A 44,759-nucleotide genomic window follows, 5' to 3' on the forward strand; every position below is an offset into this window, starting at 1 on the left:
CGTCTCCTGGGGCCCCCTGGCGGGAGGTCTGCTGGCCGGCCGGTACCGGGTGGATGCGCGCAGACGCACCCTCGAAGGGGCCGGGCGGCTGACCGAAGGCGCCCTGGGGGCCACCCGCAGCCCCTTCGAGGACATCGTCGAACGCACCCTCCTCCGCCTCGACCGGCTCGCGGAGCAGACCGGTGAGAGTCCGGCGCGGATGGCTCTGGCGTGGCTGCTGCGCAACCCCCGGCTCACCAGCGTCACCCTCGGCGTCTCCGGGCGGTCGCAGTTGCTGGACAACCTGGAAGCGGCGAACGCCGAGTTCCCCGACGAGGTGATGGCCTCGCTCGACGAGGTGTCAGCCCCGTCCACCCCCCACCCGTACGAATTCCTGGCCCAGGAATTCCAGGATCTGGTCCACGGCACCCCCACGAGCAGTGCGAGAGAAGACGGGCAGTCGCCGATGCACCAGCAGAGAACCAACTGACACCGCGGGAGCGCGGACGCCGTGCCGCCGGAGGCGGTCGGTGGGCCGGCTCTCCGTGCAGCCATCGCATCCGGCCTGTGGGTACGCCGACGTCGTCGTCCCGCCCTGTCCGGTCTTCGTCATGTCGGGGCGACCGGCCAAGCCGGGCACGACGCCGATCGACCACCACCTCGCGCGACGACACGGCGTCTCGCCAGTTCCGACCAGCCCGTGGGAGCAGACATGCGTTTCGGCCTACTCGGCATGCTAGAGGTCTTCGATGGGGAACGAAGGGTGACGCTCTCCGCACCCAAAGTGCGCAGTGTGCTGGCTCTGCTGCTGCTTCACAGTGGCCGCGTCGTACACACTGCTTCGCTCATCGACGAACTGTGGGGAGAGAAACCCCCGCTGACCGCTCTGACCACCCTGCACACCTACATCTACCAACTGCGCAAGGCGATTCCGGCCCGCCGCACGACGGACCCCGGTGCGGGGCCGGGGGAGCCGGCGCCGACCGGGACGCAACAACCCCAGTGGCTGCGCACCGCGTACGCCGGTTACGTCGCCGACATCCCGCCCGAGTCGATCGACCTCCGCCAGTTCGAGAGCCTTGCCGTCCAGGGGAAACGGGCCCTGGACCGCGGGGTGATGGCGGAGGCGGCCGGCCTGCTGCGGGCCGCGCAGTCCTGCTGGCGCGGTCCGTTCGCCGCCGACGTCCGGCACGGCAGGGCACTCAGTGCCTACGCCACCAAGCTGGACGAGGAGCGACTGCGCGTGGTGGAGCAGGCCATCGACGCCGAGATGGCGCTCGGCCTGCACCGTGAAGTGCTGGGCGAACTAAGGCAGTTGGTCATGGAGCACCCCTTCTCCGAGGGGTTGTACCAGCAGCTGATGATCGCCCTGTACCGGTCCGACCGGCGCTTCGACGCGATACAGGAGTACCAGTGCCTGCGCCGGAACATGGTCGATGAGCTCGGCCTCGAACCCTCGCGCGCGCTCCGGCAGTTGCACGAGGCCATTCTCAACTCCGACCCCTCGCTCGACTTCCGGTACGCCGATCGGCCGCGGCCCCGGCAGCACAGCGACTGGTCGGCACATTGACGCTTCGCCCCGCTCGACGAGGGCTCTTTCGAGGAGGATCGCCGTGGCAACCGACGCCACACCGCCTGTCAGCAGCGACACCGCCGAGGACGAGGCACGCAGACAACTGCCCGCCGAGACGTTCGAGTACATGAGCGGTGGCGCCGGGGACGGGTCCACCGTACGACGCAACATCGCCCGCCTGGACTCGTTGTCACTGCTTCCCCGCATGCTGCGCGACGTCTCCCGGATCGACCTGGGGACCGACGTCGTCGGCGGCCGGCTGGCCGCTCCGTTTCTCGTCGCGCCCATGGGCATGCAGAGCATCTACCACGCGGGAGCCGAGAGCGCGGCGGCGGCGGCCGCCGCGCAACTGGGTCTCGGCTTCTGTCTGTCGACGTTCGCCAGCCACTCGCCGAAGGAGGTCGCGGGTGCGGCGGGCCGGCAGGTGCGCTGGCGGCAGGTGTATCTCATGAGCGACAGCGGGCTCACCGACGCGCTGGTCGAAGGAGCAGAGGACGCGGGCTTCGACGCGGTCGTCTGCACGGTGGACGTTCCGGTCATGGGGGCGAGCCGGCGCGACGCGGGCAATGTCTTCGACCACTCCAGCCAGGAGCTGCGGGAGGCCGCCTCGCAGCCGGCGGTGGCCGACGAGCCCTGCTTCACCCGGTTGCTGGCCGAACGGCGGCGTGAGACGCCGGGGGCGAGTGCCCAGGAGGTGATCGACACGCTGTTCCCCAACCCCGCCGCCACCTGGACGGAGCTGGAGCGGCTCATCGCCCGGTGCCGGCTGCCCGTGATCGTCAAGGGCGTGCTCCACCCCGAGGACGCGACCCGCGCCATCGAGGCCGGTGCGGCCGCGGTCGTGGTGTCGAACCACGGCGGCTATCAGCACGACCGGTCCGTGACCAGCATCGACGCTCTCCCCGGTGTCGCGGCGGCGGTGGGCGGCAGGGTGCCGGTCTACTTCGACTCCGGGATACGTCGCGGCAGTCACGCGGCGGTCGCGCTGGCCCGGGGAGCGTCGGCCGTGCTGGTGGGCCGGCCGGTCCTGTGGGGCCTCGCGGTGGGCGGCCGGGACGGTGTCGCCGCCGTGCTGCGGGATCTGGTCGAGGACCTGCACAACACCATGGCGATCGTCGGCGCCCCGACCGTGGCCGGTCTTGCCGGGGTCACCATCGTCCCGGACTGACCGTGCCCCGACCGTGGCCGGTCTTGCCGGGGTCACGACCGTCCCGGACCGACCGTGCCCCGACCGTGGCCGGTCTCGCCGCGGCCACCACCCTCTCGGACTGACCGGCAGCCGTCCGGCCCGGCAACCCCGCGGGGCTACCGGGCCGGGTGCACCTGGGGTGTGACACCGTTCCAGAACGGCCTGCGGGAAACCCACTGCGGCAGGGCGCCGACGACACCGGCGCCCTTCTCCAGGAACGCGATGTTGTGATGCAGATTCAGGCCGGCCAGTGACCCGGCGAGATCCGGGCTCCCGCCGTCGGCGCGGACCCCGTGGCCCGTCCGCTCCCGCAGCGCGCTCACCAGAGCCAGGGCGGCCGCGATGGAATCGCCCGGCACCGCGTCGCCGTCGTGGCGGGCCCAGGACGAGGCCGACAGGTCCTCGACGACGTACCAGCCGCCCGGACGCAGTCGCGGGTACAGGTGCTCGAACGCGGTCAGGACGTCGCCCGCGGCATGGCTGCCGTCGTCGATGACCACGTCGAAGGGGCCGTGCTCACGGCAGAGCCGGTCGAGGAACTCCCGGTCGTCCTGGCGCCCGCGGAGCGTGGTGATGCGGTCCTCGTCCAGGGGCGACTTGTCGAACACATCCACCCCGTAGATCTGCCCGCGCGGGAAGAAGCGCTTCCACATCCGCAACGACCCGCCGCCCTGGTCGGGGCGCTCGTAGCCTCCAATGCCGAGTTCGAGCAGCCGGACCTCCTGGCCGCGCAGCGCCCGGAAGTGGCGTTCGAAGTGCGGTGCGGACAGCTGGAGGCTGCTGCACCGGTCCGAGTCGTGCCGAAGGGCCAGGGTGGCGAGCCCGGGACTGTGCGAGGTGCAGCCCGAGACCACCGCGTCCGCGGCCCGGGCGATCCTGTGCAGCCGCTCGGTGTCGGACGACAGATGGCCCTCGCCGGGCAGGAACCGGGTGACGCGCAGGTCCGGGCCGCGGTCGGTGTCGGACCGGTACAGCTCCAGCACCAGATCGGCGATCGAGCATTCGAGCCGCACATCGGCATCGGCGGTGGCCGCCCCGGAACGGGCCGGCCGTGCCCCCTCGGCGACGTCGAGGGTGGTGGTGTGCCGTGCGGACCCGTGGGTCAGCTCCAGGCCGACCGTGGCCGTCGCGCAGTCCGCCGCCGGCTCCGAGCGGAAGAGGATCTCGTCCACCAGTACCGCCGCGACCGCGTCCGTCCCCCAGCGCTCCACCACTTCGGTGACGCGCCGCCAGCCTCCCGAGGCGCTGCGCAGGACTGATTCGACGAGCTCGGTTCTGGTGGTCGTCACGCGGTCTCCCTCGCGGTCGTCGAAACGGTGCGGGTCAGCCGCGCTGCCAGAACATCGCCACACCGTCGATGGGCTGGAGCGGTTCGGTGATGCCGTGCTCCCTGCGGTACGTCTCGACGGCCTCGCTGCACGGGGGGAGCACATAGTCGTCCACGATGACGAAGCCCCCGGGCGAGAGGCGGGGATAGAGGTTCACCAGGGCGTCCATCGTCGAGTCGTAATGGTCGCCGTCCAGCCGGATCACCGCCAGCTTGTCGACCTCGACGGTCGGCAGGGTGTCGGCGAACCAGCCGGCCACGAAGCGGACCTGCCGGTCGAGCAGGCCGTAGCGGGAGAAGTTCTCCCGCACCTGCTCCAGCGGCACGGCGAGGAAGTCGTTGTGCAGGTGCCACTGCAACTGCCGGTCGGCGGGGTGCGCCCGCTCGTCCGCCACCGGCATCCCCTGGAAGGAGTCGGCCAGCCAGACACTCCGGTCCAGCACTCCGTGCGCCTTGAGGACCGCACGCATCAGGATCGACGAGCCCCCGCGCCACACACCGGTCTCGATCAGGTCGCCGGGTGTGTTGTCCCGGAGAACGGACTCGACACAGTGCTGGAGGTTGTCCAGCCGCTTCATGCCCACCATGGTGTGGGCCACGCTGGGCCAGTCACGCCCCTCCTGCCGTGCCTCGTCGTTGTCCTCGCCCCACACCCGGATCGCCGGGTCGGCGTAGATGGTGTTCGTCAGCACCTTCTTCATCAGGTCCAGATACAGGTCCGCACCATGGTTCGACATCTGAGGTCCGCCTTTCGCCGTGGGCCGGGCATCTGACCGGGTGGCCGGGGCCACGGTGCGGCGGTGGCCTCCAGCCAGGATCCAGCGGTGCTGGAGGTGGCCGGAGGCGGCCGTTGGACCAGGAGTCCGCCGGAGCGTGAGTGGATCTGCCGGACGCCGCGGGCGGCGCGGCGCGGCGCACCGGGACGTGCGGGAGCCGCCCGCCCGGGACACGAAACGCGAAGGAGAGAGAGCTGTGACACGGCGACGAGTCGTCCTGCTGCTGCCGGGACAGGGGGCGCAGCGCGTCCGGATGGCGGCGGGACTCCATGGCGTGCAACCGGAGTTCACCCGCTGGATGGACGAGATGTTCACGGTGTTCGGCGCCGACGGGGACAAGCTGCGGGACATCTGGCTGAATCCCGGCTCCGCCGGTGCGGTGGACGAGGCCGTCGTCGCCCAGCCGCTGCTGTTCGCCGTCGGCCACGCGCTCGGACGCGCGGTGCGGTCGGCCGCCGGGGCGCCGGACGTGCTGCTGGGGCACAGTGTGGGCGAACTCGTCGCGGCCTGCCTGGCCGGCGTCTTCGCCCCGGCGGAACTCGCGACCGCCATGGCCGGCCACGTCCGGCGTCTGGGCGACACCGGACGCGGCGGCATGCTGGCTGTCGCGGCCACCGCCGAGGAGCTGTCCGCGGAGCTGCGTACGGGCGCCGTCGTCGCGGCCGAGAACGGGCCCCGGCAGACCGTGCTCGCCGGTTCCGGCAGCGTCCTCGCGGCGGTGCGCGGACAACTGGAGCGCCGGAACATCACGCTGCGCACACTGGGGTCGGGGCACGCCTTCCACAGCCCGGTGATGGTTCCGGCCGCCCGGCGGTTCGGGCAGGACCTGGGCCGGCTCCGGCCCGAACCGCCGGGGGCGACCATCATGTCCACGAGGACCGCACGCCCGGTGAGTGCCGAACAGGCCGTCGACCCCGCCTTCTGGGCCGACCAGATGTCGCTCCCCGTACGGTACTGGCCCGCACTGCGCACACTGCTCGACTCCGAGGGCCTCGACCCCGGACTCGTACTGCTCGACGCGAGCCCGGACCGCAGCCTCGCGGTCGCCGCACGCGGACACCGGGCCGTCCTGCGCGGCCCGAGCAGTGTCCACCCGCTGCTGGCCCGGAGCGATCGGGCGGGCACCGCCGCGGACGCCGAAGCCTTCGCGGCAGCCGTCTCGGTGCTCCGCCCCGGGGGCTCCGGGACGTGACGCACACCAGCACATGACGCACCAACACGCGACGCACCAACGCATGACGCGTCGGCACATGTCGTGCCGGCGCAGGACGCACCGGCACATGGCGCATCGGCACATGGCGCATCGGCACAGGACGCACCGGGACGTGACGGACCCGCGTCAGCGGGGCACGATGATCAGCTTGCCGCGTACGTGGCCGCCCGCGCTCTCCCGGTGGGCGTCGGCCGCCTCGGACAGGGAGTACGTCCGGGCCACGGACAGGCCGAGTTCGCCGCTCCCGACCAGCGCGGCCGCCTGCTCCAGGCGCTCACGGATCGCGTCGGGGCCGGCGAACGCGAAGCGCACACCGTGCTCCGCCGCCCGGTGATCGGCGATGGTGACCACGCGGTCCGGGCCACCGGTCAATTCGACCAGGGCCGGCAGCGAGCCCTTCCCGGCTGCGTCGAACGCCGCGTCCACACCCTTCTCGGCGACGGCGCGGGCCCGCTCGGCGAGCCCCTCCCCGTACGTCACGGGTTCGGCACCGAGCGAGCGCAGGTACGCGTGGTTGCGCTCGCTCGCCGTACCGATCACCGTCGCACCGAGATGCCTGGCGATCTGCACGGCCACGGACCCGACGCCACCGGCGGCGCCGTCCACGACCAGGGTCTCCCCGGACTTCACCCCGAGGTCCGCCAGCACCTGGTACGCCGTGTTGACGGCCACCGGCAGCCCGGCCGCGACCTCCCAGGACACACCTTCGGGCTTCCGCGCGAGCTGCGCCGCGGGCGCGAGCGCGAACTCGGCGTAGCTGCCGGAGCCGATCGAACCGAAGACCTCGTCGCCCACGGCGAAGTCGGTCACGTCCTCGCCGACGTCCGCGACGACACCGGCGACATCACCACCGGGCACCGAAGGGAACTCCACCGGCATCATCGCCGCGACGGCCCCGCTGCGCAGCTGCCAGTCCAGCGGATTCACCCCGGCGGCGCGGACCTCCACCAGCACCTGCCCGGGACCGGGCCGGGGCACCTCGCGCTCCACCACACGTAAGACCTCGGGCTCCCCGTACTCGGCGAACTCCACAGCGCGATACTTCTTTACCATTTTTGCCCTTTATCTATGTAGGTTTTACCGGGCCGAAAGGGACCACTGACGTTCTGTCAAGTCCCCTGCGCAAACTATCGAACTACAGCTCAGCAGGCCATCGGGGTTCGGCCAACTACCGTTTGTATGAGCGGTCCTTGAGCGAGTCGGGGTGTGGCCCCCCGTAGCTTCGAGGCGATGGAACATGCCTGGAACCGCAAAGGGAGTACGTCATGACCACACATGCCCCGCGGCTTCCGTTCGCGCGGACCACCGAGCTCGGTCCGCCACCGGAGTTCGCCGCACTGCGCTCGGAGCAACCGCTGCGGCGGGTCGGGTGTCCCTTCGGTGGCGACGCGTGGCTGGCCACCCGGTACGCCGACGTGCGGAAGGTCTACGCGGATCCGAGGTTCTCCCGGGCCGCGACGGTCGACGCGGACGTGCCGCGGGTGAGCCCGGCGCAGACCCCGCCCGGCGGACTGTTCGCCATGGACCCGCCGGAGCACAGCAGGCTGCGCAAGCTCGTGGCGGGCACGTTCACCATGAAGAACGTGCAGCGCTGGCGGCCCCGGACGGAACAGATCGTCGACGGACTCGTGGCCGGAATGCGGGAGCACGGATCCCCCGTCGACCTGGTGCACCACTTCTCGGTACCGCTGCCGGTGACGGTGATCTGCGAACTGCTGGGCGTGCCGGCGACCGACCGCGGCTACTTCGAGCGGCTGTCCCGGCTCATGCTGAGCACCACGGCGGCGACCGGCGAGGAGATCGACGAGGCGATCGGCACCCTGCTGGACTATCTCGGCCGGCATGTGGCGGAACGCCGCGCACGGCCCTCGGCCCGACGCTCCCGCGACCTGCTGACCGACCTGGTGGAGGCGCGGGACGAGTCGGACCGGCTCAGCGAGCAGGAGCTGGTGCAGATGGGCGTCGACCTGCTCGTCGCCGGGCACGAGACCACGGCCAACCAGCTCTCCAACTTCACCTTCACCCTGCTGGACACCGGCCTGTGGTCCCGGCTCCTCGAAGAGCCCGGACTGCTCGACACCGCGGTCGAGGAACTGCTGCGGTACGTCCATCTCGTCAACGGGGGGACCACGCGCATCGCCCTGGAGGACGTGGAGTTCGACGGCACGGTGGTGCGCGCGGGCGAGGCGGTGATCGCGGCCATCGGAGCGGCCAACCACGACGAGACGGTCTTCGAGGAACCCGGCCGCATCAAGCTGGACCGGTCCCCGAACCCGCACGTCGGATTCGGCCACGGCGTGCACCACTGTCTCGGTGCGCAGCTGGCCCGACTGGAACTGCGGGCCGGACTCGGGGCGCTGCTGCGCGAGTTCCCCACACTCCGGCTGGCCGGGGAGAAGCGGGACGTTCCCTGGCGGGAGGGGCAGTTCGTGCACGGCCCCACGGAGCTGACGGTCGCCTGGTGACCTGCCGGTGAGCCGTACGCGGCAGTGCGGGAGCCGGACCACCGGTGGTGCGGGTGGTCCGGCTCCCGTGTCGCGGCCCCTCAGGGCAGCAGGACCGTCTGAGCGGCGAAGTTCAGACCGGCCCCGAAACCGGCCAACAGGGCCGTACTGCCCGTGGCCACCCGTCCCTCGGCCAGCAGGGCGTCCAGGGCGAGCGGTATCGAGGCGGCCGAGGTGTTGCCTGACCTGACCACATCGGTGGCCAGCACGGTGTCCTCGCCCAGACCGAGCCGCTCGGCCATCAGCTCGGTCATCCGCAGGTTGGCCTGGTGCGGCACGAACGCGGCCAGGTCGGCCGGTGCCAGGCCCGCCGCCGTCAGGGCCCGGCCCGCGGCCGGGGCCACCTCCTCCATGGCCCAGCGGAAGACCCTCCGGCCGTCCATGCGCATCCAGGGGCGCGGACCCTGCCCGGCCCAGGGCCCGGTCATCCGAAGGGCGTTGCCGTACGCGCCGTACGCCCGGCGCACCACGGGGCCGATGCCCGGTTCCCGCGCCGGTCCGACCACCACGGCGCCCGCCCCGTCCGCGAACAGGAACGCGATCGTGCGGTCGGTGGGTTCCACGATGTCGGTCATCCGCTCGGCACCGATCACCAGGACCCGGTCGGCATCGCGGACCCGTACGGTGTCGGAGGCGAGCGCGAGGGCGTGGCAGAAGCCCGCGCAGGCGCCCGACAGATCGAGGCCCGCGGCCCGGTCGGCCCCGAGTTCGTGGGCCACGCGGACCGCGAGCGGCGGTGTCTGGACCAGGTCGGACATGCTGGCGACCAGCACCAGGTCGATATCGGCCGCAGCGGTGCCGGCCCGCGCCATGGCAGCCTCCGCGGCCGCCGCGGCCATCATCGTCAGCGTCTCGTCCTCGCCGGCGAAATGCCGCCGGACGATGCCGCTGCGGGTTTCGATCCACTCCTCCGTGGAGTCGATCGACCGGCACATCTCGGCATTGGTCACCACTCGCCGCGGGCGGTAGCCCCCGACGCCGAGCAGGGCGCTGTGCCGGGGGGCGGACGCAAGGATCGTGGGTGCGGACGCCATCGTGCTCCTTCTCTCGGTACGCGGCGACGGGGGAGTGCTACGGGACGCCCCGGGGCGGCCCGGCGGGGCCGCCCCGGGAACATCCGACCGGTCCGGTCAGCGGAAGTCATCGGCGTGGTCGACGGCCCATTGCGCGTAGGGGCGGCCCGGCCTGCCGGTGAGCTGCTGGAGCGCGTCCACCACGGGCACCGGACGCTCGTTCCAGGTCACCAGGTAGGTGAGGAGCTGGTTGATGACCTCTTCGCGCCCGCCGCCCCAGCGGCTGAGCGTCTGCCGGTACGTCTCCGGCCCGATCTCCTCGAACTCGATCTCACGGCCGATGGCCTTCCCGATCAACGACACCTGCTCGCGCTGGGTGTTGGACTCGGGGCCGCTCATCACATAGGCGGCGCCGGCATGCCCCTGCTGGGTCAGGGTCAGCGTGGCCACATCGGCGATGTCGTCCTCGTGCACCGCGGCGGCGTGCGACTGCGGGTAGGGCGCCCGCACGGTGTTGTCCGATCGGATGAGGCGGGCCCACTGCAGTGTGTTCGTGGCGAACGTCCCGGCGCGCAGGAAGGACCACGGCAGCCGGGACTGGCCCAGTGCGCGTTCCACCGCGACGTGCAGCCGGGCGATGGGGTTGCTGTCCGCGTCCCGGAAGGTCAGCGACCTGGTGGAGAGCAGGGTCACATGGTCCACCCCGGCCAGCTCCAGGGCCTCGATCTGCTGGTCCACCGTCGAGGGGTCGGCGTACAGGAACACCCGCCGTACGCCGCGCAGTGCCGCGCTCAGCGTCTGCGGCCTGGACAGATCCAGCTCCACGACCTCCGCGTCGCGGGACAGCGAGGTGTCCGTGGGGTCGCTGGTGCCCACCCGCACGGTCTCTCCCGCCGCGAGCAGCTTTCGCGTGACGCTGCGGCCGACATGTCCGCGGCCCCCGGTTACCAGAATGGTCACAGTGTCTCCTCAGTAGTGCGGATCGGTAATGCGAATCGGTGGTACGGGTCAGTAGTGCGGTCGGTGGCGCGGATCAGTCGTGTGGATCGGTGGTGCGGATCGGTGGCACGGGCCAGTCGTGTGGATCGGTGGTGCGGATCGGTCGTGCGGATCGCCTCGGGCCGGCGTCGGAACGTCCGGACGGGCACGGTGCCGCGTTCGGTCAGTGCCTCGGCGTGCCGTGGGCGGGAGCGCGCCGCCACTCCAACACCCGCCGCTGTTCACGGCCGTTCACCGGGACCGAGCCGTCCAGTGTCAGGAGGTCGCCTTCGAGACGCGCCCCGCGGGTCTGCTCGGTGCCGACCCACGGGCGACGTGGCGTGATCTCGATGGCGTGCGTTACCCGGGACCCCGTCACCCGCCAGGTGCCCGTGTACCCCATGTAGTCGTTGCTCCCGGGGACCGGGCCGGCGTCCGGCGCGCGCATCATGTGCACCGACACCCGCCCGTCCGCGGTGTAGATGAGGATGCCGCGAGGGGCGGCGCCCAGCGGCCCTTCGGTACGGATGCCCGTGGCGTCGATGTCGTGGAAGGAATCGAGCGTCCACACACCGATGAGATCGGCGGGGTTCACCGTCGCCCTCCGGACGCGGGCGTACCGGCGGGGGAGCGGCCGGTACCGAACCAGGTGCGCAGGGCCCGCACCAGCGGCCGGGCCCTCGGGGTGTCCCCGGTCGTCAGGGCCCAGGCGACATAGCCGTCGGGCCGGAGCAGGACCGCGGCCAGATCGTCGCGCCCGGTCTTCGCGGACACGACGTCGACCCGGTCCGCCCACCTCGCCCCGATGGCGCGCAGCGCGGCGCAGTCGGTGAAGTCGAGCAGCAGGCCCCGTCCCGAGACGGGCTCCTGGCGGTCCGTCACCTCGTAGTCCGGCAGGAAGGTGCCGACCTCCGGGTGCCCGTCCGTGCCGTACCTCTCGTCGGTTCCGCTGAGCAGGGCACCGACGAAGCGGCGCACGTCCGGCACGTCCATCATCCGGCCGACGAGGTCGCGCAGGGCGCTGCTGTGCGGATCGGGCCGCATCAGAGCCGTCTGGGCCCGGACGTTGGCCAGCAGCCGGGCACCCACCGGATGCCGTTCCGCGTGGTACGTGTCGAGCAGCCGGGGCGGTGCCCAGCCGTCGAGGGCGGCCGCCAGCTTCCAGCCGAGGTTGGCGGCGTCGGTGATGCCGGTGTTGAGGCCCTGACCGCCGAACGGGGCGTGCACATGGGCCGCGTCACCGGCCAGGAAGACCCGGCCCCTGCGGTACTCCGCCGCCTGGTACGCCATGTCGGTGAACCGGCCGCCGGCGGCCATCCGCGCGATCGGCACGTCAATCCCCATCACACGCCGGAGACTGTCCTGGAGTTCCCCGGACGTCAGTGGCCCGGCGTCCGGGGCCGGCGGCCCGTCGAACTCCAGGGTGGCGACCCGGTTGACGCCGAGCCCCCACGCGACGAGCCCGCCGGAGGTGTGCCGGAAGCCGTGTTCGAGCGGTGGTTCGCCCTCGAACCCGACGACCGACTGCCGTCCGGTCAGGGTCGCTTCGGTGCCGGTCAGCGGGATGCCGGCGAGCCTGCGCACCGTGCTGTCGCCGCCGTCGCAGCCGACCGCGTAGGCCGCGCGGAGGCGTCGCTCGCCACCGGGTGCGGCCACCGTGACCCACACCCCCCGGTCGTCCTGCCCGATCGCGGTCACCTCGTGCTCCCACGCCACATCGACGCCGAGTGCGGCGACGTGCCGCAGCAGGATGTCGACGAGGACCGGCTGCTCCACCCGCATCCGGCGCATCGAGGGGTCGGCGTGCTCGACCTTCTCGATGCCGGCGAGATGCTCCTTCGGCAGGGCGTGCCCGACCGCGCCCGTGGCGCTGTCGGCCATCGCGCGGTAGCGCTCGACGGTCTCCCGCTCGGCCCGGTCCAGCTCGTCGGCCAGCCCGCGCCTGCGCAGCAGCGCCACCGCGAGCGGTCCGACCGAACCGGCCCTGACCATCGTCTCGGGGGTGGCCCGCCGTTCGAGCACGGTCACCCCGATGCCGTGAGCGGCCAGTTCGCCCGCCAGCGCGAGACCGACCGGGCCGGCTCCGACCACCACCACGGGAAGCCGCTCCCCGGCGCCGGAGCCCTCGTCGCCGCCGCTCTGCGCCCGGTTGAGCCGGTTCAGCAGCGCCAGCGGGGTGCCCAGGTCGTGAACCTCCTCGTCGGATATGTGGATTCCGTGTTCCCGCCCGATCCGGGCCACCGATTCCAGTACCGCCAGAGAATCGAGACCCAGGGCGTCGAAGTCCGTGTCGAGTGCGTCGTTCCCGATGCCGGCGAGTTCCTGGTTGCCGGAGCAGTCGGCGAGAACGGTCAGCAGCTGATTCGGTCGGATGCTCATCTCTTCTCCCTTCATGAGGCTGTGGTGCGGTGACGGCGCGGGGGCGTCACACGCTGCGGACGACTTCCCGGTAGCCCAGGCGGGGCAGCCGGGCGGAGAAGGCGTCCGGGCCGGGGTGGCCGATGTTGACGATGCTGGTGACGAGAACCGGTTCGCCCGGGAAGAACTCCTTGTGGACACCCTCGGGGTCGAAGCCGGCGATCGGCCCCGCCGCCAGTCCGCCCGCCCGGATCCCGATGATGAGATAGCCCAGTTGCAGGGCCGTGTTGAACACCGCGGACTCGCGGCGGGCGTCCTCGTCGGCGTAGGCGTGGCGGGCGTTCGGGGCGTGCGGGAAGAGGCGGGGCAGCGTCTCGGGGAAGCTCAGGTCAGCCGCCAGTAACGCGACCAGGGGGGCCGAGGCGACCTTGTCCCGGTTCCCCTCCAGGACGTGCTGCAGCAGCGCTCGTCTCGACTCGTCGGAGCGCACCAGCACGACCCGCATGGGCTGCTGGTTCATCGAGGTCGGGCCCCACTTGACCAGGTCGTAGATCGCTTCGATGTGCTCGTCGCCGATGTGGGTCGGGGCGAACGTGTTCGCGGTTCTCGCCTCCCGGAAGAGCAGATCCTGTGCCGCTTCGTCCAGGGCCAACGGATGACCGGCCATGCCGTCCCTCCCGATCACGCGTCGCAGATGGCCACGACACGGGTCCAGCCCGCGCCCGCGCCGGTGACCGGGACCGGGAAGCACGCCACCGTGTAGCCCGTGGGGCCCGGCAGATCGCCCAGATGGGCCAGTTTCTCCAGCTGGAGGTAGGGGTGGGTGCGTCCGGCGACGTGCGCGGGCCACAGCACCGAGCGGTCGCCGGTGCGCCGGTAGTCCTCGATCATGTGCGGAATCGGCCGGTCCAGGCCCCAGGCGTCGATCCCGATCACCTTCACACCGTGCTCGGCCAGGAAGACGGTGCCCTCGCCGGTCAGCCCCGCGAACGTGGTCAGGTAGTCGCTGCTTCCCCACAGGGCGTCCGCGCCGGTCCACAGCAGCACGATGTCGCCGGCGACCGGTACGTGCCCGATGCGGAGGAACTCCTCCTCCAGCATCGGTACGGTGATGCCCCGCCCGGGCGGGACGTCGCGGAAGTCGAGCCGTACGCCGGGGCCGTAGCACCACTCCAGCGGGACCTGGTCGATGCTCCTGGCCGGGGCGTCCCCGGTGAGCGGGCCGTAGTGCAGCGGCGCGTCCATGTGCGTGCCGGTGTGTGTGGTCAGGGTGACGGTCTCGTTGGAGATGGCCATCCCGCCGGGGAAGTCCTCCGGAGAGAGCCCCAGCACGGTGGCGCCCGCCACGTGGTCGAGCAGGTCGATCTTCACCGGCGTCGCTTCGCTGTCGGTCTGCTCGGTGGGCACGCTGAGGTCCACCAGCCGGGTCATCGGGTGCCTCCGGCGCCCGGCGCGGTGGCCTCCGCCGTCGTCTTGACCGCACCGAGATCGGCGACGCTGTTGCGCTCCACCACGGCCCGCAGCGCGGCGTCGGCCTCCTGCGGGGTGAACCTGCCCGCGACCTTTCCGTCGATCGCCTCCCGGGCCCTGAACTCATGGGTCAGCACCAGTTGTGTGGTGTCGTCGCCCAGGGGCAGGGCCCGCCACTGGCCGCCCATGTGGCCGACGATCGGCGCGTGCTCCAGCTGCCGGTAGGTGATGACCCGGTTGCCGGCGTCGATGTCGCGCCGGGAGATCCAGGAGCTGGTCTCGCCGTTGACGTCGACCACGAGCCTGGCGATCTGGTGCGTCGGCGACTCCTCCAGGAGCTTCACGTCCTGGGTGGGCGGGAAGATCCTCGCGTAGCCCTCGACATCGAGCAGGATGTCCCAGACGACGGCCACGGGGGCGTGCACGGTGACGGTGTGCTCCGCGTGGTGCAGGGGGTTGTCCGCGGGGACGCCGGTCAGCGGCGGGTGGTTGGCGTAGGCGGCCTCGTAGCTGATCCTGGAGCGCCAGGAGGCGATGAACTCGTGCGTGGAGGCCAGCTCCGAGAACTTCCGCATCGTCTCGCCGTCCTCGCACACGATCTGGGCGATCGCGGAGCCGGTCATGCCGATCGCCTTCTCGTCCACGGGCAGCCACTCGTGGATGCGGTAGTCGAAGCCGACGGAGAGCCCGGTGTTCCGGACCGTCTCACTGAGCTCCTTCAGGAACTGATCACGGTCCTCGGCCGAGACGGATTCCGCGAACTTGTAGATCAGGGTGTGGCAGATCATCAGCTCTCCTCGTGGTCGGGCAGGGATGCCCGGAAGGTGGTTGCGAACAGCGAGTTGCTCCGCGCGGCATCGACGGCCGCGTGCGAGGACGCCGTCTGTACGTCGCGCCAGAGCCGCTGTACGGAGTCCTGAGCGGCGTGGGCGCGGCTTCCTCGGGCGCGGAAGAGACGGTCGGTGGCGGTGCGGGCCAGGTCCGCGGCGAGTGCGGCGTCCCGGCCGTTGCGCGCGGCGTCGATGCCGCCGAGCGGGCCCGGGGCGTCGAGGCGCAGACACGCCTGCTCGACGAGCAGCGCCGCGGTGTCGATCTCGGCCGCCGAACGGGTCAGTACGGCGTCGTGATCGGGGCCGGTGCGGGACTCGGCCCGTGCCCACAGGTCGAGGGCCGCCCGGGCGGCGCCCACGGCGGGGGCGGCGAACAGCGGTGGATGCGCGGCCGGCAGGGGAGCGGCGAGGGCGTCGTCGGGGCCGTCGGCGCGTCCCTGCCACACCAGGTCCCGGGGGGCCGAGAGATGGTCGGGGACGAACACCTCGTCGAGCACCGCGCTGCGGCTACCCGTACCCCGCATGCCGAGGGTGAACCAGGTGTCCTCGATACGGAACCGGCTCGCCGGAACGGCGCAGTAGTGCTGCCGTCCGTCCTCGGGCGCGGTCACACACAGCAGCGCCCAGGCCGCGTGGTCGATGCCGGACAGCGAGAACCACCGCCCCGACAGGACCCATCCGTCCGCGACCCGCCGGGCCGAACCCCCCGGGTTCAGCGCGGCGGCGATCGGCACGTCGGCCGACTGCCCCCAGATGTCCTTCCGGCCGGCCTGCGGCAGCCGGCCGGCCAGCCGGGCGGACGTGGCCATGATCATGGCGGACCAGCCGGCCGAGGGGCAGCCCCGAGCGATGGTGCACACCGCCTCGGCCAGCGCGGTGAAGGTGCCCGCCTTGCCGCCGTGGTCGGCCGGGACGAAGTGGCGGGCGAATCCGCCGTCCACCAGCGCGGCGGCGACGTCGGGGGCGAGGCGGCGCTCGTTGTCGGCGGTGGCGGCGTGTTGTGCCGCGAGTGCCGCCAGGTGCTCTGCGGTCGTGTCCGGGCCGGGTGCCGGGTGTGCGTGCGGGGCCACTTCGGGAATCCTCCAGAACCGGGTGCGGTGTCAGAGGCTGGAGGGTGGCCTTCGATCGGAAAGCGGACGCGGTCTGGTGCGTGCGATTCCAAGGCGCCGGGATGTCCTCGGGTGGCGCCTCCCCTGCTCGAACGGAGTTGAGAGCTTGGGGAAGGAGCTACTAGGGCATCCGGGCAACGCCGGAAGCGTGCGTGCCAGGGCGTGGCCGCCCGATCAGAGGTCACCCGACAGCCTCTCAGGACGGGTCGGGTGTGCCGCGGGGTCTCCCGGACGGCTCAGCCCACGAGGTCCGGCAGTGCGGAGGCCACACCGGAGGGCGACGGCAGGCGGGCGATCTCCTCCCGGACCTGTGCGGCGGCGGTGCCGATCTCCGGCGCCTCCAGCACGGTGGTGATGGTCTTCGCGGTCAGCTCGGCCGCCGCGCAGGTGACCCCCAGCCCGCGTCGGGCGACGAGGCGCGCGTTGAAGGGCTGGTCGGAACCGTGCGGAAGCACGATCTGCCGGATACCGGCGGACATGGCGGCCAGCGAGGTGCTGGTGCCGCCGTGATGGATGATCGCGTCGCACGAGTCGAGCAGTGTGTTCAGCGGGATCCACCCGTGCGAGCGGACGTTGTCCGGCAGAGTGCCCAGTTCCGTACGGTCGGCGTCGCCGAGCACGAACACGAAGTCGGCGTCGACCGTGTCGAGTTCGGCGACGAAGTCGCGGATCAGGCTGAGCCCGATGTACTGGGGGATGAAGGTGCCCAGGGTGACGCAGACCCGGGGCCGGTCCGGGGAGCGCAGCAGCCAGTCGGGAATCGTGCCGAGCTCCAGGTAGGAGCCGTTGTAGGGCACGGGACGCATGGCCAGGTGGTCGCCGGGCGCCCGGAACAGGCTGGGCGGTGTCGTACGGATCAGCCGGGTGCGGGAGGAGCCGGAGTCGATGCCGTAACGGTCGTAGGTGCCGGCCATCTCCCCGCGTATCCGGTCGACCATGTCGGGGACCAGCGCGAAGAGGTTGGACATGGCGATCAGCGGTACGGACAGCAGCCCGGCCACGACGGCGCCGGAGCCCTGGTGGTCCGGGCTCACCACCAGGTCGGGGCGCCACTGCCGGGCGAGCCGCACCGCACCGGGCACGACCAGCTCGGAGAGCTCGGCGAACAGCGCGGACGTCGCCCGTACCTCCTCCTCCCGGAGCTCGCCGCCGCGGTACCAGACGAGTTGTCCCTTCTCCCGGGACTGCGCGGCCCGGCGGGCGAACGGTGCCGCGAGATCGACGCCCGGCGTGGCGATGTCCACGTAGGGCAGACCGGCCTTGGCGACTTCCCGCATGCCCTCGCCGCCGCCGGCGTAGAGGATTTCGTGACCGGCCGCGCGCAGTGCCCAGGCGAAGGGAATGGTGGCGAACAGGTCACTTGCCGTCGAGTAGGTGCAGAAGAGAATTCTCATACCTCAGAACACGCCTTTTCCGTCTATGGGTTCCGGCCTTCTCGGGGACTTTTGTCGCGGGTCGCGGCGGTCACGGGATCGATTCGTAGGCGGTCGCGCGCAGAATTCTTCGCTGGAGGTCCTGGATCACCCGGGACGGCTCCAGGCCCATCTCCTGAGCCATCTTCGTGCGCAGTCGCTGGAACACCTGGAGCGCCTGGATGGTGCGGCCCGACCGGTACAGCGCGGTCATCAGGTACTCGTGAACCCGTTCGTCGAAAGGGCGGGCGACGGTGAGCGCGGTCAGTTCGCCGAGCAGCTCCCGGTGCCGGCCCAGTGCCAGATCGCTCTCGATCCGCAGCTCCTGGACCATGTCCCGCTGCAGTTCGAGCCGGGTTATCTCGCATTGGAGCGGAAGGCCGTGTTTCGTGTCCGGGAGTATCGGCCCCGTCCACAGCGATTCCGCCGTACGGAGCGATTCGGCCGCCCCGAGATGGTGACCCGCCCGGAGTTCTGATTCCCCGAGTTCTGCGAGCCGGTGGTATTCGTGCAGGTCGAAGTCGGCATCACCGACCCGGAATTGGTACCCCTCGTTCCCGGTGACGACCAGTTCCCTGCGGACCCGGTCCCCGGGGATGTGCAGCTGACGGGCGAGCAGGCCGCGCAGGTTGAGCACATGGGTCTGCAACGCCGTCCGTACGGTGCGCGGCGGGCTGCTGCCCCACAGCTCGTCCACCAACTGCCGCACCGGGACCGGGTTGCCGTGCCCGAGCAGGAGCATGGCCAGCAGCTTGCGTTCCTTCGGCGCGCTGGGCGCCGCCGTCAGCACGCCGCGGGACACCGCCAGCCTGCCGAGCACGGTGATCCTCAGTCGTGTCCCCACCGCTCCTCCTTCCCTTGCCGGTCGCTGTGTGGAGGTCAGGTGCGGTGGCGTACGGCGGCCGGCACCCCGGCCGGACCCGCTGCCGTCCGGTCCGGGGCGAGCACCACCAGCGCCGAGTTGAAGCCGTGGTGGCCGCGCGCCAGGATCAGCGCCACCTCGACCCGGGCCTCGCGCGGCTCGCCGCGCACCAGGTCGATCCGCCGGCCCGGCACCGGCCGTTCGACGTTGACCGTCGGTGGCAGGACCGAGTCGCGCACGGAGAGCAGGGCGGCCGCGGTGTCCAGGGCGGGTCCGCCGCCGGCCAGCCGTCCCGTCATCGTCTTCGGCGCGGTGACCGGTACGCCGTACGGGCCGAAGATCTCCTCGACGGCGGCGGCCTCCGCGGCGTCGAGCGCGGGGAGGGCCGCCGCGTCGGCGAACACCACGTCCACGTCCTCGGGGGTCACCCCGGCGTCCGCCATCGCCAGCCGTGCCGTCCGGGCCAGCCCCGGCGGAGCCGACGACCCGGGAGGGGGGTCGAACGTGGCGGCGTAGCCGGCGATCTCGCCGTAGACCCGACCGGCGCCCCGTTCGGCCGCGGCGCCGGCCGTCTCCACGACCAGGATCGCGCCGCCCTCGCCCGGCACGTGTCCGGACGCCCCGGTGTCGAAGGGGAGGTAGGCGCGGTCCGGGTGGCCGGAGCGCGACACCCGGCCGCCCGCGACGTGGGAGACCACGCCCCACGGGTCGAACGCCGACTCCACCCCGCCGGTGAGGACCAGCTCGCCGCCCTTGCGCAGCACCCGCCGTGTGTGCCCGAGCGCGTCGAGGCCGCCGGCCTGCTCGGCGATCAGCACATTGCTGGGGCCGCGCATCCCGTGCCGGATCGAGATCTGGCCGGTGTTCGCCGCGTAGAACCAGGCGAAGGACTCGTAGACGCTGACGTGCTGGGGGCCCTGGGTCCACAGCTTGCGGATCTCGCGGTGGGTGAACTCGAAGCCCCCCGTCGCGTTGGAGGTCACCACGCCCATGCCGTACTCGGGCAGCGCGGCGGGGTCGGCCCCGGAGTCGGCCAGCGCCCAGTCCGAGGCCACGAGGGCCAGCCGGGTCACCCGGTCGGTCTGCGGCAGCAGCCTGCCCGGGAGGTGGTCGGCCGCTTCGAATCCGGGGATCAGGCCGATCAGCGGCGTCCGGCCGGGCCTGCCTGCGTGGTCCGGGACCGGGCGGATGCCCGACTCCCCGCGGAGGGTGGCGCTCCACCACTCCTCGGTGCCGAGCCCGTTGGGTGCGACGACACCGATGCCGGTGACGACCGCGGTCCTGGTGGCGGCCGGGGCGGGTGAGGTGCCGGGTGCGGTGATCGTCATATGCCCTCCCGGGTGAGGACCATGGCGCTCTGGAAGCCACCGAAGCCACTGCCCACGCTGAGCACGGTGTCCAGGCGCCGCTCCCGGGCCTCGTTGGGCACGTAGTCGAGGTCGCACTCCGGGTCCGGCTCGTGCAGGTTGGCCGTGGGCGGCACCGCGCCGTGTTCCATGGCAAGTGCGCAGGCCGCGATCTCGATCGAGCCGATCGCGCCGAGCGAGTGCCCGACCATGGACTTGATGGAGCTGACCGGCACGTTGTAGGCGTGCTCGCCGAGCGCGCGTTTGAACGCCGCGGTCTCGTGCCGGTCGTTCTGCTTGGTGCCGGAACCATGGGCGTTGACGTAGCCGACCGACTCCGGCGGGCGCTTCGCCTCGTCCAGCGCGCAGCGGATCGCCTCGGCCATCTCCCGCCCGTCGGGCCGCAGTCCGGTCATGTGGTAGGCGTTGCAGCGCGAGCCGTACCCGGAGACGACAGCGTAGATGTGCTGGCCCCGCGCCTTGGCGTGCTCCAGCTCTTCCAGGACGAGCATCGCCGAGCCCTCGGCGATGACGAAGCCGTTGCGGGTGCGGTCGAAGGGGCGCGAGGCGTGTTCGGGGTCGTCGTTGCGCGGCGAGGTCGCCTTGATCGCGTCGAAGCAGGCCACCGCGATGGGTGAGATCGGTGTGTCGGTCGCGCCGGCGATCATGATGTCGGCGCTGCCCTCCGCGATCAGGTCCCGTGCGTGACCGAGCGAGTCGAGACCGGAGGTGCAGCCGGTGGAGACCACCGTGGCCGGCCCCTGCGCACCGACCAGCCAGGCGACCTCGGCCGCCAGCGAACTGGGCACGAAGGCGTCGAACAGGTGCGGGGACAGGTACGCCGGGTCGACGTCCCACTCCTTGCCGCTGTCGCTCAGGACCACGTACTCCTGCTCCAGCGTGGTCGTGCCGCCGACGGCGCTGCCGACGCAGACCCCGACCCGGTGGGGGTCCACCGTGTCGAACTCCAGCCCGCTGTCGGCGAGGCTCTCACGCGCGCTGATCACGGCCAGCTGCGCGGCCCTGTCGAGCCTGCGGCACTGGCGGGCGGTCAGCCCGTGCAGCTCGGGATTGAAGTCGATCTCGGCGGCCATCCTCGACCGGAACGGTGCCGGGTCGAAGAAGGAGATGGTGCGGGTGGCGGTGCGGCCCGAGACCAGAAGGTCCCAGAACGCTTTCTTGCCGACCCCGCCCGGGGCCATGACCCCGATGCCGGTGATGGCGACAGACCGCTCCACGATGGAAACCTCTCTGACGGATTGTCCGCGGTGGACCAAGTGGTTCGCGCGGTGGTTCAGCCGGAAACGGAGAGCCTGGCGTCGACGAAGGCGATGAACGCGCCGGGTGTCCGCAACTCGTCGAGTTCGTCGTCGGTGATCTCCACGGGGTACTCGTCCTGGATGCGGACGGTGATCTCGTAGACCATGAGCGAGTCGAAGCCCAGGTCGGAGAAGCTCGCGTCCAGCGCGGTTCCGTCGAGGGGGCCGGCCTCCCCCTGGAAGCACTTCTCCACGACCTGCCGGAATTCGGTGAGGGTAAAGGCGGGCACGGATTTCCTTTCGTCGGGCCGTCGGCCGATCCGGTGCGGACGGACCGTTGGACTGTCGGCGCCGGGCATGGTGCGTCGATGGGGAGCCGCTCCAGACGCCCCTTCCGGCTCCTCCAGCACGAATCGAGGGGCATGGACGTGCCGTGTCCGTACGTCCGGTACGTCCGGTTCAGGCGACGTGCCGGGTAACGGTCCCCGGGCGGATGACGGCCCGGTCACGCCATGCGGACAGCGCGATGCGTTCGAGGTCGGGCGCCGGATCGGAAGCCAGGACGGCCTCGTACAGCCGCTGCACCGAGCGTGAGGGTTCCAGCCCGAGTCCGTCGCCGAGTATCCGGTGCAGCCGCCGGTACTCCTGGATCGCCTCAAGGCGCCTGCCGGACCGGTAGAGGGCGAGCAGCAGCCGCTGCCACAGGCCCTCGGCCAGCGGGTGTTCCACGAGCAGGCCGCGCAGCGCGGTGAGTACCTCGTGGTACCTGCCGAGGAAGAGCTGCGCGTCGACGCACTGCTCCACGACGCGCAGCCGCTCCTCGGTCAGTCCCGTCGCGTGCGCCTCCAGGACCGGTCCGTGCTTCACATTGGAGACCAGCGGGCCGCGCCACAACGTCAGTGCCTCTTCGAGCAGTTCGGCGGCCCGGGGCACGTTCCCCTGCCTGAGCGCGGTGCCGCCCTGCGCGGCCAGGGTCTCGAACCGGCAGAGGTCGATCGTCTCCGGGGGGATGCTCGCGCAGTACCCGGAGGAGGTGGTGCGCAGCCACGGTCTGTGCGACGGGCCGGCGGTGGCCTCCTTCCAGGCATGTCCCCGGGGCCGGTGCCCGGCCCGCCGGGTCTGCGGGTCGGGCAGCGTACGACGGAGCTGGTACACGTAGGTCTGCAGCGTGGTCAGTGCGTTGGGCGGCGGGTCGACGCCCCAGAGCTCGTCGACGAACAGGTCCTTGCGCACGATGTCCCCCTGCCGCAGCAGCAGCAGCGACAGGGTGCTGCGCAGTTTCGGCGCCGACGGCGTCAGGTCCTGCGTGCTCTCCGATACGTCCAGCGCGCCGAGCACCTTGAAGTACATGGGTCCTCCTCCTGGGGCGCCCGTCAGGCGGGGCAGTTGTGATACGCCGTGACCCGCCAGACGCCGTCGGCCCGGGCGAGCACGAAGGTCGCGACCCGCTTGTCGCTCTCGGCCAGTTCGGTCTGTCCGTCCAGGAGGATGCCGAGGTCGCTGACCACGACCGCGGTGTCCGCACCGGTGCGGCGGATGATGCGGGGCTCGTTGAGCGGGCGGCTTCCCCGCATCGGTCCGTCGAACGCCGCGCGCATGAACTCCCGGATGGCGTCCTTGCTGTCGAGGACCAGGCCGGTCATGACCAGGGTCGCGTCCTCGGTGTACATCTCGGCGACGGCGTCGGCGTCGTTCGAGGTCCAGGCGCTCCGGAACCGGTCCAGCAGTTCGCGCACCGCGACGTCGGTCTGCGTTGTGGTGTTCTGGTCGGTGTGGGACATGGTGTGTTCCGTTTCAGTCGGCCGGCTGGATGGACAGGGCGTGGCGGAAGACGTTGCGCGGGTCCCATCGCTTCTTGACCCGCCGCAGCCCGGGGTAGTTCTGCTTGTAGTAGAGGTCGTGCCAGGGGACGCCGGACGTGTTCCAGTCCGGGTCGGCGAGATCGGTGTCCGGATAGTTGATGTACGAGCCGTCGTTCGTCCCGTCGGGCACCGGCACTCCGCCGGTTTCGCGGTAGACGTCGCGGTAGAAGCGCCGCAGCCAGTCGAGGGACGCCTCGTCGTCGCGGGGATCCAGCCACGTCGCGGTGTAGGCGGCCTTCAGGACGGAGTCGCGCTGCACCAGCGCGGTGGCCTCCGGAGCGACGTCGTTGACCCTGCCGCCGTAGGAGACGAGCCAGACGCGGGCCATGTCCAGCATCGGCGGAGCCGTGGTCAGGTGATCGAAGACGGTGTCGACCTGCGCGGTGCTGAACCCCTTGCGCAGATAGCCCGCCTTGCCCTTGTAGCGGGCGTACTCGGACCCGCGTTGCGACTCCTCGTCGCCGTTCGGCGGCATCAGTACGTACAGCCAGGGCGCGGCGGGAATCATGTGGCGGGTGCCGCCGACGCCGTCGCTCACGGCATCGAAGTACTTCTCCACCAGCGCCGCCCCGTCCGCGCCGTCGCCGTCGGCCAGCGCGTAGATCAGGATGTCCGCCGGGCCGTCCTGCTCCTTGCGGCCGGAGAGCATCAGCGTCGAGTGCAGCGCCGTGCCGGGCGAGCCGGGATCGCTGTTGTTCTCGTGCCAGTCGGCGTGGTTGCGCATCAGCCGCCGGAACGACTCCTTCGGCAGATCCGACCACGACCACATGAGGACGCCCCCCGTCAGGGAAGCGGGCGGCCGGGGCAGCAGATCCGCCGGGTCGTCCCCCTCGGCACCGGGCGACCGCAGCCAGTACCGGGTCACCACACCGAAGTTGCCGCCCCCGCCGCCGGTGTGTGCCCACCACAGGTCACGATGGGGATCGTCGCTCTCCCGGGTGGCCAGCACGGCCCGGGCCCGGCCCGCCTCGTCCACGACGACGACCTCGACGGCGTACAGGTGGTCGACGACGGAACCGTGGGTGCGCGAGAGCGATCCGTAGCCGCCGCCCTGGATGTGACCGCCCACGCAGACCGAGTGGCACCAACCGCCGGGAACGGTCACGCCCCAGGTCAGGTAGAGCGTGCGGTACACCTCGCCCAGCGTCGCTCCCGACTCCAGGACCACGGCGCGCCGGTCGGGGTCGAAGTGGATCGAGTTCATCCCGGTCATGTCGATGATCACGCCGTCGGGGTGCTCGCCCACGGAGTTCTCCAGCGAATGGCCGCCGCTGCGCACCGAGACCGGCCGGCCGGAATCGACCGCCCACTGCACCGCCGCCACCACCTCGTCGGTGGAGCGCACCACCCGGAAGCAGGCGGGGCGCTGGACGAACCGCTCGTTGCGGCGGCGCAGGGCGAGGTCCTCGTAACGAGGGTCGCCGGGATACACGGCCGACGATGCCGGACTCCCGCCGCCGCGCTCCGCGGCTGCGCCTTCCCGGTGCGGGGCACTACCGGTCACATGGGCCATCGGGTGGATCCTCCGTGTCCGCTCGATCGGTCCCGCCCCTGTGGAGACGAGACCTTTCGAACTTCCACTCGACCGGTCCGGACTCGCTGAATTCCCGCTGAACCGGGCCGTTTCCCGGACACCAACGCCGGACGACCGGGGCGTGCCCCGGCCCGGCGTGCGCGCGACGGCAGGAACTCTCCGAGCGTCCGGACTGGCCATGGATACCCCTGGGGGGTATGCTGCGTCGCGTCAGGAACGAGATACCCCCCTCCCGTATAGGAGTGCCTGCGATGACCGCATCGGCCGCACCGAACGCACCGGCTGATCCACGGAGATGGTCCGCGCTCGCGCTGATCGCCCTGGCTCAGTTCATAGTCATCATGGACACGTCGATCATTGGCGTGGCCCTGCCCAAGATGCAGGCCGACCTGGGCTTCTCCCAGGGGAACCTGTCGTGGGTGTTCAACGCCTATGTCGTCGCCTTCGGAGGGCTGCTGCTGCTCGGCGGACGGCTCTCCGACCTGCTCGGCGCCAGGCGTCTGTTCAGTGCCGGATGGGTCGTCCTCGCCGTGGGCTCCCTGACCGCGGGCCTCGCGGGTGAGGTCTGGGTCGAGCTGACCGGGCGGGCCCTGCAGGGCGTGGGCGCCGCGCTGATCGCGCCGTCCGCCCTCACCCTGCTGATGACCCTGTTCGGCTCACGGCCCCAGGAGCTGGGCAAGGCCTTCGCGCTGTACGGCGCGGCCGCCCCGGCCGGCGGCACCGCCGGAGTCTTCCTCGGCGGGGTCATCACCCAGTACGCCAGCTGGCCCTGGGTGTTCTACATCAACATCCCCGTCGCGCTCGTCGTCCTCGTCGCCACGCCCGCCGTCATGCCCTCGGGCGCGGCGCGGCGCGGCTCGATCGACCTGGCCGGCGCGGTCACCGTCACGGCGGGGCTCGCCGCCGCCGTCTATGCCATCGTCCGTGCTCCCGAGACCGGTTGGGGCTCCGCCGAGACCTGGCTGGTCCTCCTGGGCGGTGCGGCGCTGATCGCCGCGTTCGTCGCGATCCAGGCCAAGCGGCGCGAGCCGCTGATGCGGCTGGGCATCTGGCGGGCGCCCAACCTGGCCGGTGCCAACATCGCCCAGCTGCTCATGGCCGCCGCGTGGATCCCCATGTGGTTCTTCCTCAACCTCTACCTCCAGCAGGTGCTGGGGCTCGACGCCTTCGCCTCCGGCTCCGCGCTGCTGCCCATGACGGTCGCCATCATGATCATGATGATCGTCCTGGCGCCGCGCCTGATCTCCCGGTTCGGGCCCAAGCCGCTCATCGTCCTGGGGCTGTTCGCGCTCGGGGCGGGCATGTTCTGGCTCTCGCTCGCCCGCCCGGACGGCAGCTTCCTCGTCGACGTGCTGCCCGCCTCCCTGCTCTCCGCGGCGGGCATGTCGCTGGCGTTCATCCCGTCGCTCGGCACCGCGCTCTCCAGCGCCCGCCCGGAGGAGGGCGGTCTCGCCTCGGGGATCGTCAACACCAGCTACCAGGTCGGCTCCGCGCTGGGCCTCGCGGCCATGACGGCGATCGCCGCCGCGCACGGCGCCGGTGAACCGGGGAACCCGGTGGCGCTCACCAACGGCTTCTCCGCCGCCTTCCTCGGCGCCGCGGCCCTCGCGGTGATCGGCGGTCTCGCCGCCCTGCTGACCCTGCGCACCGCACCCGCCCCCGCAGCTGCGGGCGACGGCGAGGGCAGTGGTGGCCGGCCGGAGAAGGCCGCGGCCTGAAAGGGGGCGGCTGTTCCCCGGGTGATGTGGCCGGGGGGGGGGGGGGGGGGGGGGGGGGGGGGGGGGGGGGCGGGCCCGGGGGGGGGGGGGGGCCCCCCCGCCCGGGGGGGGGCACGCCGCCCACGTTCATCCGGGCCGCCGGGCGGTGACCAGCAGGGCGCAGCTGCGCAGCCGGAGCGCGCCCTCCCGCTCGTGGGGGAGCAGCAGGCCGACGAGCCGCTGCCGGGCCCGGACCCGCTCGTCCTCCCCGGCCCGGCTCAGCAGATGCCGGCCGGGGCCGGAGTCCAGCAGGAAGGCGGCGGCGTCGGAGGCGTCCCGGCCCCAGGTGCCGTACGCCTCGACCGGAGCGGTGCCGATCGCCTCGTACCCGGCACGGGACAGCACGTCACGCACAGTCTCCGGGTCGGCCAGCGAGAACATGCCGGGGTTCGCGGAGGTGCCCAGTCCGTCGACGGGCAGCAGGTCGCCCAGCCCCCGGATGGCCTGGAGCCACTCGTTCCGGTCGGCCCGCGCGGTGCAGACGAAGGCGATACGGCCGCCGGGGCGCAGCGCCCGCCCGATGTTGGCGAAGGCGGCGACCGGATCGGCGAAGAACATCACCCCGAAGCGGCTGATCGCGACGTCGAAGGTCCCGGTCCCGAACGGGTGGACCTGGATGTCCGCCTGCTCGAACGTCACATTGCCGATGTCCTCGCCCCGCGCGGACTCCCGTGCGCGGCCCAGCATCGGGGCCGACAGATCCAGGCCCAGCGCCCGCCCGTCGACGGCCCGTCGCGCGGCGAGGCGGGTGGTGCGCCCCGCCCCGCAGCCGATGTCGAGGACGCGGTCGCCCCCGGTGATCGCGGCGGCGGCGAGCAGTGGCTCGTCGAAGCCCCCGTTCACTCCGTCCCAGCGGTCCTGATTGGCGGCCCAGAACGTCCCCTCGTAACCGTTCCACGCCTGGTCCTGATCCCTGTTGGCGATGTGTCGCATGCGGTGTGCTCCCCCTGAGTGCTGCTTGGAGTGCTGTCGGAGTACTGCTTGGAGTACTGCTCGGAAGTACTGCTCGGAAGTACTGCTCGAACCCGGCCCGTGTGCCGCCCGGTCGCGGCGCCCGCGGACATCGGGACGACTAGTATGGGCGGGTGCCCATTCAAGGTATGGGCAAGTGCCCATACTGTAAACAGGGTGAGAGGGAGGGAATCGGTGTCTCCGCGCGGTGTGACGACTCCGGACGTCCGTGAGCGGCTCTTCGCCGCCGCGGAGCGGGTGTTGGAGCGGGACGGGCCGGGCGCCCTGACGAGCAGGGCGGTCACCGCCGAGGCCGGCTGCGCGAAGGGCCTGCTGCACGCACATTTCCGCGGACTGGACGAGTTCGTCGCGGAACTGGTCCTGGACCGCTTCGCGCGGGTGGCCCGGCACGCCGGCGAACTCCGGGGGAGGGCGGGCCAGGACACCGTCGCGGAGAACCTGCTCGGCATCGCGCTCGCGCTGCTGTCCTCGGCCGGCCCCACCGTCGCCGGACTGGCACTCACCCGCCCCGCGGCGTCCTCGCACATCCGCGAGGCCCTGACGGGCGGTGCGCCGGGCTTCGACACGGTCCAGGACGCGATCACCGACTACCTGGACGCGGAGCGGCGGGGCGGCCGGATCGCGGACGGGGCCGACACCGCCGCCGCGGCCCTCGCCCTGGTCGGGACCGTCCACCACCTGCTCATGACCGGCACGCACGACCGGCAGCGGGCACGGGAGCGGGCCGGACAACTGGTGGCCCTGCTCGATGCCGCACTCCGGCACGGGCCCGGCGACCACGTCGAGTGAGCCGTTACGAGGCACTGGGGTGCCGCCGCGGACACGTTCCCGCGACGGCACCCCGTCCGGCTTAGCCCAGCCGGGTCGTCGCGTACGCCTCGATGGCGTCCCGCTGGTACGCGGCCAGGCCCGGCGCGATCGCCTCGTACGCCGCGCACCACTGCTCGTTCTCCACGCAGGAGCGCCCGATCGCGCGGTACTCCTCGGTGGAGACCGCCCGCAGCGCGGTCAGGGCCCGGTACTGGGCCTCGATCTCGGCCTGCACCGGATCTGCCCCGGCGGGCACACCCGCCGCCAGCAGCTCGGCCAGCCGGATCATCTGCGCCGTGCGCTCGCGGTGTCCGGCCTGGATCTGCGCCTCGCTCATCGCCGAGGTGTGCCGGCCGATGTCCGCGGCCAGCCCCGGGAAGTCGCGCAGACTCTCCTGGTACTGGGCGGGCCGGACGCCCTCGAAGAGATTCTCCGGTCGGTTGATGGCGGTCATGGGGCCACCGTCCTTTCTGGACTCCTCCAGTTCGGTGATCGTGCGGGAGACGGTGCCGGCCAGCGCCTCGATCCGGTCGCGCTCGGCGAGCAGCCGGCGGTGGTGACCGCGCAGCGCCTCCACCTCATCGACCTGCGAGGCCAGGATCCGCCCGATCTCGGGCAGGCCCAGGCCCAGCGCCCGCAGCACGAGGATCTGCTGCAACCGGAGCAGCTCGCCCTCCCCGTAGCGGCGGTGGCCGTTGGAACCGGTCCCCGCGGGCGGCAGCAGACCGATCTCGTCGTAGTGCCGCAGCGTCCGAGCCGTCACACCGGACATCCGGGCGACCTCCTCGATCGGCCAGACCATCGCCGTCTCCTCACCCGATCACCTCACCGGGCCGGCCTCTCCGGCCCTGGTCAGGACGGTAGAAGCTGCCGTTGCGGCAACCGCAACCCCGGAACCGGGATCGCCCGGCGATGCCCGAGGGGCATGCCGGGCGATCCCGGGGCCGGCGCCCCGGGCGATCACCGCAACCGGGCGGTCACCGCACCCGGACGCGCACGGTGTGCGTGGCGCCCCGGCTCTTGCTCAGGTCGCCGAAGGTCACGGTGGTCACCGCCGAACCGGTCCGGACACCGGTGACGCTCTCCGCCCTGGACAGCACCGACTTGACGTGCTGCCGCCAGGTGAGGGTCAGGCCCGTGACGGTGCGGGACGGGTCGGAGACACTGATCGTGGCGGTGCCGTCGCGCTTCTCGTGGATCTGTACGCAGACCGGGGCGCTCGCCGTGACCTTGCCCGCCGTGCCCGCCGCCCAGAAGTTGATGCCGGTGAAGCCGAGGGAGGGAACACTGATGCCGGTGCGTCCGGCGTCATTGGCGAGGATCCGCAGCCAGCCGGTGTCCGCGGCGCGGGCGGCGGTGCGCTTGCTGCTCGCGCCCGGCAGCATGATGTACGCGTAGGAGCTGTCCGCCGGGTCGGTGCCGTGGTCCTGCCACAGGGTCATGTAGCGGCGGGTCTCGGCCGTGCCGGTCCCGCCGTCGTTGATGTCCTTCCAGGCGCCGGTGCGTTCCTCGCGCAGTGCGTGCAGTTCGGTGCCGCCGGGGAAGACGTAGCCGGCGTGCCGGTCGAGGTGGGCCCAGGTGGTCCGGCGGGTGGTGGTCCAGCCCTGGGTGACGGGCTGGGCCCTGCCGTCGAGCAGCAGCCGCGGTGTGCCGCCGGCGCCGAGGAAGCGGTTGTCGACGACCGTCTCGACGCCCGCGCCGTCGGCGGAGGTGATGCCGGAGCCGAGGCAGACCACGCAGTCGTCGAGCCAGAACCACGACTTGCGGGCGTGCATCGTGCTCGCCAGACCCTGGAGGTGCTGGCCGGAGGTGCCGAACTCGCCGTCGCCGGTGCCGCCGACCCACTTCGTGCCCGGCCTCGGGTTGGCCCAGGCGCCGCCCTCCCCGTCGGCGAGCTTCTTCCGGGAGACGGTGGTGCCGGGCAGCCGGTACGGGTCGACGGTCGGCCAGTACGCGTCCGAGTACTGATCGAGACCCGTGCCGTCGCCCCACCACTGCAACCAGCCCGCGCCGGTGTGCCAGCCGCGCTTGTTCTCCCCGTTGCCGAACTCGTAGTGGGCGATCCGCTCGGAGGCCATCGAGAGACCGGCGCCCCAGCCGCGGCGGCGGTGGGTGGCCCGGTCCATGTTGTAAAAGACCCGGTGCGCGGACGGCTCCGGGGACGCGGTGACGGCCGAGTCGTCCAACAGGGCCTGCAACCGGGCGGTGTTGACCAGGCTCAGCGATCCGGCCCTGAGCGCGGGGGCGTAGTGGTCGCGCTGCAGCCAGCCCTTGACCATGGCACGCCAGCGGGCGTTCTCCTCGGGACCGGCGCCCATGCCGAGCAGCACGATGGAGGCCATCACGCCGTGGGCGCGGGTGTGGTCGCTGGAGCCGACGCGGGTGATTCCGCGGCCGGAGACGTTGTCCATCATCAGGCCGTCGTAGATGAACGGGGCGATGGCCGCGTCGATCGTGTCGAGGAACTGCCGGCTGCCCGGGTCGGTGATCTCCCAGGTCGAGCCGCGCAGCAGGGCGAAGAGCCTGCCGAGACCGTCGTTGAGGACCGCGCCGTAACCACCGATGTACGGGATGGAGGTGTGCTGGACGAACGAGCCGTCCGGGTAGAAGCCGTCGCCGGTCGTGACGTACGGGAAGACCGGCGAGAGCGCCGCGACCGCGAGCGCGATCTTGGCGGTACTGGCGCCGACGATGCCGCGCAGGATCATGCCGCGGCACAGGTCGACGCGGTTGGCGCCGGTGCTGGTGCCGGTGTACGAGCCGACGGCGGAGTCGGGCAGGAACTTGTCCACGGCATTGCAGTAGTTGGCACGCTGGGTGTCCGACAGGGCGTCGTACAGCAGCACGCAGGTGTCCATGAGGGCCTGGGGCGCGCCGATCTGCCAGTTCCACCAGTTCCCGTAACGGGCGGTCGACTCGTTGAAGACGTCGGCGTACAGGTGGTCGAGGCCGGTGATGACCGCGTCCCGGAGGCCGGTGTCGCCGGTGAGCCCGGTGCCGGGCTGGGAGTACGCCTCCGCCATGGTGCGCAGCCGGTTGTAACTGGTGTTCATGTTGGCGGAGAAGCCGAACGACTCGGTGTCGGTGTCCGGGTCGGGGTCGAGATGGACCAGGTCCGGCCAGAGGGAGCCGTGCGCGGGCGCCATCGTGGAATGGAAACTGCTTGCCTGGGTACCGAGATCGGCGAGCTTGGACTTGAAGGGCTCGGCGGTCGGGCTGAAGCCGGTTCCCAGGTACAGATCGCGCCACTTCGCGCGCAGGGCGGCGAACTCGTCGGCGGCGTCGGCGGCGGTGGTGGAGGCGGCGGAAGCCGGGAGGGCGGCGGGGCCGGAGGCGGACGCGGCGGTCGGGAGACCGAGGGCGAGCGCCGCACCGCCGCCCGTGGCCAGCAGGGCACGACGGGACCAGGCAGTTGTCATCGAAGCTCCGGGGGAGAGTGAGCCAGTGCAGGAATGCCAGCGTGGTAAGCGTTTTCTAACATGGGGGCGTCGGGGGACTCAAGGGGTCGCCCGGGTCGCTGTCCGGCCTGCCGGGAGCGGGTGTGCCCGGGGCCGTCCGTGCCGGTGGCGGCCGCCCGGTGGGCGGGGCGGAGCCGGATGCCGGTAACCGGCCGCCGGTGTAAGGGAGTTCAGCGCGCCGCTACGGGGGCGGCGCGCGGCTGCGGAGGCGGTGGGCGGGTTCGGAGGCGGCGAACCATTGTAAAGGTGATGACCAGTGACCAAGGTGGCAGGCGGCTGTGAAGGCGACGACTCGATACCAAGGTGGCAGGTGGCCGTGAAGGTGACGACTCGTTGCCAAGGTGGCAGACGGCTGAGAAGGTGACGACTCGTTGCCAAGGTGGTGAAACGTTACGGAGGTGACGACCCATTACCGGGGCGGCGAACCGTTGCGAAGATGCGTCCCGTCGCCGGGGCGGCGGCCCGAGCCGGACTCGCGGACGGATCAGCCGTTCCGCGCGCCGGGCTCCTCCGGCGCGTCCGGGATCGGCTGCTCGGCCCAGATCGTCTTGCCGCGCCGGGTGTAACGGCTGCCCCAGCGCGTGGTGAGCTGCGCGACCAGATACAGGCCGCGGCCGCCCTCGTCCGTGAGCAGGGCCCGGCGCATGCGGGGCTGGGTGGCGCTGGGGTCGGAGACCTCGCAGGTCAGCTGGCCCGCGCGGATCAGCCGCACCTCGACCGGGCCGCCGGCGTGACGGATGGCGTTGGTGGCCAGCTCGCTCAACACCAGCTCGGTGGTGAAGACCAGCTCCTCCAGTCCCCAGGCGCGCAGCTGCTGTGCCGCGTCCTGCCTGAGCCGGGCGACGGCGGCCGGGTCGGCGGCCACCGGCCAGACGGCCGTGTTGCCGGCCGGTACCGCATGGGTGCGGGCGAGCAACAGGGTCACGTCGTCGGCGAGTTGATGCGCGGGCCGGGCGGAGATGATCTCCTGGCCGAGCTCGCGCAGCGGGGCGGTGGCGGCGCCGGGGCGGGCCAGCCGACGGCTCAGCTCCGCCATGCCCTCGTCGAGGTCGCTGTCGCGTCCCTCGATCAGCCCGTCGGTGTAGAGCGCGAGCAGGCTGCCGGGCGCCAGTTCCACCTCGGTCACCTCGAAGGGCAGACCGTTGACGCCCAGCGGCGGTCCGGGATTGAGGGGCACGTACGAGACGGTCCCGTCCGGATCCACGACGGCGGGCGGGGGGTGTCCGGCGGAGACCATCGCGCAGCGCCGGGAGACCGGGTCGTAGACGGCGTACAGGCAGGTGGCGCCGACCGGGTCGGCCCGGAGAGCGCCGGTTTCCCGGTCTTCGTCCGGCCGGGTGACGGGGCCGGGCCGATCGGGCCCGTCGTGCCGGCCGGGTTCGTCGGTCTCATCGGGCCCGTCGTGCTGGTCGGTTCCCTCGGGCTGGCTGGGTTCGTCGCGGAGCTGGGAGACCAGGTCGTCGAGGTGCACCATCAGCTCGTCCGGCTCCAGATCGAGGTCGGCGAGGGTGCGGACGGCGGTGCGCAGCCGCCCCATGGTGGCGGTGGCTCCCAGTCCGTGGCCGACCACGTCCCCGGCGACCAGGGCGACCCGCGCGGAGGACAGCGGGATCACGTCGAACCAGTCGCCGCCGACCCCGGTCGCGGTGTCGGCCGGCAGATAGAAGCCGGAGGTGGTCACGGCGACGGTCTCGGCCTGCGCGGGCGGCAGCAGACTGCGTTGCAGACCGACGGCGGCCCGGTGTTCCCGGGTGTAGCGGCGGGCGTTGTCCAGGGCGAGGGCCGCGCGGGCGGCGATCTCGCACAGGAGGTCCAGGTCGGCCGGTGCGTAATCGGGCCGGTCGGGGCCGCGCCGTACGGTCACCCGGCCCAGGAAGCTGCCCCGGGCCCGCAGCGGGGCGGTCATCGACGAGGGGGAGTTGCCGACGGACGGGGCGGAGCCGGCGTCGGCCGGGACCACGGTGCCGGTCGGTACCTCCTCGGCCCGCTCCCCGGCCGCCGCGGTCCGCCGGAGCAGCACCGTGCCGTCCTCGCCGGGAGCCGGTTCCTCGCCCGTGAAGACCGCCCGGGCGATCTCCACCACGGCGAGGTCGGCCAGTCCGGGCACCAGTACGGCGGCCAGCTCCTCGCCGGTGCCGGTGACGGACAGCGATCCGCCGACGGCGGCGGTGGCGTGATGCAGGATCGCCAGGCGCTCGTCGGAACGGCGCTGCTCGGTGACGTCCGTGAACAGCGCGGTGACGCCGAAGACCTGCCCGTCCGGTGCCTGGAGCCGGAACGCCGAGACGGCCATCACCACCCCGCCGCCCGGATCCTCGATGGTCCGTACGGTGTCCTCCGCCAGGATCAGCGGCCGGCCGGTCCGCAGCACCTCGCGCAGCCGCCGCTCGATCGCCGCCGCGTCCGGCGCCTGGAGGAAGTCCCCCAGGCGCCGGTCGCGCAGGTCGGGCGGGAGGCCGGTGTACGGCAGCAGATGGGTGTTGGTCCTGACCAGCCGCAGCTCCGCGTCGAACACGGCGAGACCCAGCCGGTCCTGGAGGAAGAGTTCCCGGGTGAACGCCTGGTCCTGCTGCCACCGGGCGACCTTCCCGGCCGGCGCCCCGAGCACGAAGTACCGGGCCGGGCCCACGGCCCCCTCGTCTCCGGCACCGTTCCCGGGCCCCGCCAGCGGGAAGACCTGGAAGACGACGGTCAGCGCCTCGCCCCGGCCGGTACGCACCACCGCCTCGCCCGACCAGGCGCCCACCGGCCGCCCGCCCGGTGGTCCGGGCAGTCCGGCCGGATCCGCGAGCAGCCTCAGGGCGGGACGGCCGCAGACACGGTCGGCGGGGAGCGAGAGGAGCTCCTCCGCCGCGGGCGTCCAGCCGATGACCACCCCGGCCGCATCGAGCAGGGCCCCGGCCGCGCTGTCCGCGAACGGGAGCCCGCTGTGCCCGGGGGTGCCCGGAAGGGTCTTGCGGTCCACCTCGTTCTCAGCTCCCTCTCACCGCCTGCCGACGGTCCCGCGCCGGGTCCCACGGACGTCTCCATCATCCCTCCGCGGGCGTCGGCCGCCAGTCCCGGCGGCCGTCCGCCCGGGCGCGTCCCGGCCGGACGGGTTGCGGATGGGACCCATGGACCGGTCCGTGGCGGGGCACTATTTCGTTCGGCCCTCCGTTCAGTCCTCCGCCCAGTCACTCCGCGGGAAGGTTCAGCATTTTGTCCGATCGCACCGATGGAAGCCGCGGTTCTCTGCTGGCGGTGAGCGACCTCCACGTGGGCATGGCGGAGAACCGCCCCCTCGTCGAGTCGTTGCGGCCCGGTTCGGACGAGGACTGGCTGATCGTCGCCGGTGATGTCGCCGAGCGGATCGCGGACGTGGAGTGGGCGCTGCGGCTGCTCGCGGACCGGTTCTCACGGGTCGTCTGGGCCCCGGGGAACCACGAGTTGTGGACGCCCGAGCAGGATCCGGTCCGACTGCGTGGCCAGGAGCGGTACGAGCACCTGGTCGAGCTCTGCCGGAGCCTCGGGGTGGACACTCCGGAGGACCCGTACCCGCGGTGGCCCGGCCCCGACGGACCGGTGGCCGTGGCTCCGGTGTTCCTGCTGTACGACTACAGCTTCCGGGCGCCGGGCACGACGACCAAGGCGGAGTCCCTGGCGTACGCGCACCGGACGGGCGTGGTGTGCACCGACGAGTTCCTGCTGCACCCGGACCCGTACCCGAGCCGCGACGCCTGGTGCCGGGCGCGGGTGGCCCGGACGCAGGAGCGCCTGGCGGCGCACGATCCGGGGATCCCGCTGGTCATCGCCGGCCACTGGCCGCTGGTGCGGGAACCGATGGACGTCCTGTGGTACCCCGAGTTCGCCCAGTGGTGCGGTACCGGGCTCACCGCCGACTGGCACCGGCGGTTCAACGTGGCGGCGGTGGTCTACGGACATCTGCACATACCCCGGACGACCTGGTACGACGGAGTGCGCTTCGAGGAGGTCTCGATCGGATACCCGAGGGAGTGGCGCAAGCGTGGCCACCCCAGGGGCCTGCTGCGGCGGATCCTCCCGTACGACGGCCGGGGCGGCGCCGGCGCGCACGGCGCCACCGGGCAGGGGCCCGTCAGCGATGGCCCAGCACGTTGACGACCTGACCGTTCGGGTCGCGGACGAAGAAGCGGCGTACGCCCCATTCCTCGTCGCGCAGCGGGTAGACGATCTCCGCGCCGCTCTCCCGCATGGCCGCGTGCACCGCGTCCACGTCCTCCACCTCGATGCTCAGGTCCGGCGTGACCGGGGCGGTCGCGTCGGGCCCCATGATGCTGAGCTGGGCCGTGGGGTCGGACGCGGAGGCGAGCGTCATGATCCAGCCGTGGTTCATGACCTCCCGCAGGCCCAGCCGGCCGTAGAACTCCGCGGTCCGCTCCATCCCTTCGGCGGTGGGCCCACCGGTGGTACGGATGTTGGGGACGACTCTGCGGACGGACATCGGCAACTCCTGTCGCGGGACTGGTTCCTTGCCGCCCCGCACCGGTGGACCCGACGCGGATCAGATGACCGGCGGCCGTCCCAGTTTCGTCATCTGCCACACCGTGCGCCACCGCATCGGCTGCCTTCGCCCGCACGGGGTACGCACGCCCTCGGCGAAGCCGCCGGCCCAGGCGCGCAGCCCCGTCGCCGACCGGGTGCGGGCCACGGTGAGAAGGGTCCAGGTGCCCAGGTAGGCGGGGACCAGCGGGAGGGGAAGGTTCCGGCGGGCCAGCCAGACCCGGTTGCGGGCCGTCATCCGGTAGTAGACGGAGTGCCTGGCCGGGGAGGTCCTGGGGTGCTGGAGCAGCAGATCGGGCTCGTAGAGGATCTTCCAGCCCGCGTCGAGCGCCCGCCAGGACAGGTCCGTCTCCTCGTGCGTGAAGAAGAACTCCGCGGGCCAGGGCCCCGTCCGGGCGAGCATCTTCATGGAGAAGGCGTGTCCGCCGCCCAGGAACGCGGTGACCGGTCCGCCCCGCATCGGGTCGGCGGCGCGCAGCCGCGGCACGTGGCGGCGCTGGGTCTCGCCGTGCTCGTCGGCGATCCGGAAGCCGACAATGCCGAGCCGCGGATCGGCGGCGAACAGCTCCCGGACCTTGCGGAACACCCCGCTGTCGACCAGGAGCCCGTCGTCGTCGAGCTCGATGACGACGTCGACGTCACCGAACTCCGCCAGCTTCTGCAGGGCGACGTTGCGGCCCCCGGGGCAGCCCAGGTTCTCCGCCAGCTCGATCGCCGTCACACCGCCGGTCAGATCGGACAGGCCCGGAAAGGTGCTGAAGTCCGGGAGGGGCGATCCGTTGCCCACCACGACCAGCCGGTCCGGACGTACGTCCTGCCCGGCCACCGAGGCCAGCAGGGCCTCGACCTCCTGCGGGCGATCGCCCATGGTGACGATTGATACGGCGATGCGTGGTTCGGACACGGTCGGCACTCCTGGTCTCGCTCCGGTGCCCGCGATCGTAGCCGCAAGAGATGGTTGCCCGTTGTTCAGGCACCCGTTGCCGTACCGCCACGCCCCGGGATCCTGCGCCGGGGCGTGGCGCCGGGGGCCTGCCGCTACGGGCCGGGCGGGGTCCGTGGACGTGCCGCGACGCGTCGCACATGCCCGTCGAAGACGGCCGCCGCGTCGGGGGTGAGGGTGCGCAGGGCCACCATCGCGGTGACGATGACGTCGCAGAGTTCGGCCTCCACGTCCTGCCAGGAGTGGGTGGCACCCTTGCGCGGGTTCTGGCCGGTGGCCCCGATGACGGCCTGGGCGACCTCTCCCACCTCCTCCGACAGCTTCAGCATCCGCAGCAGCAGATCCTGCTCGGGCGGGATGCCGGTCTCCGCTTCGAGCCAGTCGTGCAGCTCGTCGATGGCCGTCCAGGTGTCGTGATCCCGGTCGGGACACGGGGCCGGACGGCCGGCCGCGTGTCCGGCCGGGCCGGGGGCGTGGGTGCTGTGCTGGTCCATGGAGCCAGCCTGCCGGACGGCCGGCCCCCGCACGCCGGGCGCGGGCGTACGACCCCTCAGTCCCCGATGCGGGTTCCCGTCCCGCTCACCCGCACCCGGGCGTCGTCCGCCCGCAGCTCGACCGTGAGCGTGCCGGGGCGGCCCATGTCCTCGCCCTGGTGGAGGGTGAGGACCGCGGTGCCGGGGACGAGGGACCGGTCGCGCAGATACGCGCCGAAGGCGGCGGCGGCCGCGCCCGTGGCGGGATCCTCGACAACGCCGCCGACCGGGAACGGGTCGCGGACGTGGAAGACGTCCGGCGCCTGCCGCCACACCAGTTGCAGGGTCGTCAGGTCCAGCCGGTGCATCAGCGCTTCGAGGCGCGCGAAGTCGTAGGAGAGGTCGGCGAGGCGTTCCCGGGTCGCGGCGGCCAGCACCAGGTGGCGGGCGCCCGCGAAGGCGATCCGGGGCGGCAGCGCCGGGTCGAGGTCGGCGGCCGGCCAGTCCAGGGCGGCGAGCGCCTCGGCCAGGTCCTCGGGGGCGATGTCCAGGACGTCCGGTTCGACGCTGGTGAGCGTGGCGCGCAGCTCGGCGTCCTCCCGGGTGACGGTGACCGGGACCGTGCCCGCGGCCGTACGGAACACCAGATCGCCGGGGCCGTCGCGCTCGGCCAGCGCGAGGGCCGTCGCCACGGTGGCGTGGCCGCAGAACGGGACCTCGGCCTTCGGGCTGAAGTAGCGGACGGTGTACTCCCGCGCGCCCGCCTCGCCCGGCGCCCCCGCACCGTCCTGCGCCCCCGCCTCGCCCGGCCCGCTCCGGCCGGTCAGGAACGCCGACTCGCTGTACCCCAGCTCCGCCGCGACGGCGAGCATCGTGGCGTCGTCGAGTCCGGAGGCGTCGAGGACGACTCCGGCAGGGTTGCCGCCCTCGGGATCGGCGGAGAACGCGGTGTAGCGGAGGATCTCGATACCTGAATTCGGGCTCATGCCGCGGATCAACCCGCTCGCGGCCCGGGACATTCCCGCCCCGTGCGGGCGGAGTACGCCCCCCGTGCGGGCGGAGCGGGCCCCCGGGCGGGCGGAGTGAGCCCCCCCCCGGGCGGGCGGAGTGCGCCCCCGGGGCGGGCGCAGCGGGAATGCCCGGGGGCCGTGGCCGGGGCCGTGGCCGGGCACGCGGCTTCGTCCGGCTCAGTGGCAGTTCTTGGTGCCCTTGCCGGACTTCGTCCAGGAGCAGGAGTCCTGGAGCTTGCCGTTCGGCTTGATCAGCCGGGCCTTGTCGCCGGTGTTGTTCCAGACGTACGAACCGCGGTTCCAGTACACGTTGCCCGACGCGTTCCTGCCCTTGCCGGTGTGGACCTTGACCGTCTTGCCCGCGGCGATGGTGTAGCTGCCGAAGGTGTACGTGTAGCCGGTGTTGTCCTTGAGCCTGTAGCCCTTGAGCTGGAGCTTCGACTTGCCGTTGTTGTGGATGTCCACCCACTCGGCGTTCAGCGACGTGTTGCTGCGGTTGTCCTTGCCGGGGCTGTCGTACTGGATCTTCCCGAGGTGCAGCCCGCCCTGGTGCGCGGCGGCGGAGGCGGGGGCCGCGACGAGCAGCGGGCCGGCCAGGGCGGTGGCGGCGGCCAGGGCGAGGGGAGCCGCGGTGCGTATGCGCATGCTGTGTTCCTTGTGTGGAGTTCCGGTGAAGGGGTGTCAGCATAAGGGCAGCGCAGGGCGTTCCGGTACGCGGGTGTTCGTTCCGCCCGGAGTCCGGTCGACCGGTGACAACCGCCCCGGCCGGGCGTCGTGTTGGGGGCGGCTTCGCCGGTCGCGCCCCGTCAGCCGCGTCCCACGTACGGCATCGCCGTCGCCAGTACCGTCGCGAACTGCATGTTCGCCTCCAGGGGCAGCTCGGCCATGTGGAGCACCGTCCGCGCCACGTCCGCCGCCGCCATCACCGGCTCGACCGCGAGTTCGCCGTTGGCCTGGAGGATGCCGGTCCGCATCTGTTCGGTCATGTCCGTGGCCGCGTTGCCGATGTCGATCTGCCCGCAGGCGATCCGGTACGGGCGCCCGTCCAGCGACAGTGACTTCGTCAGCCCCGTCATGGCGTGCTTGGTCGTGGTGTAGGCGACCGAGTGGGGACGCGGCGCATGGGCCGAGACCGAGCCGTTGTTGATGATCCGGCCGCCCTGCGGGTCCTGCTCCTTCATCAGCCGGTACGCCGCCTGCGCGCACAGGAACGCACCCGTCACGTTCACGTCCACCACCGCTCGCCAGTCCGCCACCGCGAGGTCCTCCACGGGGACGGAACGCGGGCCGAACGTACCCGCGTTGTTGAAGAGCAGATCGAGGCGGCCGAAGCACTCCCGTACCGACGAGAAGAGCGCGGTCACGTCCTCGGGGCGGGACACGTCGGCGGGGACGGTGATCACCCGGGCGTTCTCCCCGGCCAGCGCGGCCGTCGCGGCGAGCGGCTCGGGCCGTCGCCCCGCGAGCGCCACCGACCAGCCGGCCCCGGTCAGGGCGAGCGCCACCGCGCGGCCGATGCCGGAACCCGCGCCCGTCACGACCGCCGTCCTCGGATCGGAATTCAACACCTTGTTGCTCATGGGCCCGCAGCGTACGCCCTGCCGCCCCGGTGACACGTGAGGCCGCACGGGGTCAAGACGGCAGGTACGGCGGCGTGTTCGCGGCCCGCCCGACCGGTGAGGACGATCATCGGCCCGTCACGGATGCGCGCTTTGTCCCCGTGAACCCAGTGCTGCCGCATTCCTCATCCACCCGACGCCCGAGCGACGCGAACACGACAGCCGCCCGATGCGCGGGACCGGTGAACTGCCGTAGTACATCACCAGCCAGGGGAGCGACAGATGACACACTCATCGCACCAGCAGGAGATGCGCGACGCGGCCGGGCAGGTCGGCCGCCGCCGTTTCCTCACCGTCACCGGAGCCGCAGCCGCGCTCGCCTTCTCGGTCAACCTGCCCGCCGCGGGCACCGCGAGCGCCGCCGAGCTGGACGCGAAGAAGATCACCGACGATCCGTTCACCCTCGGCGTCGCCTCCGGCGACCCGCTGCCCGACTCGGTCCTGCTGTGGACGAGACTCGCACCGCGCCCGTACGAACCCGGCAGCGGACTGCCCAGGAACCGGGTGCGGGTGCGCTGGGAGCTCGCCCGCGACGAGCGCTTCTCCCGCGTCGTGCGGCGCGGATCGGTCACCGCCCACCCGGAGTTCGACCACAGCGTCCACGTCGAGGTCAAGGGCCTGGACGCCGACCGCGTCCTCTACTACCGCTTCCGCACCGGAACGTGGACCAGCCCCGTCGGCCGGACCCGCACCGCGCCCGCCCGCGGCGCCCGCAACAGTTCGCTGAGCCTGGCCGCCGTCTCCTGCCAGGCGTACCACGACGGCTACTTCACCGCGTACAAGCACCTCGCCCAGGAGGACGTCGACGTTGTCTTCCACCTCGGCGACTACCTCTACGAGTACGCCGTCAACGCCACCGGCGGCGCCCGCAACTACACCGACCGCAGGATCCCCGCCCACTACAACCGGGAGACGGTCACGCTGGAGGACTACCGGCTGCGGTACGGCCTCTACAAGTCCGACCCCGATCTGCGCGCCGCCCACGCAGCCCACCCCTTCGTCGTCACCTGGGACGACCACGAGACCGAGAACAACTACGCGGGCGGGACCCCCGAGAACGACGTCCCGCCGGAGGAGTTCCTGCTGCGCCGCGCCGCCGCGTACCGCGCGTACTGGGAGAACCAGCCGCTGCGCGCCCCGCAGCGGCCCACCGGCCCCGACATGAGGCTCTACCGGCGCCTGCAGTTCGGCCGGCTCGCCCAGTTCGACATCCTCGACACCCGCCAGTACCGCAGCGACCAGGCGTACGGCGACGGCTGGCAGACGCCCGGACCGGAGTCCCAGGACCCGTCGCGCACCATGACCGGCGCCACCCAGGAGCGCTGGTTGATCGACGGCTGGCACGCCTCGCGGGCCACCTGGAACGTCGTACCGCAGCAGGTCACCTTCGCCCAGCGGCGCGACGTCCCCACCGACGCCTTCAAGCTGTCCATGGACGCCTGGGACGGCTACCCCGCCTCCCGGGGCCGCATCCTCAAGGGCGCCGAGGCCGCCGGGGTCGACAACCTGATGGTGCTGACCGGCGACGTGCACGTCGGCTACGGCTTCGACCTGAAGAAGGACTTCGACGACCCGGCGTCCCGCACCGTCGGCACGGAGATCGTCGCCACCTCCATCACCAGCGGCAAGGACGGCTCGGACAGGCCGGGCAGCTGGAACAACCAGATGCGGGCCAACCCGCACATGAAGTTCTTCAACGGCCGCCGCGGATACGCCGTCGTCACGCTGGGCCGGGAGCAGGCACGCGCCGACTACCGCACGGTGTCCGCCGTCACCACCCCCGGCGCGCCCCTCGCCACGGCCGCGTCGTACGTCACCGAGGTGGGCAACCAGGGCCTCACGCCCGCGTAGGGCCCAGGTCGCTGTGTTCCCCGGCCCGGGCCCCGGCTCCGGCCCCGGCTCCGGCCCCGGCTCCGGCCCCGGCCCCGGCTCCGGCCCCGGCTCCGGCCCGGGCCCCGGCCACGGCCCCGGTCAGCCGAGGTCGTCCGCCGCGTAGCGGACGCCGATGCGGTCACGTACCGCGTCGAGCGTCCGCATCACGGCCAGCGAACCGTCCAGCGGCACCAGCGGCGACTCCGTCTCGCCCGCCCGCAGCGCCCGCACCACCTCGGCCTGTTCGAACTGCAGCCCGCGCAGCCCCGTGCCCGCGGCCCCGGCGGTGAACTCCTCGGGCTCGCGTCCCGGCCGGTGCAGCACGAACCGCTCCGGGTAGAAGAAGCCGCGCGGGAACTCGATCCGGCCCTCGGTGCCGGTGACCGCGGCGGTCTGCGGGGTGTCCGCCACGATCGAGCAGTTCAGCAGCGCCGAGGCGCCCGCCTCCGACCAGCCCAGCAGCATCGCGGTGTGCACATCGACGCCCTCGGGGGAGAGCACCGCGTCGGCCTGCACCCGGTCCGGCTCGCCCAGCAGCAAGTGCGCGAACGACACCGGATAGACCCCGAGGTCCAGCAGCGCACCGCCGCCCAGCGTCCGGTCGCGCAGCCGGTGCCCGGCCTCGAACGGGCCCGCGAGCCCGAAGTCGGCCTGCACGGTGCGGACATCGCCGATGGCACCGTCCCGCACCAGCTCCGTCATGCGCCGGATCACCGGGTTGCAGTACGTCCACATGGCCTCCATCAGGAAGAGCCCCCGGTCGCGGGCGAGCTTCACCAGCCGGTCCGCCTCCCGGGCGTTGAGCGTGAACGCCTTCTCGCACAACACGTGCTTCCCGGCCTCCAGGCAGAGCGAGGCCGCCTCCAGATGGGCCGAGTGCGGTGTCGCGACGTACACCACGTCGACCTCGTCGTCGGCGGCGAGCGCGGCCCAGCTGCCGTACGCCCGGGGTATCCCGAACCGCTCGGCGAACGCCCGCGCCGAGGCGTCCGTCCGAGATGCGACGGCCACCACTTCCGTGTCCGGCATCGACCGGAGATCCTCGGTGAACGCCGTGGCGATACCGCCGGTCGCCAGCACACCCCACCGCACAGTGCCGCTCATGCCTGTCATGCCTGCTCCCCAAGAGGTCTCGACCAGTCCGGCTGAGCTGAGAGCATAGATGCGGATTCAACGACATGGAGATGGAAATGCCGGAGAGCGGCGCAAGCCGGGCCCAGCAGGAACGCACAGACATACCGACCGCCGGAACCCGGGCCGCGGAGCCCGGGACCACCGGCACACCACCCGGGAAACCGGCCGCTGCCGAAGCGGCCCGGCGCGCCGGACTTCTCGTCACCCTCGTCCTCGGCGGCCTCACGGCTCTGCCGCCGCTCTCCATGGACATGTACCTCCCCGCGCTGCCCGCGGTCACCGAGTCGCTGCACTCCCCGGCCGCGACCATCCAGCTCACCCTCACCGCCTGCCTCACCGGCATGGCGCTCGGACAGGTCGTCGTCGGGCCGATGAGCGACCGCTGGGGCAGACGCAGGCCGCTGCTCCTCGGCATGATGATCTACGTGGTCGCCACCGCGCTCTGCGTCTTCGCGCCCACCACCGGACTCCTCATCGGCTTCCGCCTGCTCCAGGGCCTGGCCGGTGCGGCGGGCATCGTCATCGCCCGTGCGGTGGTGCGCGACATGTACGACGGCGTGGAGATGGCCAGGTTCTTCTCCACCCTGATGCTCATCTCCGGCGTCGCCCCGGTCGTCGCCCCACTGATCGGCGGCCAGGTGCTGCGGTTCACCGACTGGCGCGGCATCTTCGCCGTCCTGACCGTCGTCGGCCTGGCGCTCACCCTCGTCGTCTGGAAGTGGCTGCACGAGACGCTGCCGCCGCAGGACCGGCACACCGGCGGGGTCGGCGACGCGCTGCGCACCATGCGCGGACTGCTCGCGGACCGGGTCTTCACCGGCTACATGATCGCGGGCAGCCTCGCCTTCGCCACCCTCTTCTCCTACGTGAGCGCGTCGCCGTTCGTCATACAGGAGATCTACGGCGCCTCGCCGCAGACGTTCAGCCTGCTCTTCGGCGTCAACTCGGTCGGCCTGATCATCGTCGGCCAGATCAACGGCAAGGTGCTGGTCGGCCGGATCAGCCTGGACAAGGCGCTCGCCTTCGGCCTCTCGGTCATCGTGCTGGCCGCGGCCGCGCTGCTGCTGATGACCTCCGGGGTCTTCGGGAAGGTGGGCCTGGTCCCGGTCGCGGCCGGGCTGTTCGTGCTGATGTCGGCGATGGGCCTGGCGATGCCGAACACGAACGCCCAGGCCCTGATGCGTACGAAACACGCGGCCGGATCCGCCTCCGCGCTGCTCGGCACCTCCTCCTTCCTGATCGGCGCCATCGCCTCGCCCCTCGTCGGGATCGCCGGAGAGGACACGGCCGTCCCGATGGCCGTCGTCCAGCTGATCTGCGGGCTGGGCGCGATGGCCTGCTTCCTGGGGCTGTGCAGGCCCTGGCAGCGGACGACGTGACACGGGCCGCGCGGGCACGGGCTCTGTGACGGGAGGGGCGGGGGGGGGGGGGGGGGGGGGGGGGGCGCGGCGCCCCCCCCCCCCCCCCCCGCCGGGGGGGGGGGGGGGGGGGGGGCGCCCCCCCCCCCCCCCCCCCCCCCCCCCCCCCCCCCCCCCCCCCCCCCCGGCCGATTTTCGGATGCCGTGTGCTCGTCCCGCGTGATATTCCACTCGCTCATGA

Annotated in this window: 40 protein-coding genes (1 of these 40 cut by a window edge); 10 read left to right on the plus strand and 30 right to left on the minus strand. The window is 72.2% G+C overall.

Annotated elements, in window-relative coordinates:
- The 3 genes from ACGF8B_RS29460 to ACGF8B_RS29470 all read left to right on the plus strand — a co-directional run.
- Positions 1-469: the final stretch of an aldo/keto reductase gene (locus ACGF8B_RS29460; protein ID WP_392744508.1), read on the plus strand. The gene continues 626 nt to the left of window position 1, outside the view; 469 of the gene's 1,095 nt are visible here — the last part of the coding sequence; its start codon lies off the left edge, out of view; its stop codon occupies positions 467-469.
- 273 nt (positions 470-742) lie between these two features.
- A complete protein-coding gene (locus tag ACGF8B_RS29465; protein ID WP_392744511.1) occupies positions 743-1,549 on the plus strand; it encodes a BTAD domain-containing putative transcriptional regulator in 807 nt (268 codons plus the stop codon).
- Positions 1,550-1,592: 43 nt separating this feature from the next.
- Positions 1,593-2,720, plus strand: coding sequence for an alpha-hydroxy acid oxidase (locus ACGF8B_RS29470; RefSeq protein WP_392744513.1), 1,128 nt, complete (start codon positions 1,593-1,595; stop codon positions 2,718-2,720).
- Between the two features lie 137 nt (positions 2,721-2,857).
- Here the strand turns inward: ACGF8B_RS29470 and ACGF8B_RS29475 are convergent, their stop codons facing one another.
- Both ACGF8B_RS29475 and ACGF8B_RS29480 read right to left on the minus strand, forming a co-directional pair.
- Positions 2,858-4,030: a class I SAM-dependent methyltransferase gene (locus ACGF8B_RS29475; protein ID WP_392744516.1), complete on the minus strand. Its 1,173-nt coding sequence runs from the start codon at positions 4,028-4,030 to the stop codon at positions 2,858-2,860.
- A gap of 34 nt (positions 4,031-4,064) precedes the next feature.
- Positions 4,065-4,805 carry a TylF/MycF family methyltransferase gene (locus tag ACGF8B_RS29480; RefSeq protein WP_392744519.1) on the minus strand — a complete coding sequence of 247 codons (741 nt, stop codon included), beginning with the start codon at positions 4,803-4,805 and terminating at the stop codon, positions 4,065-4,067.
- A gap of 235 nt (positions 4,806-5,040) precedes the next feature.
- Here ACGF8B_RS29480 and ACGF8B_RS29485 point away from each other — a divergent pair, with 235 nt between their 5' ends.
- Positions 5,041-6,036: an acyltransferase domain-containing protein gene (locus ACGF8B_RS29485; RefSeq protein WP_392744522.1), complete on the plus strand. Its 996-nt coding sequence runs from the start codon at positions 5,041-5,043 to the stop codon at positions 6,034-6,036.
- A gap of 147 nt (positions 6,037-6,183) precedes the next feature.
- Here the strand turns inward: ACGF8B_RS29485 and ACGF8B_RS29490 are convergent, their stop codons facing one another.
- Positions 6,184-7,110, minus strand: coding sequence for an NADP-dependent oxidoreductase (locus ACGF8B_RS29490; protein ID WP_392744524.1), 927 nt, complete (start codon positions 7,108-7,110; stop codon positions 6,184-6,186).
- Positions 7,111-7,322: 212 nt separating this feature from the next.
- Here ACGF8B_RS29490 and ACGF8B_RS29495 point away from each other — a divergent pair, with 212 nt between their 5' ends.
- Positions 7,323-8,522, plus strand: a complete 1,200-nt coding sequence (locus tag ACGF8B_RS29495) for a cytochrome P450 (RefSeq protein ID WP_392744526.1) — start codon at positions 7,323-7,325, stop codon at positions 8,520-8,522.
- Between the two features lie 80 nt (positions 8,523-8,602).
- Here the strand turns inward: ACGF8B_RS29495 and ACGF8B_RS29500 are convergent, their stop codons facing one another.
- From ACGF8B_RS29500 to ACGF8B_RS29575, 16 genes are all read right to left on the minus strand, one after another.
- On the minus strand, positions 8,603-9,595 hold the full coding sequence (locus ACGF8B_RS29500; protein WP_392744528.1) for a beta-ketoacyl-ACP synthase 3: 993 nt from the start codon (positions 9,593-9,595) through the stop codon (positions 8,603-8,605).
- 96 nt (positions 9,596-9,691) lie between these two features.
- Positions 9,692-10,534 (minus strand): NAD(P)H-binding protein, encoded by an 843-nt coding sequence (locus tag ACGF8B_RS29505; RefSeq protein ID WP_392744530.1) that lies wholly within the window; start codon positions 10,532-10,534, stop codon positions 9,692-9,694.
- A 202-nt stretch (positions 10,535-10,736) separates the two neighbouring features.
- Positions 10,737-11,147 (minus strand): lipocalin-like domain-containing protein, encoded by a 411-nt coding sequence (locus tag ACGF8B_RS29510; RefSeq protein WP_392744533.1) that lies wholly within the window; start codon positions 11,145-11,147, stop codon positions 10,737-10,739.
- Positions 11,144-12,931, minus strand: a complete 1,788-nt coding sequence (locus tag ACGF8B_RS29515) for an FAD-dependent monooxygenase (protein WP_392744535.1) — start codon at positions 12,929-12,931, stop codon at positions 11,144-11,146. Before ACGF8B_RS29515 ends, ACGF8B_RS29510 begins: the two co-directional genes overlap by 4 nt.
- 46 nt (positions 12,932-12,977) lie before the next feature.
- A complete protein-coding gene (locus ACGF8B_RS29520; RefSeq protein WP_392744538.1) occupies positions 12,978-13,577 on the minus strand; it encodes a malonic semialdehyde reductase in 600 nt (199 codons plus the stop codon).
- Positions 13,578-13,591: 14 nt separating this feature from the next.
- A complete protein-coding gene (locus tag ACGF8B_RS29525; RefSeq protein ID WP_392744540.1) occupies positions 13,592-14,341 on the minus strand; it encodes a cyclase family protein in 750 nt (249 codons plus the stop codon).
- Positions 14,338-15,168, minus strand: a complete 831-nt coding sequence (locus ACGF8B_RS29530; protein ID WP_392744542.1) for an aromatase/cyclase — start codon at positions 15,166-15,168, stop codon at positions 14,338-14,340. The genes ACGF8B_RS29525 and ACGF8B_RS29530 overlap by 4 nt, the downstream gene beginning before the upstream one ends.
- Positions 15,168-16,280, minus strand: a complete 1,113-nt coding sequence (locus ACGF8B_RS29535; protein WP_392744545.1) for a hydrolase — start codon at positions 16,278-16,280, stop codon at positions 15,168-15,170. The genes ACGF8B_RS29530 and ACGF8B_RS29535 overlap by 1 nt, the downstream gene beginning before the upstream one ends.
- A 275-nt stretch (positions 16,281-16,555) precedes the next feature.
- Positions 16,556-17,713, minus strand: a complete 1,158-nt coding sequence (locus ACGF8B_RS29540) for a nucleotide disphospho-sugar-binding domain-containing protein (protein WP_392744548.1) — start codon at positions 17,711-17,713, stop codon at positions 16,556-16,558.
- 70 nt (positions 17,714-17,783) lie between these two features.
- A complete protein-coding gene (locus ACGF8B_RS29545; RefSeq protein ID WP_392744551.1) occupies positions 17,784-18,575 on the minus strand; it encodes a BTAD domain-containing putative transcriptional regulator in 792 nt (263 codons plus the stop codon).
- Between the two features lie 35 nt (positions 18,576-18,610).
- A complete protein-coding gene (locus ACGF8B_RS29550) occupies positions 18,611-19,921 on the minus strand; it encodes a ketosynthase chain-length factor (RefSeq protein WP_392744554.1) in 1,311 nt (436 codons plus the stop codon).
- Entirely contained in the window at positions 19,918-21,177 is a 1,260-nt protein-coding gene (locus tag ACGF8B_RS29555) for a beta-ketoacyl-[acyl-carrier-protein] synthase family protein (RefSeq protein WP_392744556.1), read from the minus strand. The genes ACGF8B_RS29550 and ACGF8B_RS29555 overlap by 4 nt, the downstream gene beginning before the upstream one ends.
- A gap of 56 nt (positions 21,178-21,233) precedes the next feature.
- The gene (locus ACGF8B_RS29560) at positions 21,234-21,488 is read right to left on the minus strand and encodes an acyl carrier protein (RefSeq protein ID WP_266691158.1); all 255 of its coding nucleotides are present in this window, start codon (positions 21,486-21,488) and stop codon (positions 21,234-21,236) included.
- A 169-nt stretch (positions 21,489-21,657) separates the two neighbouring features.
- Positions 21,658-22,548 carry a BTAD domain-containing putative transcriptional regulator gene (locus ACGF8B_RS29565; protein WP_392744559.1) on the minus strand — a complete coding sequence of 297 codons (891 nt, stop codon included), beginning with the start codon at positions 22,546-22,548 and terminating at the stop codon, positions 21,658-21,660.
- Positions 22,549-22,571: 23 nt separating this feature from the next.
- Positions 22,572-22,979, minus strand: coding sequence for an SgcJ/EcaC family oxidoreductase (locus ACGF8B_RS29570; RefSeq protein WP_392744562.1), 408 nt, complete (start codon positions 22,977-22,979; stop codon positions 22,572-22,574).
- A 13-nt stretch (positions 22,980-22,992) separates the two neighbouring features.
- Positions 22,993-24,573 (minus strand): FAD-binding oxidoreductase, encoded by a 1,581-nt coding sequence (locus tag ACGF8B_RS29575; protein ID WP_392744565.1) that lies wholly within the window; start codon positions 24,571-24,573, stop codon positions 22,993-22,995.
- A 272-nt stretch (positions 24,574-24,845) separates the two neighbouring features.
- On the opposite strand from ACGF8B_RS29575, the gene ACGF8B_RS29580 reads away from it, so the two are divergent.
- Positions 24,846-26,312 carry an MFS transporter gene (locus ACGF8B_RS29580; protein WP_392744567.1) on the plus strand — a complete coding sequence of 489 codons (1,467 nt, stop codon included), beginning with the start codon at positions 24,846-24,848 and terminating at the stop codon, positions 26,310-26,312.
- Between the two features lie 126 nt (positions 26,313-26,438).
- Here ACGF8B_RS29580 and ACGF8B_RS29585 read toward each other — a convergent pair whose 3' ends face one another.
- Positions 26,439-27,284 carry a class I SAM-dependent methyltransferase gene (locus tag ACGF8B_RS29585; protein WP_392744570.1) on the minus strand — a complete coding sequence of 282 codons (846 nt, stop codon included), beginning with the start codon at positions 27,282-27,284 and terminating at the stop codon, positions 26,439-26,441.
- Between the two features lie 213 nt (positions 27,285-27,497).
- Here ACGF8B_RS29585 and ACGF8B_RS29590 point away from each other — a divergent pair, with 213 nt between their 5' ends.
- Positions 27,498-28,112, plus strand: a complete 615-nt coding sequence (locus ACGF8B_RS29590) for a TetR/AcrR family transcriptional regulator (protein ID WP_392744573.1) — start codon at positions 27,498-27,500, stop codon at positions 28,110-28,112.
- A gap of 61 nt (positions 28,113-28,173) precedes the next feature.
- Here ACGF8B_RS29590 and ACGF8B_RS29595 read toward each other — a convergent pair whose 3' ends face one another.
- From ACGF8B_RS29595 to ACGF8B_RS29605, 3 genes are all read right to left on the minus strand, one after another.
- The gene (locus ACGF8B_RS29595) at positions 28,174-28,935 is read right to left on the minus strand and encodes a MerR family transcriptional regulator (RefSeq protein WP_392744576.1); all 762 of its coding nucleotides are present in this window, start codon (positions 28,933-28,935) and stop codon (positions 28,174-28,176) included.
- A gap of 175 nt (positions 28,936-29,110) precedes the next feature.
- Positions 29,111-31,552: a polysaccharide lyase 8 family protein gene (locus tag ACGF8B_RS29600; RefSeq protein ID WP_392744578.1), complete on the minus strand. Its 2,442-nt coding sequence runs from the start codon at positions 31,550-31,552 to the stop codon at positions 29,111-29,113.
- A gap of 523 nt (positions 31,553-32,075) precedes the next feature.
- The gene (locus tag ACGF8B_RS29605) at positions 32,076-34,556 is read right to left on the minus strand and encodes a SpoIIE family protein phosphatase (protein ID WP_392744581.1); all 2,481 of its coding nucleotides are present in this window, start codon (positions 34,554-34,556) and stop codon (positions 32,076-32,078) included.
- A 275-nt stretch (positions 34,557-34,831) separates the two neighbouring features.
- Between ACGF8B_RS29605 and ACGF8B_RS29610 the strand changes: the two genes are divergently transcribed.
- Positions 34,832-35,707 carry a metallophosphoesterase family protein gene (locus ACGF8B_RS29610; RefSeq protein ID WP_392744584.1) on the plus strand — a complete coding sequence of 292 codons (876 nt, stop codon included), beginning with the start codon at positions 34,832-34,834 and terminating at the stop codon, positions 35,705-35,707.
- Here ACGF8B_RS29610 and ACGF8B_RS29615 read toward each other — a convergent pair.
- The 6 genes from ACGF8B_RS29615 to ACGF8B_RS29640 form a co-directional block, all read right to left on the minus strand.
- Entirely contained in the window at positions 35,685-36,050 is a 366-nt protein-coding gene (locus tag ACGF8B_RS29615; RefSeq protein WP_392744587.1) for a VOC family protein, read from the minus strand. The two genes, ACGF8B_RS29610 and ACGF8B_RS29615, sit on opposite strands and share 23 nt — an antisense overlap.
- Positions 36,051-36,110: 60 nt before the next feature.
- The gene (locus ACGF8B_RS29620) at positions 36,111-37,013 is read right to left on the minus strand and encodes a glycosyltransferase family 2 protein (protein ID WP_392744590.1); all 903 of its coding nucleotides are present in this window, start codon (positions 37,011-37,013) and stop codon (positions 36,111-36,113) included.
- 134 nt (positions 37,014-37,147) lie between these two features.
- Positions 37,148-37,546 carry a MazG-like family protein gene (locus ACGF8B_RS29625; RefSeq protein ID WP_392744593.1) on the minus strand — a complete coding sequence of 133 codons (399 nt, stop codon included), beginning with the start codon at positions 37,544-37,546 and terminating at the stop codon, positions 37,148-37,150.
- Between the two features lie 56 nt (positions 37,547-37,602).
- A complete protein-coding gene (locus tag ACGF8B_RS29630) occupies positions 37,603-38,511 on the minus strand; it encodes a PhzF family phenazine biosynthesis protein (RefSeq protein ID WP_392744596.1) in 909 nt (302 codons plus the stop codon).
- Between the two features lie 201 nt (positions 38,512-38,712).
- A complete protein-coding gene (locus ACGF8B_RS29635; RefSeq protein WP_392744598.1) occupies positions 38,713-39,180 on the minus strand; it encodes a lamin tail domain-containing protein in 468 nt (155 codons plus the stop codon).
- Between the two features lie 161 nt (positions 39,181-39,341).
- On the minus strand, positions 39,342-40,115 hold the full coding sequence (locus ACGF8B_RS29640) for an SDR family oxidoreductase (RefSeq protein ID WP_392744600.1): 774 nt from the start codon (positions 40,113-40,115) through the stop codon (positions 39,342-39,344).
- Positions 40,116-40,376: 261 nt separating this feature from the next.
- Between ACGF8B_RS29640 and ACGF8B_RS29645 the strand changes: the two genes are divergently transcribed.
- Positions 40,377-42,005 carry an alkaline phosphatase D family protein gene (locus ACGF8B_RS29645; RefSeq protein ID WP_392744602.1) on the plus strand — a complete coding sequence of 543 codons (1,629 nt, stop codon included), beginning with the start codon at positions 40,377-40,379 and terminating at the stop codon, positions 42,003-42,005.
- Positions 42,006-42,125: 120 nt separating this feature from the next.
- Here ACGF8B_RS29645 and ACGF8B_RS29650 read toward each other — a convergent pair whose 3' ends face one another.
- Positions 42,126-43,130 carry a Gfo/Idh/MocA family oxidoreductase gene (locus ACGF8B_RS29650; protein ID WP_392744664.1) on the minus strand — a complete coding sequence of 335 codons (1,005 nt, stop codon included), beginning with the start codon at positions 43,128-43,130 and terminating at the stop codon, positions 42,126-42,128.
- Positions 43,131-43,216: 86 nt separating this feature from the next.
- Between ACGF8B_RS29650 and ACGF8B_RS29655 the strand changes: the two genes are divergently transcribed.
- A complete protein-coding gene (locus tag ACGF8B_RS29655; protein WP_392744667.1) occupies positions 43,217-44,539 on the plus strand; it encodes a multidrug effflux MFS transporter in 1,323 nt (440 codons plus the stop codon).
- Positions 44,540-44,759 lie beyond the last annotated feature (220 nt).

This window comes from Streptomyces sp. NPDC047917, from assembly GCF_043204345.1.
GTDB lineage: Bacteria > Actinomycetota > Actinomycetes > Streptomycetales > Streptomycetaceae > Streptomyces > Streptomyces sanglieri.

Excerpts from the sequence above, each read along its gene's own strand:
- ACGF8B_RS29645 (WP_392744602.1), top strand. The coding sequence starts at position 40,377 with ATGACACACTCATCGCACCAGCAGGAGATGCGCGACGCGGCCGGGCAG.
- ACGF8B_RS29490 (WP_392744524.1), bottom strand. The coding sequence starts at position 7,110 with ATGGTAAAGAAGTATCGCGCTGTGGAGTTCGCCGAGTACGGGGAGCCC.
- ACGF8B_RS29540 (WP_392744548.1), bottom strand. The coding sequence starts at position 17,713 with ATGAGAATTCTCTTCTGCACCTACTCGACGGCAAGTGACCTGTTCGCC.
- ACGF8B_RS29520 (WP_392744538.1), bottom strand. The coding sequence starts at position 13,577 with ATGGCCGGTCATCCGTTGGCCCTGGACGAAGCGGCACAGGATCTGCTC.
- ACGF8B_RS29565 (WP_392744559.1), bottom strand. The coding sequence starts at position 22,548 with ATGTACTTCAAGGTGCTCGGCGCGCTGGACGTATCGGAGAGCACGCAG.
- ACGF8B_RS29655 (WP_392744667.1), top strand. The coding sequence starts at position 43,217 with ATGCCGGAGAGCGGCGCAAGCCGGGCCCAGCAGGAACGCACAGACATA.
- ACGF8B_RS29480 (WP_392744519.1), bottom strand. The coding sequence starts at position 4,805 with ATGTCGAACCATGGTGCGGACCTGTATCTGGACCTGATGAAGAAGGTG.
- ACGF8B_RS29595 (WP_392744576.1), bottom strand. The coding sequence starts at position 28,935 with ATGGTCTGGCCGATCGAGGAGGTCGCCCGGATGTCCGGTGTGACGGCT.
- ACGF8B_RS29625 (WP_392744593.1), bottom strand. The coding sequence starts at position 37,546 with ATGGACCAGCACAGCACCCACGCCCCCGGCCCGGCCGGACACGCGGCC.
- ACGF8B_RS29570 (WP_392744562.1), bottom strand. The coding sequence starts at position 22,979 with ATGTCCCACACCGACCAGAACACCACAACGCAGACCGACGTCGCGGTG.
- ACGF8B_RS29615 (WP_392744587.1), bottom strand. The coding sequence starts at position 36,050 with ATGTCCGTCCGCAGAGTCGTCCCCAACATCCGTACCACCGGTGGGCCC.
- ACGF8B_RS29630 (WP_392744596.1), bottom strand. The coding sequence starts at position 38,511 with ATGAGCCCGAATTCAGGTATCGAGATCCTCCGCTACACCGCGTTCTCC.
- ACGF8B_RS29500 (WP_392744528.1), bottom strand. The coding sequence starts at position 9,595 with ATGGCGTCCGCACCCACGATCCTTGCGTCCGCCCCCCGGCACAGCGCC.
- ACGF8B_RS29525 (WP_392744540.1), bottom strand. The coding sequence starts at position 14,341 with ATGACCCGGCTGGTGGACCTCAGCGTGCCCACCGAGCAGACCGACAGC.
- ACGF8B_RS29600 (WP_392744578.1), bottom strand. The coding sequence starts at position 31,552 with ATGACAACTGCCTGGTCCCGTCGTGCCCTGCTGGCCACGGGCGGCGGT.
- ACGF8B_RS29635 (WP_392744598.1), bottom strand. The coding sequence starts at position 39,180 with ATGCGCATACGCACCGCGGCTCCCCTCGCCCTGGCCGCCGCCACCGCC.
- ACGF8B_RS29495 (WP_392744526.1), top strand. The coding sequence starts at position 7,323 with ATGACCACACATGCCCCGCGGCTTCCGTTCGCGCGGACCACCGAGCTC.
- ACGF8B_RS29580 (WP_392744567.1), top strand. The coding sequence starts at position 24,846 with ATGACCGCATCGGCCGCACCGAACGCACCGGCTGATCCACGGAGATGG.
- ACGF8B_RS29550 (WP_392744554.1), bottom strand. The coding sequence starts at position 19,921 with ATGACGATCACCGCACCCGGCACCTCACCCGCCCCGGCCGCCACCAGG.
- ACGF8B_RS29585 (WP_392744570.1), bottom strand. The coding sequence starts at position 27,284 with ATGCGACACATCGCCAACAGGGATCAGGACCAGGCGTGGAACGGTTAC.
- ACGF8B_RS29575 (WP_392744565.1), bottom strand. The coding sequence starts at position 24,573 with ATGGCCCATGTGACCGGTAGTGCCCCGCACCGGGAAGGCGCAGCCGCG.
- ACGF8B_RS29640 (WP_392744600.1), bottom strand. The coding sequence starts at position 40,115 with ATGAGCAACAAGGTGTTGAATTCCGATCCGAGGACGGCGGTCGTGACG.
- ACGF8B_RS29530 (WP_392744542.1), bottom strand. The coding sequence starts at position 15,168 with ATGATCTGCCACACCCTGATCTACAAGTTCGCGGAATCCGTCTCGGCC.
- ACGF8B_RS29650 (WP_392744664.1), bottom strand. The coding sequence starts at position 43,130 with ATGAGCGGCACTGTGCGGTGGGGTGTGCTGGCGACCGGCGGTATCGCC.
- ACGF8B_RS29515 (WP_392744535.1), bottom strand. The coding sequence starts at position 12,931 with ATGAGCATCCGACCGAATCAGCTGCTGACCGTTCTCGCCGACTGCTCC.